General features: G+C 60.6%; 56 protein-coding genes (1 of these 56 cut by a window edge). 30 read left to right on the forward strand and 26 right to left on the reverse strand.

The features are described from left to right. Nucleotides 1-78 precede the first annotated feature (78 nt). The 12 genes from xseB to OXI69_08805 form a co-directional block, all read right to left on the reverse strand. Nucleotides 79-321, reverse strand: coding sequence for an exodeoxyribonuclease VII small subunit (gene xseB / locus OXI69_08750; GenBank protein ID MDE2666226.1), 243 nt, complete (start codon nucleotides 319-321; stop codon nucleotides 79-81). After that, nucleotides 318-1700, reverse strand: a complete 1383-nt coding sequence (gene xseA, locus OXI69_08755; GenBank protein MDE2666227.1) for an exodeoxyribonuclease VII large subunit — start codon at nucleotides 1698-1700, stop codon at nucleotides 318-320. Before xseA ends, xseB begins: the two co-directional genes overlap by 4 nt. Nucleotides 1701-1739: 39 nt before the next feature. Next, nucleotides 1740-1952 carry a DUF2905 domain-containing protein gene (locus tag OXI69_08760; GenBank protein MDE2666228.1) on the reverse strand — a complete coding sequence of 71 codons (213 nt, stop codon included), beginning with the start codon at nucleotides 1950-1952 and terminating at the stop codon, nucleotides 1740-1742. A gap of 125 nt (nucleotides 1953-2077) precedes the next feature. Then, a complete protein-coding gene (ndk, locus tag OXI69_08765; protein MDE2666229.1) occupies nucleotides 2078-2500 on the reverse strand; it encodes a nucleoside-diphosphate kinase in 423 nt (140 codons plus the stop codon). 52 nt (nucleotides 2501-2552) lie between these two features. Next, the gene (sucD, locus tag OXI69_08770; protein MDE2666230.1) at nucleotides 2553-3425 is read right to left on the reverse strand and encodes a succinate--CoA ligase subunit alpha; all 873 of its coding nucleotides are present in this window, start codon (nucleotides 3423-3425) and stop codon (nucleotides 2553-2555) included. Nucleotides 3426-3680: 255 nt separating this feature from the next. Next, entirely contained in the window at nucleotides 3681-4844 is a 1164-nt protein-coding gene (gene sucC / locus OXI69_08775; protein ID MDE2666231.1) for an ADP-forming succinate--CoA ligase subunit beta, read from the reverse strand. A 650-nt stretch (nucleotides 4845-5494) separates the two neighbouring features. Further along, nucleotides 5495-5935 carry a hypothetical protein gene (locus tag OXI69_08780; protein MDE2666232.1) on the reverse strand — a complete coding sequence of 147 codons (441 nt, stop codon included), beginning with the start codon at nucleotides 5933-5935 and terminating at the stop codon, nucleotides 5495-5497. Nucleotides 5936-6032: 97 nt separating this feature from the next. Further along, nucleotides 6033-7451 (reverse strand): UDP-N-acetylmuramate:L-alanyl-gamma-D-glutamyl-meso-diaminopimelate ligase, encoded by a 1419-nt coding sequence (gene mpl, locus OXI69_08785; GenBank protein ID MDE2666233.1) that lies wholly within the window; start codon nucleotides 7449-7451, stop codon nucleotides 6033-6035. Nucleotides 7452-7523: 72 nt separating this feature from the next. Then, nucleotides 7524-8447, reverse strand: coding sequence for an LD-carboxypeptidase (locus tag OXI69_08790; protein ID MDE2666234.1), 924 nt, complete (start codon nucleotides 8445-8447; stop codon nucleotides 7524-7526). Then, nucleotides 8434-8835 carry a sirohydrochlorin cobaltochelatase gene (locus tag OXI69_08795; protein ID MDE2666235.1) on the reverse strand — a complete coding sequence of 134 codons (402 nt, stop codon included), beginning with the start codon at nucleotides 8833-8835 and terminating at the stop codon, nucleotides 8434-8436. The genes OXI69_08790 and OXI69_08795 overlap by 14 nt, the downstream gene beginning before the upstream one ends. 1 nt (nucleotide 8836) lies before the next feature. After that, nucleotides 8837-9994, reverse strand: a complete 1158-nt coding sequence (locus OXI69_08800) for an acyl-CoA dehydrogenase (protein MDE2666236.1) — start codon at nucleotides 9992-9994, stop codon at nucleotides 8837-8839. A gap of 118 nt (nucleotides 9995-10112) precedes the next feature. Then, nucleotides 10113-10925: an alpha/beta hydrolase gene (locus OXI69_08805; protein MDE2666237.1), complete on the reverse strand. Its 813-nt coding sequence runs from the start codon at nucleotides 10923-10925 to the stop codon at nucleotides 10113-10115. A 176-nt stretch (nucleotides 10926-11101) separates the two neighbouring features. Between OXI69_08805 and OXI69_08810 the strand changes: the two genes are divergently transcribed. The 10 genes from OXI69_08810 (at nucleotide 11102) to OXI69_08855 (ending at nucleotide 17671) form a co-directional block, all read left to right on the forward strand. Continuing rightward, nucleotides 11102-11962, forward strand: coding sequence for an ABC transporter substrate-binding protein (locus tag OXI69_08810; protein ID MDE2666238.1), 861 nt, complete (start codon nucleotides 11102-11104; stop codon nucleotides 11960-11962). Between the two features lie 80 nt (nucleotides 11963-12042). After that, entirely contained in the window at nucleotides 12043-12369 is a 327-nt protein-coding gene (gene rplU, locus OXI69_08815; GenBank protein ID MDE2666239.1) for a 50S ribosomal protein L21, read from the forward strand. Nucleotides 12370-12382: 13 nt separating this feature from the next. Next, nucleotides 12383-12643 carry a 50S ribosomal protein L27 gene (gene rpmA, locus OXI69_08820; protein MDE2666240.1) on the forward strand — a complete coding sequence of 87 codons (261 nt, stop codon included), beginning with the start codon at nucleotides 12383-12385 and terminating at the stop codon, nucleotides 12641-12643. Nucleotides 12644-12719: 76 nt separating this feature from the next. Next, on the forward strand, nucleotides 12720-13763 hold the full coding sequence (obgE, locus tag OXI69_08825; GenBank protein ID MDE2666241.1) for a GTPase ObgE: 1044 nt from the start codon (nucleotides 12720-12722) through the stop codon (nucleotides 13761-13763). Then, nucleotides 13756-14421, forward strand: a complete 666-nt coding sequence (gene nadD / locus OXI69_08830; protein MDE2666242.1) for a nicotinate-nucleotide adenylyltransferase — start codon at nucleotides 13756-13758, stop codon at nucleotides 14419-14421. The genes obgE and nadD overlap by 8 nt, the downstream gene beginning before the upstream one ends. A 3-nt stretch (nucleotides 14422-14424) precedes the next feature. Next, on the forward strand, nucleotides 14425-14841 hold the full coding sequence (gene rsfS, locus OXI69_08835) for a ribosome silencing factor (GenBank protein MDE2666243.1): 417 nt from the start codon (nucleotides 14425-14427) through the stop codon (nucleotides 14839-14841). Nucleotides 14842-14844: 3 nt separating this feature from the next. Then, on the forward strand, nucleotides 14845-15306 hold the full coding sequence (locus tag OXI69_08840) for a 23S rRNA (pseudouridine(1915)-N(3))-methyltransferase RlmH (GenBank protein ID MDE2666244.1): 462 nt from the start codon (nucleotides 14845-14847) through the stop codon (nucleotides 15304-15306). A 116-nt stretch (nucleotides 15307-15422) separates the two neighbouring features. Beyond that, on the forward strand, nucleotides 15423-15794 hold the full coding sequence (locus OXI69_08845; protein ID MDE2666245.1) for a TraR/DksA family transcriptional regulator: 372 nt from the start codon (nucleotides 15423-15425) through the stop codon (nucleotides 15792-15794). A gap of 27 nt (nucleotides 15795-15821) precedes the next feature. Next, nucleotides 15822-16583: a ComF family protein gene (locus OXI69_08850; protein MDE2666246.1), complete on the forward strand. Its 762-nt coding sequence runs from the start codon at nucleotides 15822-15824 to the stop codon at nucleotides 16581-16583. Nucleotides 16584-16597: 14 nt separating this feature from the next. After that, nucleotides 16598-17671, forward strand: a complete 1074-nt coding sequence (locus OXI69_08855) for a BsuPI-related putative proteinase inhibitor (GenBank protein ID MDE2666247.1) — start codon at nucleotides 16598-16600, stop codon at nucleotides 17669-17671. Between the two features lie 569 nt (nucleotides 17672-18240). Here the strand turns inward: OXI69_08855 and OXI69_08860 are convergent. The 7 genes from OXI69_08860 to OXI69_08890 all read right to left on the reverse strand — a co-directional run bounded on the left by OXI69_08860 (nucleotide 18241) and on the right by OXI69_08890 (nucleotide 26166). After that, nucleotides 18241-18594: a fumarate reductase subunit D gene (locus OXI69_08860; GenBank protein ID MDE2666248.1), complete on the reverse strand. Its 354-nt coding sequence runs from the start codon at nucleotides 18592-18594 to the stop codon at nucleotides 18241-18243. A gap of 3 nt (nucleotides 18595-18597) precedes the next feature. Then, a complete protein-coding gene (locus tag OXI69_08865; GenBank protein ID MDE2666249.1) occupies nucleotides 18598-19017 on the reverse strand; it encodes a fumarate reductase subunit C in 420 nt (139 codons plus the stop codon). Further along, nucleotides 19014-19757, reverse strand: coding sequence for a succinate dehydrogenase/fumarate reductase iron-sulfur subunit (locus OXI69_08870; protein MDE2666250.1), 744 nt, complete (start codon nucleotides 19755-19757; stop codon nucleotides 19014-19016). Before OXI69_08870 ends, OXI69_08865 begins: the two co-directional genes overlap by 4 nt. 97 nt (nucleotides 19758-19854) lie before the next feature. Then, nucleotides 19855-21615, reverse strand: coding sequence for a fumarate reductase (quinol) flavoprotein subunit (gene frdA, locus OXI69_08875; GenBank protein ID MDE2666251.1), 1761 nt, complete (start codon nucleotides 21613-21615; stop codon nucleotides 19855-19857). A gap of 842 nt (nucleotides 21616-22457) precedes the next feature. Next, nucleotides 22458-22922 carry a nucleoside 2-deoxyribosyltransferase gene (locus OXI69_08880; GenBank protein MDE2666252.1) on the reverse strand — a complete coding sequence of 155 codons (465 nt, stop codon included), beginning with the start codon at nucleotides 22920-22922 and terminating at the stop codon, nucleotides 22458-22460. Nucleotides 22923-23155: 233 nt separating this feature from the next. Beyond that, nucleotides 23156-24028: an alpha/beta hydrolase gene (locus OXI69_08885; GenBank protein ID MDE2666253.1), complete on the reverse strand. Its 873-nt coding sequence runs from the start codon at nucleotides 24026-24028 to the stop codon at nucleotides 23156-23158. Then, on the reverse strand, nucleotides 24028-26166 hold the full coding sequence (locus tag OXI69_08890; protein ID MDE2666254.1) for a prolyl oligopeptidase family serine peptidase: 2139 nt from the start codon (nucleotides 26164-26166) through the stop codon (nucleotides 24028-24030). Before OXI69_08890 ends, OXI69_08885 begins: the two co-directional genes overlap by 1 nt. A 437-nt stretch (nucleotides 26167-26603) precedes the next feature. Between OXI69_08890 and OXI69_08895 the strand changes: the two genes are divergently transcribed. The 3 genes from OXI69_08895 to OXI69_08905 all read left to right on the forward strand — a co-directional run bounded on the left by OXI69_08895 (nucleotide 26604) and on the right by OXI69_08905 (nucleotide 29796). Continuing rightward, nucleotides 26604-27365 (forward strand): ABC transporter ATP-binding protein, encoded by a 762-nt coding sequence (locus OXI69_08895; GenBank protein MDE2666255.1) that lies wholly within the window; start codon nucleotides 26604-26606, stop codon nucleotides 27363-27365. Nucleotides 27366-27467: 102 nt separating this feature from the next. Then, nucleotides 27468-28535, forward strand: coding sequence for an ABC transporter permease (locus OXI69_08900; GenBank protein MDE2666256.1), 1068 nt, complete (start codon nucleotides 27468-27470; stop codon nucleotides 28533-28535). 37 nt (nucleotides 28536-28572) lie between these two features. Then, on the forward strand, nucleotides 28573-29796 hold the full coding sequence (locus OXI69_08905; GenBank protein MDE2666257.1) for a glycosyltransferase family 2 protein: 1224 nt from the start codon (nucleotides 28573-28575) through the stop codon (nucleotides 29794-29796). Here the strand turns inward: OXI69_08905 and rlmN are convergent. Continuing rightward, nucleotides 29748-30854: a 23S rRNA (adenine(2503)-C(2))-methyltransferase RlmN gene (gene rlmN / locus OXI69_08910; GenBank protein ID MDE2666258.1), complete on the reverse strand. Its 1107-nt coding sequence runs from the start codon at nucleotides 30852-30854 to the stop codon at nucleotides 29748-29750. The two genes, OXI69_08905 and rlmN, sit on opposite strands and share 49 nt — an antisense overlap. A 238-nt stretch (nucleotides 30855-31092) precedes the next feature. Here rlmN and OXI69_08915 point away from each other — a divergent pair, with 238 nt between their 5' ends. From OXI69_08915 to OXI69_08985, 15 genes are all read left to right on the forward strand, one after another. Then, nucleotides 31093-32244 carry an ATP-binding protein gene (locus OXI69_08915; protein ID MDE2666259.1) on the forward strand — a complete coding sequence of 384 codons (1152 nt, stop codon included), beginning with the start codon at nucleotides 31093-31095 and terminating at the stop codon, nucleotides 32242-32244. A 145-nt stretch (nucleotides 32245-32389) separates the two neighbouring features. Beyond that, the gene (locus OXI69_08920; GenBank protein ID MDE2666260.1) at nucleotides 32390-33658 is read left to right on the forward strand and encodes a pitrilysin family protein; all 1269 of its coding nucleotides are present in this window, start codon (nucleotides 32390-32392) and stop codon (nucleotides 33656-33658) included. Between the two features lie 90 nt (nucleotides 33659-33748). Beyond that, nucleotides 33749-34525, forward strand: coding sequence for an MBL fold metallo-hydrolase (locus OXI69_08925; GenBank protein ID MDE2666261.1), 777 nt, complete (start codon nucleotides 33749-33751; stop codon nucleotides 34523-34525). A 29-nt stretch (nucleotides 34526-34554) separates the two neighbouring features. Continuing rightward, nucleotides 34555-35850 carry an adenylosuccinate lyase gene (gene purB / locus OXI69_08930; GenBank protein MDE2666262.1) on the forward strand — a complete coding sequence of 432 codons (1296 nt, stop codon included), beginning with the start codon at nucleotides 34555-34557 and terminating at the stop codon, nucleotides 35848-35850. 3 nt (nucleotides 35851-35853) lie between these two features. After that, nucleotides 35854-36096, forward strand: coding sequence for a phosphoribosylformylglycinamidine synthase subunit PurS (gene purS, locus OXI69_08935; GenBank protein ID MDE2666263.1), 243 nt, complete (start codon nucleotides 35854-35856; stop codon nucleotides 36094-36096). A 79-nt stretch (nucleotides 36097-36175) separates the two neighbouring features. Next, nucleotides 36176-36871 carry a phosphoribosylformylglycinamidine synthase subunit PurQ gene (gene purQ / locus OXI69_08940; GenBank protein ID MDE2666264.1) on the forward strand — a complete coding sequence of 232 codons (696 nt, stop codon included), beginning with the start codon at nucleotides 36176-36178 and terminating at the stop codon, nucleotides 36869-36871. A gap of 1 nt (nucleotide 36872) precedes the next feature. Then, nucleotides 36873-39152: a phosphoribosylformylglycinamidine synthase subunit PurL gene (gene purL / locus OXI69_08945; protein MDE2666265.1), complete on the forward strand. Its 2280-nt coding sequence runs from the start codon at nucleotides 36873-36875 to the stop codon at nucleotides 39150-39152. A gap of 93 nt (nucleotides 39153-39245) precedes the next feature. Further along, the gene (gene purF / locus OXI69_08950) at nucleotides 39246-40637 is read left to right on the forward strand and encodes an amidophosphoribosyltransferase (GenBank protein MDE2666266.1); all 1392 of its coding nucleotides are present in this window, start codon (nucleotides 39246-39248) and stop codon (nucleotides 40635-40637) included. A 204-nt stretch (nucleotides 40638-40841) separates the two neighbouring features. Beyond that, nucleotides 40842-41885, forward strand: a complete 1044-nt coding sequence (gene purM / locus OXI69_08955) for a phosphoribosylformylglycinamidine cyclo-ligase (protein ID MDE2666267.1) — start codon at nucleotides 40842-40844, stop codon at nucleotides 41883-41885. A 63-nt stretch (nucleotides 41886-41948) separates the two neighbouring features. Next, nucleotides 41949-42551, forward strand: coding sequence for a phosphoribosylglycinamide formyltransferase (gene purN / locus OXI69_08960; GenBank protein ID MDE2666268.1), 603 nt, complete (start codon nucleotides 41949-41951; stop codon nucleotides 42549-42551). A gap of 92 nt (nucleotides 42552-42643) precedes the next feature. Next, on the forward strand, nucleotides 42644-43861 hold the full coding sequence (tyrS, locus tag OXI69_08965) for a tyrosine--tRNA ligase (GenBank protein MDE2666269.1): 1218 nt from the start codon (nucleotides 42644-42646) through the stop codon (nucleotides 43859-43861). A gap of 255 nt (nucleotides 43862-44116) precedes the next feature. Then, nucleotides 44117-44437 carry a hypothetical protein gene (locus OXI69_08970; protein MDE2666270.1) on the forward strand — a complete coding sequence of 107 codons (321 nt, stop codon included), beginning with the start codon at nucleotides 44117-44119 and terminating at the stop codon, nucleotides 44435-44437. 220 nt (nucleotides 44438-44657) lie between these two features. Then, the gene (locus OXI69_08975; protein ID MDE2666271.1) at nucleotides 44658-45050 is read left to right on the forward strand and encodes an FxsA family protein; all 393 of its coding nucleotides are present in this window, start codon (nucleotides 44658-44660) and stop codon (nucleotides 45048-45050) included. Between the two features lie 53 nt (nucleotides 45051-45103). Next, complete coding sequence (locus tag OXI69_08980; protein MDE2666272.1) at nucleotides 45104-45463, forward strand: DUF1566 domain-containing protein; 360 nt, start codon at nucleotides 45104-45106, stop codon at nucleotides 45461-45463. A 71-nt stretch (nucleotides 45464-45534) separates the two neighbouring features. Further along, complete coding sequence (locus tag OXI69_08985) at nucleotides 45535-47175, forward strand: thiamine pyrophosphate-requiring protein (GenBank protein MDE2666273.1); 1641 nt, start codon at nucleotides 45535-45537, stop codon at nucleotides 47173-47175. 89 nt (nucleotides 47176-47264) lie between these two features. Here OXI69_08985 and OXI69_08990 read toward each other — a convergent pair whose 3' ends face one another. The 3 genes from OXI69_08990 to OXI69_09000 all read right to left on the reverse strand — a co-directional run bounded on the left by OXI69_08990 (nucleotide 47265) and on the right by OXI69_09000 (nucleotide 50911). Further along, a complete protein-coding gene (locus OXI69_08990; GenBank protein ID MDE2666274.1) occupies nucleotides 47265-48290 on the reverse strand; it encodes a sodium:calcium antiporter in 1026 nt (341 codons plus the stop codon). A 534-nt stretch (nucleotides 48291-48824) separates the two neighbouring features. Beyond that, on the reverse strand, nucleotides 48825-49433 hold the full coding sequence (locus OXI69_08995; GenBank protein ID MDE2666275.1) for a hypothetical protein: 609 nt from the start codon (nucleotides 49431-49433) through the stop codon (nucleotides 48825-48827). 86 nt (nucleotides 49434-49519) lie between these two features. Then, nucleotides 49520-50911 carry an MATE family efflux transporter gene (locus OXI69_09000; GenBank protein MDE2666276.1) on the reverse strand — a complete coding sequence of 464 codons (1392 nt, stop codon included), beginning with the start codon at nucleotides 50909-50911 and terminating at the stop codon, nucleotides 49520-49522. Nucleotides 50912-51183: 272 nt separating this feature from the next. Between OXI69_09000 and OXI69_09005 the strand changes: the two genes are divergently transcribed. After that, a complete protein-coding gene (locus OXI69_09005; GenBank protein ID MDE2666277.1) occupies nucleotides 51184-52197 on the forward strand; it encodes an SMP-30/gluconolactonase/LRE family protein in 1014 nt (337 codons plus the stop codon). Between the two features lie 54 nt (nucleotides 52198-52251). On the opposite strand, the gene OXI69_09010 is transcribed toward OXI69_09005, so the two are convergent. Continuing rightward, the gene (locus tag OXI69_09010; GenBank protein ID MDE2666278.1) at nucleotides 52252-52734 is read right to left on the reverse strand and encodes a hypothetical protein; all 483 of its coding nucleotides are present in this window, start codon (nucleotides 52732-52734) and stop codon (nucleotides 52252-52254) included. A gap of 136 nt (nucleotides 52735-52870) precedes the next feature. Here OXI69_09010 and OXI69_09015 point away from each other — a divergent pair, with 136 nt between their 5' ends. Then, complete coding sequence (locus OXI69_09015) at nucleotides 52871-54361, forward strand: ThuA domain-containing protein (GenBank protein MDE2666279.1); 1491 nt, start codon at nucleotides 52871-52873, stop codon at nucleotides 54359-54361. 51 nt (nucleotides 54362-54412) lie between these two features. On the opposite strand, the gene OXI69_09020 is transcribed toward OXI69_09015, so the two are convergent. Continuing rightward, nucleotides 54413-55474, reverse strand: coding sequence for a tetratricopeptide repeat protein (locus OXI69_09020; GenBank protein MDE2666280.1), 1062 nt, complete (start codon nucleotides 55472-55474; stop codon nucleotides 54413-54415). 240 nt (nucleotides 55475-55714) lie between these two features. Then, a protein-coding gene (locus OXI69_09025) for an LLM class flavin-dependent oxidoreductase (GenBank protein MDE2666281.1) crosses the window boundary here: on the reverse strand, nucleotides 55715-56434 show its 3' portion. 402 nt of this gene lie beyond the right edge of the window; 720 of the gene's 1122 nt are visible here — the last part of the coding sequence; the start codon falls outside the window, past its right edge; the stop codon is at nucleotides 55715-55717.

Below are 56434 nucleotides of genomic sequence, written 5' to 3' on the forward strand. Positions count from 1 at the left end.
CTACGCTCTTCGGTCGCGAGCACGCGCTGAAGGGAAAATTCCTGCGCCATGATCTTGCCCCCTGGTGAGAAGTGCGGGCTAGTCCTGCTTGTCGCCGGAAAAGGGTTTCCGCTCCAGGTCTCCTTCGCTCTTGCGGACCAGGATTTCGACCTTGCGTTCAGCTTCGTCAAGCTTCTCCTGGCAGAAATTCTGCAGCTTCACTCCCTCCTCGTAAATTTCCAGGAGGGATGCCAGAGGCAGTTCGCCCCTCTCCAGAATCTTGACGATTTCCTCAAGCCGTTTCATGGCTGACTCAAAGTCTTTGTATTGGGTTTGGATCATGGCTCATCCTGGCCGGCTGTCTTGCCGAAGTCCCGGGAGGTCTCGATGCGCTCCGCCCGCGCCGCGATATTCCCTTTTGAAAGAGTAACGGAAAATGGATCTCCTGTTTGCAGCCGGGCCGCGTCTCTGAGAATGGTCCCGTCGGCGTCCCGGCAGATGGAATAACCCCGGTTCAGCACGGCTGACGGGCTCAGGCTGCGCAGTGTCCCCGCTTGCGCCGAGAGTCGAGCCTGAAGGGCTTGCAGGGTGAAGCGAACTTGGGTGGCGGCCCGCTCCGCCCACAGGTTCAGGGCTTTTCCTCTTTGGGTCACCAGGTGGCGCAGGTCGAAGCGTTCCAGGCGCTCGGCAGTCAGGCGCCAGACCTCCCGACGAGTTGTCAGGGTGTTCCGGGGCCACCCGCTGAGACGGAAGCCCATCTCGTCCAACCACTGTCGCTGCGAACGGATGCGGCCCTGCGCCGACTCGAAGGCACGATTTGCCGACAACTCAAGCACCCGGTTGCGTAATTGACTGAGCCGGAGCTGCAGGGTCCGTTGCAGCCGATCTCGAAAATGGCTTAGCCGGGTGGCCAGCTCTTCCCGTGTCGCAACAACCATCTCGGCTGCGCTGGTCGGAGTCGCGGCCCGAATGTCGGCGACGAAATCGGAAATCGTGAAATCGACCTGGTGACCCACCGCCGAGATTACGGGAACCCGGGAGAGGGAGATGGCTCTGGCAACCGCCTCCTGGTTGAAGGCCCACAGGTCTTCCATCGATCCGCCACCGCGGCCGACAATGATGAGATCTACGTCGGGAATGCCGTTAAGGGTGTGGATGCCGGAGGCAATTTCCTCCGCGGCTGCCTCGCCCTGGACCCTGGCTGGGAACAGCAGCGCGGGAATCGCTTGGCGACTGCGATTCAAGGTCCGCAGAATGTCGTGAATCGCCGCTCCGGTCGGTGAGGTCACGATCCCGACGGTTCGAGGGAGGGCCGGCAAGGACTTCTTGCGGGCTTCGTCAAACAGGCCCTCGGCCTCGAGCTTGGCTTTCAGCCGATCGAAGGCGATCTGCAGGGCGCCGATCCCTCTGGGTTCAATGGATTCGGCATAGAGGGAATATTCGCCGCGGAGTTCATAGACCCCCAGGCTTCCTCGGACCAGCACCTGGTCACCGTCTTCAAATGGTTGGCGAAGGTTCCGGGCCTTGCCGCGGAAGCAGACGCATTTCAACTGGGCTCGAGCGTCTTTCAGTGCGAAGTAGATATGCCCGGCGTTGGAGACGGTCCAGTTGGAGATCTCTCCCTCGACCAGCACACCCTGAAATTCTCCCTCCAGGAGCGATCTCACCTCGGCAGTGATTTCGGAGACCCCATGGATTCGCTCTGAGGAAAAGGAACGCATGCGTGTTGGGTCCGCCTTGGCAGCCGCGGAAACCGGGGGCTACCGCCGGAAGAAGAAAGACAGAACCAGGGTCAGGAGAATGCTGAGCACGATGGAGGTGGTCAACGGGAGATAGAGGGTAAAGGTGTCCCGCTTGAAGGTCAGGTCTCCGGGAAGCCGGCCCAACTTCAAGAACGACAAATGGCCGGCAAAATGCAGGAGCAGGCCTATCGCCAGAAAGACCAGTCCCAGGATAATCAAGACCCTGGCCATGTGACCCTTCCTATCCGACCCAAAGCTCGGGGGGCTCCGGCAAGTCGGGTCTCTACCCAGGCGGGTGGATCATTCGAGAGCGAAACGGCTTGAATTCCGGTAAGCCGCCGCCGGGCTCTCTTCACCTAGTCCAGCAACTCCGAATCGCTGAAGAAGTATTGGATCTCCCTCCGGGCATTCTCATCGCTGTCTGAACCGTGGACGACGTTCTTTTCGATGGAGGTGGCGTAGAGTTTACGCAGGGTTCCTTCTGCAGCCTGTCTGGGGTCGGTAGCTCCCATCAGCTCCCGCAGGCGAACCACCGCATCGGGGGATTCAAGGACCACCACCACCACGGCGCCCGAGCTCATGTAGCGAACCAGGTCCTGAAAGAAGCTTCGTTCGCGGTGCACCGCGTAGAATCCCGCGGCCTGCTGCGGACTCAAGTGCAGCATTTTGAGGGCCTTGAGCTCGAATTCCTTTTCCTCGAACCGTTTCAGAATATCCCCGACGTTGCCCTGGGCCACGCCGTCCGGTTTGATGATTGACAGGGTGCGTTGCAGACTCAAAGGAAAGCCTCCACATTTCTGAAACGGATCACCTGAGTGCCGCCCAACACGCTTATGTCGGCAGAATCCGGACTGTCGTTTCGCCGATGTCGGCAGGACTGCGGGCCACGTGGAGTCCGCACTCCTCCATCAGGCGGATCTTCTCCTCCGCCGTGCCCTGGCCTCCGCTGATGATGGCCCCCGCATGCCCCATGCGCCTTCCGGGAGGAGCTGTCTGACCCGCGATGAATCCCACAACCGGTTTGGAAAGACGGGATTGCACATAGCGTGCGGCGGCCTCCTCGGCCGTGCCTCCAATCTCCCCAATCAGCACGATTGCTTCCGTTGCCGGATCATCCTTGAAGAGGCGGAGGGCGTCCACGAAGGAGGTGCCGATGATCGGATCTCCCCCGATGCCGATGCAGGTCGATTGACCGATGCCCCGGGAACTCAACTGCTGCACGGCTTCGTAGGTCAAGGTCCCGCTTCGGGAGATTACGCCGACCGTGCCCTCTCGATGGATGGCTCCGGGCATGATTCCGACCTTGCATTTGCCCGGAGAAATGATCCCCGGGCAGTTGGGTCCGATCAGTCGGGATTTCTTTCCGGCCATGAACTGTCGAACCTGGATCATGTCGAGCGTGGGAATCCCTTCGGTGATACAGACCACCAGCTCGACCCCGGCATCTACCGCCTCCATGACGGCATCTGCAGCCACGGCGGGAGGGACGAAGATTACCGAGGCGTTGCCGCCGGTCTCCCGGCAGGCCTGTTCCATGCTGTTGAAAACGGGAATCCCTTCATGAACGGACCCGCCCTTGCCCGGGGTGACTCCGCCTACGACCCGGGTCCCGTACCGGACGCACTGGAGGGTATGGAAGGTTCCCTCGCGTCCGGTAATGCCCTGTACGATGAGCCGTGTGTCCTGGTCGACCAGAATGCTCACGTCGTTGACCTTGTCTGGAACATCCCTGATTCGCCTCTCATGAGACGCCCCGTCGTCCCGGACGGCAGCGCGGCTAGGTGAAAAGTGACTAGTGATCAGTGGTTAGTGGCTAGTAATTTGATCGATTGGTTGAGCTTATTGCTCGGACCTCCCCTGTTTCACCCTGCATGATCCGCACCGAAGGGCGGGGGCTCGGCTATACACTGACCACTAACCACTAACCACTAACCACTAACCACTGACCACTGGCCGGGTTCACCGGCCCGATGCCAACCGAACCACCTTCTCGGCTGCATCCCGCATACCCGAGGCCACTGTCAGCCTGAGTCCGGATGCCTTGAGGATTTCCTGGCCCTGTTCCAGGTTGGTGCCTTCCAACCGGACCACTATGGGAACTTCCAGTTCCATGGACTTGGCGGCTTCCACCACGCCCCGGGCCACGATGTCGCACCGCATGATGCCGCCGAAGATATTGATCAGAACCGCCTTGACGTTGGAATCGGTGAGAATGATGCCAAAGGCGTTCCGGACCTGTTCGGCAGTAGCTCCGCCGCCGACATCCAGGAAGTTGGCTGGAGATCCCCCGGACAATTTGATGATGTCCATGGTGGCCATGGCCAGCCCGGCCCCGTTGACCATGCAACCCACGTTGCCGTCCAACTTGATGTAATTCAGTCCGTGCTTGCCGGCTTCAACTTCCAGGGGGTCTTCTTCGTCGGTATCCCGGAGCTCTCGGATGCCGGGGTGCCGGTAAAGCGCATTGTCGTCGAAGTTGATCTTGGCATCCAGGGCATAGAGACGCCCGTCTTCGGTCAGGAGCAAGGGGTTGATCTCGGCCAGGGAGGCGTCGGTGGCTTCGAATGCCCGGTAAAGAGAAAGCATGAACCGAACCGCGGCAGGAGCCAGCTTCGCAGGCAGGTCCAGGCCAAAAGCCAGCTTTCGGGCTTGGAAGGGGGTCAGCCCCAGCCCCGGCTCCAACGCTTCCTTGAGGATCAACTCCGGGTTTTCCGCCGCAACCCTTTCAATTTCGACTCCACCTTCCCGGCTAGCCATGAAGATCACTTTGCCGGCATCCCGGTCGATGGCGATCCCGAGGTAATACTCCCGCTGGATCTTGAGGCCCTCCTCGACCAGAACCCGCTTTACGGTTTGTCCCTCGGGCCCGGTCTGATGGGTGACCAGCTGCATTCCCAGTATCGAATCGGCGACCTCCTGGGCCTCTTCCGGAGAACGAGCCAGCCGGACCCCTCCTCCCTTCCCGCGTCCACCGGCGTGAATTTGGGCCTTGACCACCACCAGTCCGCCCAGCTCGCCGGCGATTTCCCGAGCTTTCTCCTTGGTGTCGGCCACCCTGCCCCTGGGCACGGGAACTTCGTGGTCGCTAAGGATTGCCTTGGCCTGGAATTCGTGAATCTTCATGGTGGAATGTCCCGGGGCCGGGGTCAAACGGGATTGCCGAGCCGCCCTCGGAAGCGCCCAAGTATATCGGAAGCGGCCGCCATTTCAAACATGGGTGGTGCCCAACCCTGACGGGTGAATCATTCAAAGGAAAAACAACCGATCATTAGTAAAGACGAACCACGAATGAACACGAATAGGCACGAATTCAGATGGACCCTTCTCAGCGACAAGCGTCGCCCAAGCACTTCTGCAATTTTGTCCCCTTGGATCTGCTTCCCGGCCAGCGCAGATTACCTCCTCGAACTCGGTTGCTACACCCCGCATTTAACAACTCGGGCCTTTCGCAAAATTCGGCAGCGGGACGTTTGCCGGGAATGGCCACAAAAGGCACAAAAACACAATTTGTGCCTTTTGTGCTTTTTGTGGTTAGAAAGCCTTTTTCACCAGGACGCACCCGATATTGACAAACGCAGAACCTCAGGATTGCCGGCAAGACGTCCTGCCCCCCTGCCATTTTTCAAAAAGCTCAACTCACCAATCTGCTTATTGGTGTTCATTTGTGTCCATTCGTGGTTCGCCGTTCGCCTTGGTGGAGTTCTTGTGCCTTGGCTGACGAGCCCCTCGTTTGGTTTCCGGCAAGGCAGGTCCGGTACCAACGGGATTCGGGGCTAATTGACCCTCTCACTGGAAGCCGGGGGGTTCTGGCTGGTGGTCGGGGGCTTCAGAACGTTCAACGGCAGTTCCTTTACCGTGAAGCCGTCGAGGTAGACCTGCAGAATATGGGTTCCATATTCGGAGAAGCCCAGGTTGTTGAAGAGGGTTACGTTGTCGGCGAAGCTGCGCGCATCCAGGGAGAACGTGGAGGGGCTGGTCTTCATGAGTGTCTTGCCGCGGCCGGGTGAGAGCAGTTGAATCTGGGTTTCGTGCCGGCCTTGGCCCACCCAATGATTCAACAGGGCGAACCGGAGCACCGTGGAGGGGAGGGAAGGCAGGTAAATGTCCTGAAAGATGCCCATGATGCTGAGCTTGTTCCCGGCTTCCAGGCGGACGTCGTCGCAGAGGAGCGAATAGGACAGGTGGACGTGTCCGGTGGACGGTGCCGGATTCATAGTGGGAGGGTTGCTTTAAGTGGACATGCCGGGGTCATGGTCAGCGGATGAGGCGCGTGAATGAGGCCACGGCCGCCTGTTTCCGGTTGCTGGCACTTCAATTCCGGTCGAGTTCGGCCAGGAGCCTGGCGTGAATACCGTCGAAGCCGCCGTTGGACATGATCACCACCTTATCGCCTTTTTGAAGCTGGGGGGCGATCTGTTGGACGATCTCGCCGGCCGTGGGAAAGCAGTGTGCGTCCTGGCCCTGCTTTCTCAGGTCTCGCACCAACCGATCCAGGTCGAGGCGCAGGTCGGGGTCCAGCTTCTCGGGAGCGAAGATCGAGCACAATATTACGTGGTCGGCATCGGCGAAACAACGGGAAAATTGTCTCTGAAATACCCGTCTGCGGGCAGTTGCGGACCGGGGTTCGAAAATCGCCCACACACGGTTTCGGGGAAACTGCTTCCTGACGGCGGCCAAGGTGGCGGTTATGGCCGTGGGATGGTGAGCGAAATCGTCGAAGACGGTGATTCCGGCTGCTTCACCGCGGATCTCGAGCCGTCGCTTCACGCTCTTGAAGGAGCCCAATCCCCGGGAAAGGGTGTCCCGGGACAGGCCGAGTCGATGAGCGCAGGCCAGGGCAGCCAGCGCATTCCGGACATTGAAGCTACCGGCGAGTGGCATCTCGAACCAGCCCCAATCCTTGCCATCCTGAAACGCCTGGAAGCAGGTGGACTGTTCCAGGAATCGTATTGAGGAGGCGGTCCATTGGGCTGCCGGGTTCATTCCGAAGGAAATGACGTTGGTGGGCGAATCGGCGCTCAGCGTTCGAACCACCTCGTCGTCCCAGCCGGCAATCAATGCCCCCTTGGAAGGGATAATGTTCAATAGTCGCCGGAAACTCTGTTTGACCGCGGAAAAATCGGGATAGATGTCGGCGTGGTCGTACTCGCAGTTGTTGAAGATGACCAGGTCGGGCAAGTAGTGCAGGAACTTGGGCCCCTTATCGAAGAAGGCGGTGTCGTATTCGTCTCCTTCGATCACGAAATGCTCTCCGTCGGTTACGCGGAAGCTGGTGTTGAAGTTGCGGGCAATGCCCCCGATCAGGAAGGAGGGCCGGAGCCCGGCGGACTCCAGCAACCAGGTCAGCAGGGCGGCCGTGGTGGTCTTTCCGTGAGTGCCCGCCACCACCACCGAGGTTTTGCCCCGAATGAAGACTTCCTTCAGAATTTCCGGCAGGGAGCGGTAGGGAATTTTCTCATCCAGCGTTGCCTCCACTTCCGGATTGCCCCGGGAGACCGCATTGCCGATGACCACCAGATCGGGCTGGGGGCTGAGATGAGATTCCGAAAACCCCTCGAGGATGGGAATGCCCCGATCCTGCAGGAAGGTGGACATGGGAGGGTAGACATTCCGGTCCGAGCCGGTGACACGAAACCCCTTCTGCTGCAGCATGCCCGCCAGCGAAGCCATGGCCGTGCCGCAGATTCCGACCAGGTGGATGTGTCTGACGCCTCGGAGAGAATCAACCATCGGCGGACTTCTCCAACGGGGTGGGCGATTGGGTGGAGCGATTCCTCCGATTGAGAAGGGGGTCGCCGGAATTCATCCCGCGTCCACGGCGACTTCCTCGAACTGGAGCCAGCGCTGCCCGGCATCCAGTTGAACCTCCACGCCGAAGGGAAGGGTCAGGCACCCGGTGCTGGTGTGTCCGGAATGCAGTCCGTACCAGATGGGGACCTGAAATTCCTGCAACAGGCCCAAGACAATCTCCGGTATGTCCGGTGCCTGACCGGCCTGGCCGCAGCCGAACATTTCGCCGAAGACGAAGCCCCGAACCCCCTCCAGCTTTCCCGCCAGCTTGAGCTGCATCAACATTCGGTCCACCTGGTAGGGCTTGGCGTTGATGTCCTCCAGAAAGAGAATCCTGTCCCGAGACTGCATTTCATAGGGGGTGCCCAGGGAGGCAGCCAGAAGCGACAGGCATCCCCCGGTCAATCGCCCGCGAGCGGTTCCGGCTTGCAGCGTCAGGCTATCGTGGGATTGGAGCCTCTGGCCGGGCCGAGATCCGGTCAGACAGTGCAGCAGGTTGTCGCGAACGTAGTAGGGCTCGCCCTGGGCGAACTCCTTGGCCACCATGGGTCCGTGGAAGCAGACCAGGCCGCACTGGTTTTCCAGGAACTGCAGCAGGACGGTGACATCGCTGTAGCCCAGAAAAATCTTGGGATGGGCCTGCAGGGTTTCCGGATCCAGCAGCTCCAGCAGGTATTGGCAACCGTAGCCGCCACGGGCGCAAAAAATCGCCTTCACCCCAGGGTCGGTGAACAGATCCGTGAGTGACTCCGCCCGTTGCCGGTGGGAGCCGGCAAAGTAGCGGTGCCTGGAAAAGAGGGAGTCGTCGTAGCGTACCTGGTAGCCCAGCCTCCGGATCTCCGAGATCCCGCGCAGCAGGTCCTCGCGCTGGACGCACCCCGACGGCGCTGAAATGCCGACCGTGTCCCCGGGTTGAAGCGGTTTAGCTTTTTGCATCGGCTGAGCCAGGCAGGACCTTTGCCTCCCTGATTCGCTCCAGGATCAGCTCTCCCATCTTGGGATGGGGCCCCAGCGGGGCGCTGAAACAAATGGTGACCTGAGGGTGGTTTCGGGCTGCTTCCCGGACCATCCTGGGAATGTCGCTGCTAGAGTGTCTCCCCGGACCCAGGAAGTAGGGCTGGATCACGATCGCTTCCACCCCGGCCTCCACACAGGTCTCGAATCCCTGTTGGATGGTGGGCTCCGCCAATTCCATGTGGGCGTGCTGGACAATCAGGAAACGGGACTTGTCCCGAACCATTGCGGCAACCTGGCGCACCACTCGATTGGCGTGGGGCCGGCGGCTTCCATGGTCGATTATCAGAAGTCCTGTCTTGTCAGCCATTTCAGGATCGATCCTTCAACACGGCCCGGGCGATGGTCTCGAGCTGCATGAAGGAGGTCCCTTCGTAGATCTTGCCGATCTTGGCATCCCGGTAGAATTTCTCGACCGGGTAGTCTCGGGTATAGCCGTAGCCTCCAAAGATCTCGATCACCTCGGAGGCAATCCGCTCGGCCACCTGAGAGGCATAGTATTTGGCCATGGCCGCCTCCTTGAGGAACGGTGTGCCGGCGTCCTTCATCCGGGCCGCGTTGTAGGTCAACAGGCGAGCCGCTTCCAACTCGGTGGAGAGCTCGGCGATCTGGAATCGTATGGCTTGAAATCTGGAGAGCGGCTGTCCGAACTGCTGCCGCTCTCCTGCGTAGCGGGTTGCCTGTTCCAGCGCTCCGGCAGCCAGTCCGATCATCTGTGCGGCGATTCCGATTCTGCCCTCATTGAGGGTTTCAATGGAGACCTTGTACCCCTTGCCGCGCTCGCCCAGGATATTTTCTGCAGGAACCCGACAATGGTCCAGCACCAGCTCGCAGGTGCTGCTGGCGCGGATGCCCAGCTTGTCTTCCTTCTTGCCCACCGAAAATCCGGGGAAGTCCTTCTCGACGAGAAAGGCGGTGATTCCCCGATATCCCAGGTCGGGGTCCAGGGTTGCGAACAGAATGAAGAGGTCGGCCTCCAGGGCATTGGTGGTCCACAGCTTCTGGCCGCTCAGCAAAAAGGCTCCGTCCTTTTCCACCGCCCGCGTTCGGAGTGCAAAGGCATCGCTGCCGGCGCCCGCCTCCGACAGCGCGTAGGCCCCCACCGAGCCGGTGGCCAAACGGGAAAGGTATCGGGTTTTTTGCGTCTGATTGCCCCAGTTGAGGAGGGCATTGTTGACCAGAGTATTCTGGACATCCACGATGACGGCGGCAGACGGGTCTACCCGGGACAGCTCTTCCACCGCCAGGACGGACATGAAAAAGCTGCCCTCGGCTCCCCCCCACTGCTGGGGAATCTGAATACCCATCAAGTTCAGCTCGAAAAATTGCCGCAGGAGATCGGGGTCGAACTTCTCCCTCGCGTCCATTTCCTTGACACGGGGACAGATCTCCGAGCGCGCGAAATCGCGAACGGCATCCCGGAACAACTCCTCCTCGGCCGTCAATTGCGTCAGGACTTGACTGTTCATGAGAGAAGCGGGAACTCCTGGACTTGGGATCGGCCGGTGGTGCCCGGAGGAACCGGCATTAACGCTGCAATCGGCGACTGTCAACGGCGACCGCTTCCGTTCCCGCACGACCTCGTTTTCAGAGGGGCAGCGCCGTCCGGTGGCGGTGGAGGAAGTCCAGGGTCACGCGATTGAATTCTTCCGGCCGCTCGATATTGTGCAGATGACCGCCATTCTGAAAAATCACCAACTCGCTGTTGGGGATGGCGGCGGCGACCTCTTGAGCATACATCGGGGGAAGGGCGAGATCAAAGCTTCCCACCGTGATCAGGGTCGGCACCTGAATCTCATGGAGGCGCCCAAGGGCGTCATGATCCAGATCCGCCTGGTACTGTTGCCTCAGCAGTTCTCGGTCCGGGAGGTTGCGGACGATTTGCTGAATTTGCCGCTCCACCCGATCGGGATGGCGGCGCATGGTTTCCGGAGTGATGAACCACAACACGTTGATGGCGTAAAAGGCGGCAAGATCGAGCGTTTCCAGCAGCTTGAGCTGAGCCCTGAATTTTCTGGCGGCGTATCCGTGCGCTCGTCCCCAGGTCCCATGAAGCTGCAGGGTCAGGACCAGCTCGGGGCGATTCAAGGCCAGTTCCTGGGCGATGCAGGAACCCAATGACAACCCCGAGACATGGGCCGGACCCGCTTCCAGGGACTCCAGCAGGGCAGCCGTATCCTCGGCCATCAGGGGAACGCTCAACGGGACGGGAGGAGCCTGGGTCTTTCCCGTGCCGCGGTTGTCGAAGCGGATGCAGTCGAATTCCTGTTGGTAGGCTTCCACCTGAGGGGTCCAGCAGGAGCAGTCCAGTCCGGTGCCCATGATGAGGATCAGAGGCGGGCCCATTCCCTGGCGTTCATAGTGGACACGGACCCCCGTCGGGAGATTCAGAAAGGGCATGGTCGTGGGCGCTGATTCCCCTGAAATCGGACATCTTACCACGTTTGAAATTGCGCCGACCCGGGGTTTAAGACTAAGATAGCCTGCTCTTTCGGCGGCCGTAGGCGCTGCAGGAAGAATTCAGCACGAAGCTTCTGCCACACAGGGTTGTCGAGGCACCGGGAGCGTTTTTCGCCATGGCGGGTCAATTGATCACCGTAGCCCACAGTCCGGACTCGGACGACGCCTTCATGTTCTATGCGCTGGCGAAAAACCGCATCGACAGCGGAGGGTTCGAGTTCCGTCACGTCTTGAAGGACATCGAGACCTTGAATCGACGCGCACTGGAGGGCCGATACGAGGTCACGGCCATCTCCTTTCATGCCTATGCCTTTTTGCATGATCGATACAGCCTGCTGGACAGCGGAGCCAGCATGGGGGATCGCTACGGCCCCCTGGTGGTTGCCAAGAGACCGATGGAGGTCGGGGAACTCAAGGGCAAGGTCATTGCCATCCCCGGAACCATGACCTCGGCTTTTCTGATCATGAGGCTGTTCCAGCCCGACTTCACGCCGGTGGTGGTTCCCTTCGACCGGATATTCGAGGCGGTGGCCGATGATCGTGCCGATGCCGGACTGATTATTCACGAGGGTCAATTGACCTATTCCAGCCTGGGCCTGCACGCCGTGGTCGACCTGGGGGAGTGGTGGCACCGGGAAACCGGCCTGCCGTTGCCCCTGGGAGGCAATGCCATCCGCAAGGATCTGGGGACGACCGCCATCGGGCGGATTGCCCGCATCCTCAAGCAGAGTATTCAGTACGGGTTGGACCACCGCGCCCAAGCCCTGGACTATGCCATGAGCTTTGCCAGGGACATGGACCCGCGGCTGGCGGACCGATTCGTGGGCATGTACGTGAATCAAAGGACTCTGGGCTACGGGGCAGCCGAGCGCCGCGCGGTACAACTGCTGTTGGACCGGGGATACCGGGAGGGGGTTATCGACCGCCGGGTAGCGGTGGAATTCGCGGACCGGGATGGATCGGACGAACAGGTTTGAGGCCGTCTTCCGCCCGTCCTCCAAACGTTGACAGGTTCGAAGGGGTCCCCTTATAATCTCGGGCCACGGAGCGAGGTGTCATGTACGCAGTCATCAAGACCGCAGGCAAGCAGTATCGGGTATCCCCCGGGGAGGTTGTGCGCCTGGACAAGATGGAGGAGCAGGTAGGCGATCAGGTCGAATTCGACAAGGTGCTGGCCATACAGGACGAGGAGCAGCACACCATCGGTCGTCCCACTATCGACAATGCCAGGGTTCTGGGGACAGTGGTCGAGACCGGCAGAGCCAAGAAGATCCGCGTCCTGAAATTCAAGCGTAGAAAACAGTATCGCGTCCTGCGGGGGCACCGCCAGGATTTCACCGCCGTCAAGATCGACGCCATCCGGTCTGAACCACAAGAAGGTTGAAGGAGGAGAACCCGTGGCCCATAAAAAAGGCGTGGGCAGTTCCCGAAATGGCCGTGATTCCAATGCTCAGCGGCTCGGCGTCAAGCGATTCGACGGCCAGCGGGTGACCGGCGGTTCCATTCTGGTCCGCCAGCGGGGCACTAGAATCAAGCCCGGCGCCAACGTGGGTCTCGGAAAGGACGACACGCTCTTTGCCCGCATCGATGGACAGGTGAAGTTTGAAGACAAAGGACGAAAAGGACGGTTTGTCAGCATCTATCCCGCGGCTCAATAGAACAACTTGATTCGCATGAATCCCCTGTAGTGGACTTTCGAAGGTCACGGCAGGGGATTTTGTTTTTGGAGTCGGGATGTTTCTGGATGAAGCTTCCATCAGCGTCAGGGCTGGAGACGGTGGGTGCGGCTGCGTTGCCTTCCGCCGGGAAAAGTTCGTTCCCCGAGGAGGGCCAGCCGGTGGCGACGGGGGGCGTGGGGGGCACATCCATATGCAGGCCTCCATGCGCCACAACACTCTGATCCAGTACAGATACAAGAAAATATTTCGGGCTCGGCGCGGAACTCATGGTCTTGGAAGCAAGTGCCACGGCAAGGACGCTCCGGATCTGACTCTGACCGTACCCGTCGGCACCGTTGCCCGCGACGCCGGCAGTGGCGAACTGGTTCACGACTTCCTGGTTGCCGACGAAAAAATTCTCCTGTGTCGGGGGGGACGCGGAGGCAGGGGCAATGCGCAGTTCGCCAGCTCGGTGAACCAGGCCCCCCGCCGTTTCGAGTACGGTTTTCCCGGAGAGAGTCGCGAGCTCAAGTTGGAGCTGAAACTGCTGGCCGACGTGGGACTGGTCGGCTTTCCCAACGTGGGAAAGTCCACTCTGATTTCTCGCCTTTCGGCTGCCAGGCCCAAGATCGCCAACTACCCATTCACCACGCTGGAGCCGAACCTTGGAGTGGTCGAACTGGAGGACTATCGGAGCTTTGTGGTCGCCGACATTCCAGGCCTGATTGCCGGAGCTCACCTTGGGCAGGGGCTTGGCATCCAGTTTCTGCGCCATATCGAACGGACCAAGGTGCTACTGCACCTGGTGGATCTGGCGGGAGACCATGGACGCGATCCGGCGGTCGACTATGAGACCGTCAATCGGGAACTGGCCGCCTTCAATCCGGAAATGCTCCGGAAGCCGACCCTGGTGGTTGCCTCCAAGATCGATGCCATGGGTGACTCGACTCACCTGGAGGCGCTGAGCAGGGTGGCGCGGGCGCGCGGCCTGGATTGTCACTCCATTTCTGCGGTTACCGGTCAGGGTCTTGAGAATCTCAAGGCCAAAATCTGGGGCATGTTGGAGAGACTGGCCGCGCCAGCAGCGCCGGCCACAGGCGGCTATCGATCCAATGAATGATCGGGTGGTTCGAGTCGGCTTGTTGGGAGGAACCTTCGACCCCATTCACCGGGGTCACCTCCAACTCGCGGAGGCAGCCCTCAGGGTGGCGGACCTGGAGCGGGTCTTTCTGGTGACGTCGGTGCGCCCTCCCCACAAGACTCGAAGGACGGAGGCCAATTTTCTTGACCGTCACGCCATGGTGGCTCTGGCCGCGATCGACCACCCCCGGTTGGTTCCCTCCAGTCTGGAGCATGGTCGGGAGGGGAAGTCCTACTCGGTGGACACCATACGGCAATTCAAACAACGGCTTGGAGCCGGCTCGGAAGTTTTTTTCATCCTGGGTATCGATACGTTTCTGGATATTTCAAGCTGGAAGGATTTCGAGCGTCTTCCCCGGCTCTGCCGGCTTCTGGTCTTTGCCCGGCCCGGTTTCGATGAGAGCCAGCTGACCCTGAGAATCCCCGACGCGCTTCTCAGGTCGGTCTGTTTGATCGACGACCGAAACCCGATTTCTCTGGATTCGCATTGTCGTTGTTACCTGTATCGTGAGTTCTCCAACCCTGTTTCGTCCTCGGAGGTTCGGGAACGGATTCGGTGCGGGCAGGCGGTGACGGAGATGCTCCCGCCGGCAGTGCTGGATTACATAGGTAAGAACCGTCTCTATGGAGGAGAGTGAAGAGTGGAGAGTGAAGAGTTGTCGGCCGAGGTGTTCGGGGACGAATCCCTCCTCAGTTGTGCGTTTGAAGCCGCCCGGGACAAAAAGGCGCTCGATCTCGTCGTTCTGGATCTCAGGGAGATGGCGGCCTTTACCGATTACTTCATCATTTGCTCGGGCAGCTCGGCTCCCCAGATTCATGCGATCTCCAACGAGATCGAAGTCAGACTGAAGAACGTTGGAAAAACCCCCGACCACATAGAGGGTTACCGGCAGGCTCAGTGGATCCTGATGGATTATTCGGAGTTCGTCGTCCATATTTTTTCTCCGGAGAGGCGTTCGTACTACAACTTGGAGCGACTATGGCGCGGCGCCGGCAGGATTGACGACTCCAACCCTTCCGCAACTGCATCCCCCGGTTCGTTATCGCAAATGTCCTGAGGCATGAAACTGATTCTGCGGTGGATCGGTAAGACCAGAAATCCTCACCTTTCGGCACTCATAGGCGACTACCAGGCTCGCATCGGCAGCTTGGTGGATATGACGCTATCCGAAGTCAAGGGCGTCGAGTTTCAGGATCCCGTCCGGGCAGTCGAGGCCGAGGGGCGACAGCTGCTCAGAGGACTCGGCCGGGATGACTTTCTGATTGCCATGGACCCGCAAGGCCAATACTTGAATACGGAGGAATTCGCCCAACTCATCGCCTATAGGAGGGAACACTCCCTGAAGAGGCTGGTATTCGTTATTGGGGGTCCGGATGGGTTGTCACAGGAGGTTCGGAGCTGCAGCCATCGAGTCATTTCCCTGTCTTCCATGACCTTCAGCCACGAGATTGCGCGCCTGCTGCTGCTGGAGCAGCTTTATCGGGCCTTCACCCTGGTCCATCGCATTCCCTATCACAAATAGTTTGAGGTTTACCGCTTTTTTGGGGTAGTATTCCCGGCTCGTTGCCGCCTACCCGCATGCTTGGCAAGGTGGGCAGGGCCGTCATCGCCTCAGCCACCGCTTCGGATGTCATGGTCATGGATGCCAAGAAAGTGGACCACTTCAGAAAGAAGCTGTTGACAAAGAAGGAAGAGCTGCACCGGATGGTCTCCAAAACGGAGCAGTATGGCCGGGAGGCGGACGAGGAGAGTTCCCAGGACGTTGCCGACAAGGCGGCCAGCTCCTACACCAAGGAGTTTCTCTTCAGCCACAGCAGTAGCGAGCGGTCCATCATGCAACTGGTGGAGGAGGCCCTGGACAGGGTCGGCACCGACTCGTTCGGCGTGTGTATCGCCTGCGGAAACGCCATTCTTGCCAGAAGACTGGAGGCTGTTCCATGGACGCGGTACTGCATTAGCTGCCAGGAAAAACAGGAAGAAGGTCTTCTGGAAGAATCCCACTATTACTAATCCCTCCCTCGCTGTCCGCTCCGTAGTTTGAAGCCTATCTCCGGGCGTTTTCGCCCTCTTGTCGATTCGCTGGTTTCAGTTCTGTCTCCCGCCACTTGCGTGGTCTGTCAGAACTCCGTGGAAACCGTGGGGTGCGGGGTGGTTTGCCGGACCTGCTGGCAGAGTATTGCCCCGCTGGACGGAATTCTTTGCGACCTGTGCGGTTACGCCTTTGCTTCCAGCAATCTTCCGGCTGAGAAGGCCTTGTGCGCGGCCTGCCGCCGAGGGTACTTCCACTTCGATTTCGCCCGATCCTACGGCAGGCTGGAGGACCCGCTCCAAGCGATCATCCACCAGTTCAAGTACGGCTCCCATCCCAGCTTGGCCCGTCCGCTGGCCCGCCTGATCCACACGCTTTGGGTGCAGGGCTATCAGGACCGGGCGCCGGACATGATCGTGCCGGTACCCCTCCACAAGGCTCGCCAGAGAGAACGCGGCTTCAACCAGGCCTGGTTGCTGGCCCGGCACCTGAGTCGCTGGGCGCAAGTCCCTCTGATGGACAGGGTTCTCGTCAGACACCGGTCCACGGCGGTCCAGGCGGGGCTCTCCCGCGGACAGCGGCGCCGGAATACTCAGGGAGCGTTCACGGTGGCGGATCGGGGAGCCGTCCGCAAGCGGGCGGTGCTCCTGGTGGACGATGTCTTCACGACCGGGGCTACCTTGAACGAATGTGCTAGGATGCTAGGAAAACAGGGGGCACATCGAGTCGATGTCTTGACCGTTGCGCGAGTCGTGGCCTGGTCAGTCTAATCGGAGTGAGCCTCATGGCACGGTTCAGTCCCATAGCCAATGCCGCCGCAGCCTGCGGGGTCTTGTGGGGCCTGTGGTGTTTTCTGGCGCCTTGGGGAGTCGAACCGCTTGCCCGCGCTACCCCGGTTTCCCTCCCCGATGAGACAGAGGTTCGGCAGGATCTTTTTCTCAGTCCCGACTATCTCCCGCTCCGACTCGGCAATCGCTGGATCTACGATCGGGAGGACAGTCGGTTTCAGAGAACCACTCAGGTCAAGGTCGAGATTATAGCCAGGCCTATCTTGAAGTGGACGACCTACTACGTTTTCAATCAGCTTCCGTTTGTGCCGGGTCTGGAGGGCGAGCAAAACGTGGTGGTTCGCTACGATCAGGACACCCGTCGGTTCCTCCGCCTGATTGCTCAGGATCAGGACCAGGAGGAAATTCCCCTGTTCCCGGTGGGGGAATCGGCCGACGCCATCCTCGACCAGTCTCCCGGCGAGGACGGACTGCCGGTCGCCAACCGTCTGAGCTACCTGACCTGTCCGGATTGTGAGGCTTCGGGCCTGGAGATGATCTTCGACAGAGGTCTGGGGATCCTGGAGGTGGGTGTCTTTTCCGAGTGGGGCTCGGAGAGCTACCGACTGAAATCGGCCCTGGTCAACGGCCGCCATTTCGGTGACCCCATGCAGCCGGAGACCGAGGCCAAACCGGAGCGACCCCGGTCCGAGGTGGTGATCAGCCGGGCTGACCCGGTGCTGAGCCTGGAATTCCAGAAGAAGGCTCAAGCAGTCGATCTGTTGCTTGTCGTCAAGAATCCGACCGACTACTTTCTGAGCTTCAACTTCGACTCAAGCCAGACCTATGACTTTGTGGTCAGAGAAAAGCAGACGGGATTCGAAGTCTGGCGCTGGTCGAAGGGCTACTTCTTTACACAGGTGATCCGCAGTCATGCCCTGCTCCCTCAGAAGGAATGGAAGTTCAAGGAAGTCTGGAACCTGAAGGACAACGAACGCAACGACATCAGGCTGGGGTCCTACGAGGCCGTGGCCATACTTACCTCACAAATACCCCGCGAATCCTCGGCAGTGGAGATCGTGCTGCCCTGACCCACCTCCCTCACCACCAGTGAGGAGTGCAGGCTAGAGACGCACCAGCCCGCGTTTCGCTGCCCCCGTCCCAACCAACGTCTATCTGAAACAAACGAAAAAAAGAGTTATCCACCAAGGAACACGAAGGGCCACCAAGAGGTTGGAGCAGGCTCAAGTGGGATGCGCCAAGGGTCGGCAAGGGGTCAAAGAAGGGCACCAGGGATAAAAGGATTTTCCGCGGAGGGGCAACAAGAACCGCGGCGAAGCCAGTAGTGGGCGCTTCCCACCACATCGTGACGTACAGGGATGATTCACATCGATGCACAGGATGCACAGGATTTTTTCAGCAAACGGCCAGCTTCCTATGCCGGGAATCCGCAAATCCGCACCGGATCATCGCCCGAGCCGGCTTCTGGTGCAGGAAGCTCTCGTCCTGTTAATCCTGTGCATCCTGTGCATCGATGTTCAATCTGTAGAAAACCAGTTTAACGGGACATGGCCCAGGCTCGCGATAGCCAATATGGATCCCTTGTTTCACTTTCGGATGATCCGCACGTCGTGGCGGGGTTACGGCTAAACCTGCGCCGTTACGGGAGGGTCCACAACAGGTAGGCGGCCACCACCGTTCCCGCCACGGCTCCTCCGTAACAGATAAGGGTGATGATCGGATTGAGGTGCTTGATCTGCAGGCCGTCGTAGAGGGTGAAGCGAAATCGATGAGCCCAATGAAAGAGCGACAGGAAACAAAGCACGAACAGCCCCAGGCGACCCACGGGATGCCGGACCAGGTTCAGCGTTCTCTCATAATCGGGCGGCTGCAGCCATCCCAGCGGGAAAGCCAACCCGTAGAGAAAGAGGAGAATGGGGATCAGGAATGCGGCCACCACACCTCCCCCGCTGAAGAGGGCCCAGAGAAGAGGTTCGTTGGATCGATTGGCCATGGGTCAACCTTGTCGCATGAGCAGGAAAACAATCAGCGCGGAAATCGCCAGCCAGGCCACGTAGTTGGGAGCGGCCACCAGCACGTTGGGGAGCCGTTTGCCTCGCAAGCGGACCACCATCGCCTTGGGAGTCAAGTTAAACCAGGTAACCGCGTGAAGGATCACGAAAAAAAGACTGATGCCATTGAGAATCACCAGCACCGGGTTCTTGAGCCAGTGCTGGAATTCCTGATAGGGTTCGGGCCCTCCCCTCAAGGCATGGAGCTGCATCAGGAGGATCACCACGTAGAAAGCCACGAAGACGCTGCTGATCTCCCGGAGCATGAACTTCAGGTACGACCACTTCCGGCTCCACCAGAGGGTCGAGACCCGGGTTCGGTACCATTTGGGATGGTACTGGCGATAAGCCACCGGTGGCTTCATTGCTTGCTCCAGGGCATCAGAAAGGACTTGAACCAGTCCTTGGTGGCCGCGAGCTTGTATTGCTGGATGGCTCCTGCCGGATCCACGTTCTTGGGACAGACCTCGGTGCACTCTCCCACGAATGTGCATCCCCAGATCCCCTCGTGCTGGGAGAGTACATCCAGACGCTCTTGCTCGCCCTGGTCGCGGGAATCCAGATTGTATCGCTGGGCCAGGGCAATGGCGGCCGGTCCCACGAATTGAGGGTCGAGCCCGTAAACCGGACAGGCCGCGTAGCAAATCATGCAGTTGATGCACATGCTGAACTGCTTGAATTCGTCCAACTGTTCCGGAGTTTGCAGAAACTCTCCCTTCGCGGGGGCCGGATCATCCTTTCGGACGATCCAGGGTTTCACCGACTGCAGTTTTTCCAGAAAGTCGGTCATTTCGATAACCAGGTCCCGAACCACCGGAAAATTCTGAAGGGGCTCCACCCGGATAGGTCCAGGGGAATAGTGGGACAAGAAGGTGGCGCAGGTCAGCTTGGGTTCGCCGTTGACGGTCATACCGCAACTCCCGCAGACACCCATCCTGCAGGACCAACGAAAGGACAGGGAACCGTCCAGATGGTCCTTGATGTAGTTCAAGGCGTCCAGAACCACCCAGTCCTTGCTCAAGGGGACCTCGTAGGATTGGAAGGTGGGTTCGCCCTCCTGCTCGGGGCGGTAGCGAGTCACTTCGATGGTTATCGTTTCAGCCATTTCTCCTCTAGGGTGATGAATTCCCGGTAGTCCATTGGTTCAGAAGCAGTCCGGTCACCTCCAAAAACAAAGCGGCACACCGGATGTGCCGGCACGGTCAACCCTGTGGCGCTTCAGCTGCCGGCCGGCCGTAAACCCGTTCGCCCGGGGGCCAGCGGGTGATGGAAACGGGCAGGTATTCGACCTTGGGACGATCGTCGGGTCGGTGAGAGACCAGGGAGTGGGCCAGAAACCCTTCATCGTCCCGCTGTGGAAAATCGGTCCGCTGATGGGCCCCCCGGGATTCGGTTCGATTCAAGGCACACTCGACCACGGCCTCGGCCACGTCCAACATGTATGAGAGCTCCAGGGCGGTCGTCAACTCGGTGTTGAAGGTGTGGCTGTGGTCCTGGATGGCTACTCGACGGAAACGTTCCTTCAGTTCGGCAACATCGGACCGGGCCTCTTCCAGCAGAGCCCCCGTTCGGTAAATTCCGGCGCTCTTTTCCATGGTGGCCTGCATTTCGCTGCGAAGGCCCGCAATGGACTCGCTGCCGTCGCTCTTGTGGAGAAACTCTCGTTCCAGGCGCTTTTTCTCATCGGCTGCCTGAGCCTCGATGCCGGCGCTCACCGGCTTGTCCTGCAAGGCGTGTTCGGCCGCAGCCTGTCCCGCCCGGGCGCCGAAAACCAGAAGCTCGGTCAAGGAATTGGAGCCCAGTCGGTTGGCGCCGTTGATACTTACACAAGCCACTTCGCCGGCAGCGAACAGCCCCTCCAGGGGCGTGGCTCCCTGGATGTCGGTGTGGACGCCGCCCATCATGTAGTGGACCACCGGTCGGACCGGTATCAACTGGCTCACCGGGTCGATGTTCTCGTACTTGAGGCAAAGTTCGCGAACAAAGGGCAACTTGGTGTCGATGATCTTCTTGCCCAGGTGGGTGAGGTCGAGATGGACATAGGGTCCATAGGGCCCCTCGAGCGTCCGGCCCTTGTCCAACTCCTTCATGAAGGCTTGCGACAAGCGGTCTCGAGGGCCCAGCTCCATGGACCGCAGTACCGGCTTGGGCTGAGGCGTCCCCAGATCGTAGTCCTGCAGGTAGCGGTATCCATCCTTGTTGAGCAGGAACCCGCCTTCGGCCCGGGAGGCTTCGGTGATCAGAATCCCGGTGAAGGGGAGTCCGGTGGGATGGTACTGCACGAACTCCATGTCCTTCAGGGGCACTCCCGCACGGTAGGCAAGCGACATGCCGTCACCGTTCTTGATGTTGGCATTGGTGGTGAAAGGGAACACCTTTCCGCAACCGCCGGTACAGAGGATGACGGATTTGGCGGTAATGGCCTGGATCCTGCCCGTCATCAGCTCGATAGCCACCACGCCCTGCACGCGGCCGTCCTCCACCAGAAGCCTGGTGACGAACCATTCGTCGTAACGAGTGATGGATCCGTATTTGAGAGAGGTCTGAAAGAGCGCGTGGAGCATGTGGAAGCCGGTCTTGTCGGCGGCGAACCAGGTACGCTCCTTCTTCATTCCGCCGAAGGGACGAACGGCCACGGTTCCGTCAGGTTCACGGCTCCAGGGGCAACCCCAATGCTCCAGTTGAAGCATTTCACGGGGAGCCTCGTTGACGAAGAGTTCCACGGCATCCTGGTCGCACATCCAGTCTCCACCGGAGATGGTGTCATAGGCGTGTTCGTCCAGGCTGTCGCCCTCCTTGATGACGGCTGCAGCTCCGCCTTCCGCCGACACGGTGTGGCTCCTCATGGGATAGACCTTGGAGACCACGGCTACGCTCAGATTGGGGTCAACCTCGGAAACGGCAATGGCGGCTCTCAGGCCTGCTCCTCCACCACCCACCAACAGAACGTCATGGGAAGGCATTTCTGTCAAGGGAATCACCCTGGTGCCTGGTCGGGAGACCGGACACACGGTTCGATTGAGGCAGCGGAATCACTCGCCGGTGGTGCCCAAGCCCTTGCCGGCTGTGCTGCCTTAAGCCATTCAACCTGCATTGCTCTCCGGGGGGTTGAACTCGCAGGGTGCGTTTCTGGCGTCGCTGGGCAAAGGAAGTACGATCCGGAGCGACTCGACTGATCCACTGCTTTCCGGCTGTGCCAAGTGCGGGCCGGGACTCGGTCAGTATTCCTGCAGGCGTCTCGACCGCCTGAAGCGGATTGTGTTAGGACCTGGCAGGATGGTTGGGACGTCGCAGTACGCACCGTCCGGGGACAACGGTGCAGAGATTACCTTAACCCTTCCCGCGGAATCAAGAGCGGATTTGGGGAGAGAGAACGGCAGTGGCAAGTGAAGGAGAGTACCGAAGTCAAGTGGCCTGCCTTGACAGGTTTCGGAGACCGGAGGGAGCACGCCGCCGTGTGAATAACTTCGATTATTTACATCGATGCACAGGATGCACAGGATAAACAGGATGAGAAGCTGCTGCGAGGTAGCTGAACCACTCGCTGATCGGGTGCGACCTGGTGAAAACTGCTTTCTAACCACAAAAAGCACAAAAGGCACAAATTGTGTTTTTGTGCCCTTTGTGGCCATTCCCGGTAAACGTCTCGCTGCCGAATTCTGCAAAAGGCTCAACAAATAATCCTGTTAATCCTGTGCATCGATGTTAATCAGGAATCCAATCTTCCTCGACGCGGAGAGCCGGAGCGGGGAGCATCATTTCGTGACATTCGTGCCCCTTGGTGGATAACTCTTTTTCCCGCCGGCTAGCCCTTGCTCAACCACCGGGCCAGCGCCTTTTGCGTATCTGCCAGTTCCTCGATTGAGGTGTACCAACTGGCTTCCCAACCGTTTTCAGGGAGACCGGTGAACACCATCAGGTTGAGGGGATAGCCCTCGCTGTCGCTGCAGCGCCGGAAATCGTCCCGGAAGAGGAACACCGGCTTTCCCCAGGCGATGGCCATGCCCAGCTCAACCATCACGCCCTCGTCCGGGGGGCAGCCATTGACGACTGCAAACAACCCATCCGCCTCCCGCACGTCGCGAAGGTCGGCTTGACCGATCCGATAAGCCCAGTCCGGAGTGGTCCGGTCGATCTGGTTGTTCCGGGCAAAGGGCTCCCAGACCTCGGCGCCCATCGATTCGAGGGCCGCCACCAGATCCTGCAGCGGTCCCCGGCTCTGTTGCGCCGAGAAGCCGTAGGGATTGGCCAGATAGAGGGTCTTGCTCATTTTGGTGTTTCCCTGGTGGATATCTTTTTACCCGTGGGCCTTTTGCAAATTTCGCGGCGCGGCTGGTCATTTTGCCGGCAAACCTGAGGTTCTACCGTTTTCAATATTGGGTGCGACTCGATGATCAATTCTGTCCGACCACAAAAAGCACAAAAGTCACAAATTGTGTTTTTGTGCCCTTTGTGGCCATTCCCGGCAAGCGTCCCGCTGCTGAATTTTGCAAAAGGCTCCCTTTATTGCTTGTAGGTTTGAGGCACAGCCTCGCCATTGGGTCCGCTGTCCGACACTTCATTCAGGAAGTCGTCGATCTTCTTCCAGTAGGATTGCCCCCCTACGCCCGACACATCGTTGTGGGCGGCGCCGGGAACCATCAGCCACTCTTTGGGCTCCGGGGCCGCTTCAAAGAGCGCCCAGCCCAGCGGGAGGGGGACGGTCCTGTCCCGGTCGCCGTGAATGGCCAGCAACGGGCAGCTCAGTCCCTTGATCTTGGGCAGTGAATCGAAAGGGTCCTTCATCAACAGGCCCACGGGCAGAAGGGGGTACCTGTGTTGGCCGACATCCGCCGCCGAGGAGAAACCCGATTGAATGATGAGTCCGGCAGGCGGGGCTCGGGTCGCCATCTCCACCGCCACTCCGGACCCCAGTGATTCTCCAAGGTAAGCCAGTTTCCGACCCGGGTCTCTGGCGAGCCAGTCCAGGGCCGCCTGGGCGTCCCGGTAGAGATTCCTCTCGGTGGGAGTTCCGGGGTTGCCCCCGTACCCCCGGTATTCCAGGAGGAAGAGGCCGTAGCCCAGGCGGTGAAAGTCTCGCGCCCACTCGAGGCGATCCGCGCGGTTGCCGCCATTGCCACTGAAATAGACCAGGGTGAGCGGCCGGTCTCCCGGCCAGTACCAACTCAGCAACCGGATTCCGTCCTCTGTTTCCAGCTCGATCTCCTGGAGTCCTCGAAATGCCTGTCCCTGTGGCAGGGGAACCGGATCCGCGTTAGGGAAGTATTGGAGTTTCCTCTGGAACAGGTAGACGCTTCCGACCAGGACCACATAGATTACCAACAGGCCTTTCAGCAGCGGCCAGAGGAAGGAGAGGTCGGGTTGGGATGTCGCCATCAGTTCTTTCCGGTCCGGGAGGAGTCCGTTGCCTCCAAATCGGACAGGTCCATTCTCAGGGTGTGGACCAGGAAGCCCCACTGATCGGCCACTTCCTCGATGACCTTGCTGGTGGGCTTGCCGGCTCCGTGGCCCGCCTGGGTCTCGATGCGGATGAGCACCGGTGCGTCGCCCGCCTGGGCGTCCTGCAGGGCGGCGGCGAACTTGTAGCTGTGGGCAGGAACCACCCGGTCGTCGTGGTCGGCGGTGGTGACGAGGGTGGGCGGGTAGCGGGTGCCGTGCCGAAGGTTGTGAAGCGGGGAGTAGGCCAGCAGCGCCTTGAACTGACTTGGATCCTCCGAGGACCCGTAGTCCGAAACCCAGGCCCATCCGATGGTGAATTTTTGGAAACGCAGCATGTCCAGAACCCCAACTCCCGGTAGAGCCGCACCGAACAGTTCCGGCCGCTGGGTCATGACGGCTCCCACCAGCAGCCCTCCATTGCTGCGCCCGCCGATGGCCAATTGGGAAGGACGGGTGTATCCGTGCCGTATCAGCCATTCGGCGGCAGCAATGAAGTCATCGAACACGTTCTGCTTGTTTTCCTTGGTCCCGGCCTGGTGCCACTCCTCTCCGTACTCGCCTCCTCCTCTGAGATTGGGGACGGCCAACACGCCCCCCAGCTCCAGCCAGACAAGATTGGAGACGGAGAAGTAGGGGGTCAGGGAAATGTTGAAGCCCCCGTAGCCGTACAGGAAGGTCGGGTGCGTCCGCTCCCTTGAGAGATCCTTGCGGTGAGTCAAAAACATCGGGATTCGGGTCCCGTCCTTGCTTCGATAGAAGACCTGCCGGGTCTCATAGACCCGGGCGTCGAAATCGACGCTCGGCTCCCGGAACAGCCGGCGATTACCCGATTCGAGGTCCTGGTGGAAAATAGTCAGAGGAGTGGTGAAACCGGCAAAACCGAAGAAAGTCTCCGAGTCGTCTTTCTTGCCGTCGAAGCCGGTGACGGTGCCGAGGCCGGGAAGGTCAATGGTGCCGGCGGACTGTCCCTCGAGCCCAAAGAGCCGCACCAGGGAGTAGGCGTCCTTGAGGTAGGTGGCAATGAACCGATGGTTGATCAGGCTCACCTGTTCCAGCGTTTCGGCCATCTCGGGGATGACCTCCCGCCAGTTCGACCGCCCCGGCCTTAGGATATCCACCGCAATCACTCGTCCACGTGGAGCCTCCAGGTCGGTACTGAACCAGAAAAGGGAACCGTCGTTGTTGATGAACCTGTAGGAAGCGTCGAAATCATCCAGCAGGGGAACGACCTTCGAGGCCGCGTCCTCGAGGGACCGGATGTAGACACGATTTCGCCTGTCGGTCCCCTTCCAAACGTGAATAACCAGATACTTCCCGTCTTCGGTGACCACGGGGCTGAAGCCCCATTCCTTCTGGTCGGGGCGCTCATAAACCAGCACATCCTCCGACTGAGGCGTGCCGATCCGGTGGTAGTAGAGTTTCTGGTGGTAGTGGGTGTCCGCCGGTCCGGGAGTTCCCTTGGGTTCGTCGTAGCGGCTGTAGTAGAATCCCCGGTTGTCGCGGTCCCATGAGGCTCCGGAGAACTTGATCCAGCGCAGTTTCTCCTTCAAGTCCTTGCCTGTCGAGACCTCTCGAATCTTCCATTCCATCCAATCCGAACCGGAGGTTGAGAGACCGTAGGCCATGAAACGGCCATCAGGACTGATGGAGTAGTTGGCCAGGGCGATGGTCCCTTGATCGGAAAGCCGGTTGGGGTCCAGCAGCACACGCGGCTTCCCGGTCAGGCTGGCCAGCGTATAGAGTACGCTTTGGTTCTGCAGACCGTCGTTTTTTCGGTAGAAGTAGCGGCCGCCCTCCTTATGAGGCACGCTGTAGCGTTCGTAGTTCCACAGCCGCTCCAGCGTTCTCCTGATTGGCGCCCGCTGGGATATCTTGCCGAGGTATCGGAACGTCAGCGCATTCTGGGCCTGAATCCAGGAACGGGTCTCTTCCGAATCCGGGGTTTCGAGCCAGCGATAGGGGTCCGGGACATCGATGCCGTGGTAACGGTCAACCTGGTCGGCTTTTCGGGTCTTGGGATAGGCAAGCGGGCGATCTTCGGGCCAGGCGCCCAAGGCGTGGACCCGTGGCTGCATGATCGCCGCCGCCAACCATCCCAGGGAGAGTGCCGCCATCAAGACAACCAGGAGGGCAAGCAAGCGTTTCATGGGAATTCCGGTTTTGGGAAACGGCGCGGTCCGTTTCGTTCCTTCGGGTTCGGGCTTGCGGACAGGGTCCCCGCGCCTTCGACTAAAATACAACAGGGTCGGTTAGAGGGCAATGGCCGCTCAAATCGCTGAAGTGGAGAGTGGAGAGTGAAGAGTGGTCAGCCGAGGGCTTCGGGAGCGGGCAAATGCCTGATGAACTGACCGAGCTTATGGGAAGGACGGCGCCGACACCGACAAGACGCATTGCGTGTCGATTAAATAACTATCCACTAACCACTGACCACTATTCACTTTTTGCCTAGGCGCGCCGCCGTCCCATACGACGAGGCGGCTCATACGGGGCGAAACATGGGTATCCCAGACAAGTGTCATCGGTGATTCTGGCTGTCGACAACCTGTGCAAGAAATATGGAGACCTGGTCGCCGTCGATCGGGTCAGCTTCTCGGTTCGCCGCCAGGAAATCTTCGGCATCCTCGGCCCCAACGGCGCCGGAAAGACCTCAACTCTGGAAATGATCGAAACGCTGAGGCCCATCGATGCCGGGACGGTCATTCTGGATGGGCTGGACGTCCGCGGTCACCCCCGGCAGGTTCAACAGCGGATAGGTGTTCAGCTCCAGTCGGCTTCCTTTTTCGAGAAGCTCAATCTGAGGGAGTTGCTGCTGTTGTTGGGAGAACTTTACGGCCGGTCGGTGGATCCCGTGCGACTGTTGGGCGAGGTGGAATTGCAGGATCGCGCCAAGGCTCAGGTGGAGCAGCTCTCGGGGGGGCAAAAGCAGCGTTTCTCGGTAGCCGCGGCCCTGGTGAACGATCCGCTGCTGGTGTTTCTGGATGAGCCTACCACCGGACTGGACCCTCAGGCTCGACGGCACCTCTGGGGCGTCATCCGCAGAATTCGCTCCGAGGGAAAAACGGTGGTCCTGACGACCCATTACATGGAAGAGGCCGAGGAGTTGTGCGATCGAGTGGCTATCATGGACCGAGGCAGGATCGTCGCCGACGCCCCTCCCCAAAAACTCATCGGCGATCTCTTGGCATCCGGGTTCAAGAAGGAAAGAGTGGAACGGTTGGCCAACCTGGAAGACGTGTTTCTCCACCTCACCGGCCACGCCTTGCAAGAGGAATAACCCGGAGATCTCGGTTGATTACCCATACCGAATAAAAATCGCAGGCGAAGGCTGGGACCCCGGTTAATCCCGGCTCACCTGGCATACCAACGGTGGCAAATCATGCGGCTCCAGTGGAAATTGACGGTGGCTTCCCTGAAGATGTTCACACGACAGAAGGAAGCCATCATCTGGACCATGTTGCTGCCGCTCTTCATGATCTTTCTGTTCGGATTCGTGAGTTTCGAGAGTTTGGGAAAGATTCGGATCGGAGTGGCAGGCGGGGAGGATGAGCCGGCCGGGCAGCTCGTCGGGAGGCTCGGGGAGGTCCGGACGGTTCAGGTCAGCCGCGGGGCGGAAAGCTCCGAGCTGGAACAGCTCATGGCCGGCAAGCGCCACCTGGTTCTAGTCATTCCCGAGGAGTTCGATGCCGCCAAGGGGAAAGAGCTGAGGGTCCTGGTCAATGACGGCACGCCCGAGGAATCCCAATTGGGACTGCTCATCCTGCGCAAGGTGCTGGACGATGAGACTTTCAGGATGCATACGGCGCCCGATCGAGTTCCAATGACCCTCCAATCGGTAGCCAGCCGCCGCTCCAGCTATATCGACTTCCTGCTTCCCGGGGTGCTGTCCCTGGCCATCATGCAGAGCGGTATTTTCGGGGTGGCCTTCGGATTCGTTGCGCTCCGAAAACGGGGGGTGCTTCGCCGCCTGTCGGTGACTCCCATGAGACCCCAGGAATTCATCGCGGCCCAGGTGACCATGCGGCTGATAGTCTTGCTGGCGCAAACCGTTGTCCTGGTTGGGGTGGGGATTTTCTTCTTCGACCTGCAGTTCATGGGAAGTCTGCTGGATCTCTTCGCCGTGGGCCTGTTGGGCGGAGCCGTGTTCCTGGCCATCGGCTTTTTCCTGGCCGGTATCGCCAGGACCGAAGATCAGGTCGTCCCCCTGGCCAACGTGGTTTCGCTACCCATGATGCTCCTCTCGGGTGTGTTTTTCAGCCGCTCCAATCTGCCGGAGCCGGTGCGACTGGTTACCGATTTCTTCCCCCTGACTTACCTGGCAGACGGCATGCGAAGCATTGTGCTGGAAGGTTCGACTCTTCCGACTCTTTGGCTCCAGTTGGCCGGCCTGGGATTGTGGAGCATCGTTTCGGTCTGGGCGGCGGTGAAGGTTTTTCGCTGGGAGTAGCCTTGTCTCCCCAAGCCGAGGCCGCAATTCCCCCTTCATGGACTTGCTTTTCCTCCTTCTTGCCGGAGTGGTTCTCCTCAAGGGCTTGCTCGGCGCATTGCACAGCCTGAGCTACACGCGCTATCTCGACCGCCAGTTGTCACGCACACCGCCTGCCTGGATGCCTCCAGCTTCGGTGATCGTTCCCTGCAAGGGGACCGATTTCGAGTTGCAGGAGAACGTGGAGGCCATCCTGGATCAGGAGTTCGAGGACTACGAAGTCATCGTCGTGACCGCCACCGAGTCCGATCCCTCGCTGGGAGCTCTCCGCAGGGCAGCTCGGAGATTTCCGGGCCGGCGGGTCAAGTTCGTGGTGTCCGGACTCTCGAACCAGCGCGGAGAGAAGGTGCACAATCTCCTGCGGGCCTTGGAAAGTGTGGATCCGGCCTCGCAGGTCCTGGTTTTCGCAGATTCGGACGGGCGGCCTCACCGGCATTGGCTGCGGGATCTGCTGGCACCCCTGAGAGACCCCGAAACAGGAGCCTCCACCGGCTACAGGTGGTTCTTCCCCCGCAGGGGAAATCTGGCCAGCCTTTTGCGGGCCACCTGGAACAGCTCCATAGCCACGCTCTTGGGGGAGCATCCTCACAACTTTGCCTGGGGAGGCTCGATGGCCATCCGACGGTCGACCTTTGCGGCCGTGGACGTACCGGCTTATTGGAAGCGTTCCGTCAGTGACGACTATTCCCTCACGGAGGCGGTAAATGCGGCGGGCCTGCGAGTCCACTTTCAACCTCGCTGTCTGGTGGCCTCCCATGGGGACTGCACCTGGAGAGAGCTGCTGGAATGGTCCACTCGCCAAATTATCATTACCAAGGTCTACTCGCGAGGTCGCTGGAGGCTGGCGCTGCTCTCGGAGTGGCCCTTTGTCCTGTTCTGGTGGTGGACGGTGGGTGAGCTGCTGGCGTCGGCCCTTGGGGTGGGGGGATCCATCGAGATCGACTGGCTGCAGGGCGCCCCGTTGCTGTTCCTGTTGGTGTTGGTCTGGTTTTTCGGTGCTGTTCGCGGTCTGTTTCGCTGGAGAATGATCCGGCGGATCCGCTCCGAGCAGCAAGAAGGGCTCAAGCGAGACTTTTGGGGATACCTGCTGCTGGGGCCGCTGGCGGCGACGCTGACCGCCTGCAATCTAGCGATCTCCCTGTTTACTTCCACCATCGTCTGGCGCCGCGTACGCTACGAATTGGTGTCCAGACGCGAGGTGCGCGTGGTTCGGGACGAATGATCCGCCGCCAGGTGCAGTTGCCCGCAGGCGGCATAGATGTCCATTCCCCTGGGTCGCCGGACGTAAGCCGGCAGGCCCTTTCCGGTGAGGATCTCCCGAAAGCGGTTCACCCGCCGGGGGGATGAGGGTCTCAAGCCGTTGGCATTGCCGGGGTTCAGCGGAAGGAGGTTGACCTTTGACCGGAGGTGGGCCAGCAGTTTGACCAGCCGTCGGGCATCGTCGTCGCTGTCGTTGACTCCGTCCATGAGGACGTACTCGAATGTCACCCGCTGGTTTCGTTTCAGAGGGTAATCGGCGCAGGCCTGAAGGATGGTGTCAATGGGATACCTTCGGTTGATGGGCATCAGCCGGTCACGAACCTCATCGGTGGTGGCGGACAGCGAGACGGCCAGGTTGGGTACAACGGGTGCCCGAGCCAGTCTCCTCATCTGGGGAACCAGCCCCACCGTCGATAGGGTGATGCGGCGCGGTGAAAGAGCCAATCCTCCGGGATCGGCCAATATGATCAGGGACTTGAGGACATTATCCAGGTTGAGAAGAGGCTCGCCCATTCCCATCAGTACCAGGTTGGTGAGTGCCGGACGGCTGCCATCCCCCGCCGAGTTTATTGCCAGGTTTCTGTCAGCAAGCACGTAGAGGACCTGACCCAGGATCTCTGCCGGGTTGAGGTTGCGCCTGAACCCCAGCATGGCCGTCAGACAGAAGCGGCAATCCAGTGGGCAGCCCGCCTGAGTCGATATGCACAGGGTAGTGCGCTTCCGCTCCGGGATCAGAACGCACTCGATCTTCGCCTTGTCCGTCAGCTCAAGCAGGTATTTATCGGTGCCGTCGCCGGCTCGCTGACGCTTTTTGAGCCGGGGCAGGGTAATGGTGCAGCTTGCAAGCTTCCGCCGCAGGGACTTGGAGAGTTCGGTCATCGATCGCGTATCCAGTTGCCTTCGGCGGTATAGGGCTCCGTAAAGCTGGCGTCCGTGATAGGGCTTCTCACCCCAATCGACCATCAGGGCGCCCAGTTCGTCGGCAGTCAGCCCCAAAAGCTCGCCCCTGGAAGCAGCCATTGCGGGAAGTCTCCTGTTTTCAACCGGTTCAAGCTGGAATGGAGATCATAGCAGACGGGTTGAAGATCGCGCAATCGGCTCTGGAGTCGGGGCTCGGCTATTGGTTGCCGGCGGCGTTCGGTGCTATATTTTCGGCTTGACTCGACTACCCGGTCCAGGGCGCGAAGCGCCCGGGGTTCTTGGCGCGGAAGGGGGAGCCAACCCGCCCTCATTCAGCGCCTGTTGCGTCGGAGGTGAGATGGGCGGAGACCTGCGTTTGCGGCGTCTGCGACTACGGAATTGGCGAAACTTCACCAGCATCGAAGTTGCCATCCCGGACCGTCTGTATCTCATCGGCCCCAATGCGTCGGGGAAATCCAACTTTCTGGATGTCTTCCGCTTCCTGCGGGACCTGGCTGCGCCGGGGGGCGGATTTCAGCAGGCCGTGTCTCGACGAGGCGGGGTGAGCACCATCCGCTGCCTGGCGGCCCGCAGGCAGTCCGTGGTCGAGATCGGCGTTGAATTGACCGAGGGGAAGGCAGGGATTCAGTGGAACTACGAGTTGGGTCTTCACCAGGATCAGCAAAGACGGCCGGTGGTTTGCATGGAACGGGTCTTGCGCGATTGCGTGGAACTGATCAAGCGTCCCGATGAACAGGATTATGCCGATCCCGAGCGTCTCACCCAAACCAGCCTGGAGCAGGTGAACGCCAACCGGACCTTTCGAGAGTTGTCCGCCTTCTTTGCTTCCATTCGCTACCTGCACATCGTGCCCCAACTGATTCGCGACCCTGACCGTACGGGGGGAGGCTTGAACGACCCATTCGGCGGAGACTTCCTGGAGCAGGTCGCCGGCGTCCAGGAGCGCACCCGCAATGCTCGGCTCCGACGGATCGGGAAGGCTCTTCAGATGGCGGTACCCCAACTGGAGGCCATCGACCTGTGGCGCGATTCCCGGGGGACACCCCATCTTCGCGGCAAATACCGTCACTGGCGCCCCCAGGGCGCCTGGCAGACGGAGGAACAGTTCTCCGACGGCACTTTGAGGCTTATCGGCCTTTTCTGGTCAGCCATGGAGAAGGAGGGGCCGTTATTGCTCGAGGAGCCGGAACTTTCACTCCATCCCGGCATGGTCCGGGCACTGCCGAAGATGCTGGCCCGGGTCCAGCGCCGCACCGGGAGGCAGACCCTGCTGAGCACCCACTCTCCGGAACTGTTGCGAGACAAGAGAATTGGACTGCAGCAGACTCTGGTCATCATCCCGGGAATGGAGGGGGCTCAGGCGATTCCCCTGGAATCGAACGGGAAAGCACGCCAACTGCTGGAGAGCGGCTTTTCCCTTGCCGAAGACCTGACCTCCGGGGTTGGTCCGGAACAGGCTGGCCAACGTCCCCTGTTCGGGGAGGAGTGAATTCACCCCGTTGAAAACCCGCTGGGGTTGTGTTAGCTTCATACCTTAAGTGATCACCTACGCGGCTCGACCCATTTTCCCACTGCCGCAGCTGCATTCGAGTCTTCCGGAACAATCCAGTTCGCACCCCTGGGACACGGACTCCATGGAGAATGTCAATAAGGACGTGTTGGACAATGGGCTCACGGTTCTCACCGAGCGCATGCCTCATGTCCGTTCCGTTTCCCTGGGTGTCTGGGTAAAGAACGGCTCTCGCAGCGAAACCCCTGAACTGAACGGCGTAGCCCATTTCGTGGAGCACCTGTTGTTCAAGGGCACCCGGCGGCGCACGGCCGAACAGATCGCCAAGGAGGTGGACTCGATCGGTGGCCACCTGGATGCCTTCACGGGAAAGGAAACCGCCTGTTACAGCGCCAAGGTTCTGGATGACCATCTTCCCCTGGCATTCGACATCCTTTCGGATCTCGTCCTCGACCCGCAGTTCGATCCCGATGAGATGGAGCGGGAACGCCGCGTGGTTCTGGAGGAGATCAAGATGGAGGAAGACAGTCCGGATGATCTGGTTTGCGAGATATTCACCCAGAACTTCTGGAGGGACCAACCGCTGGGGCGACCGATCCTGGGAACCAGCCGGACAGTCAGCGGCCTGGACCGGGACCGGGTAGCTGGTTTTTTCCGGGAGCATTACACCCCGGATCAACTGGTGGTCTCGGCCGCTGGCCACCTGGACCACCGCAACATCCTGGACCTGGCCCTGCAGCATTTCGGCCACCTGGAAGGCCGATCGAACGGGCGAGCCCTGGCTCCGGCCAAGCCCTGCAATCCCATCTCATTGCGCACCAAGAAAGAGCTGGAACAGGCCCACATCTGCATGGGCGTGCCCGGTTGCGCCCTCACCGACCAGGACCGATTCGCGTTCTACCTGTTGAGCACCATCCTGGGAGCCGGAATGAGTTCCCGTCTCTTTCAGAACATCAGGGAGAAACAGGGTCTGGCCTATGCCGTCTACTCGGGATTGAGTTCATTTCGGGACACCGGCTGTCTGTCGGTCTTCGCGGGAACCTCTCTCGAAAACACCGGCAGGGTGGTCAGTTCGATCGTGCGGGAGTTCCGTGACCTCAAGGAGCATCGAGTCAAGGACGAAGAACTCCGGCGCGCCAAGGATCACTTGAAGGGGAGCCTGCTGCTGAGCCTGGAATCCAGTTCCAGCCGCATGTCCAACCTGGCGCGCCAGGAACTCTATTTCGGGGACTACACACCTCCGCAGGAGACGATTCTGGAAATCGATCGAGTGTCCGCGGATGAAGTTCAGGGGTTGGCTGGTTCGGTTTTTGACACTCGGCAGGTGGCACTTACCGTGCTGGGCAACCTGGAGGGGGTCCGATTGAGCCGTGCCGACCTGGATTGTGGATGAGCGGGCGGCCGAGGCAAGGTCAGGAAGACCAGGGATCCTTCAGCCACGCGGTTCATTGAATTTCCACTGGTGAAGCCGGGCGGGGCAACGGTGGCGGTTACGGTTTCAGTTCTGGGCAGCGGGAGTTCCGGCAACTGTACCTTCATTGCCACCGGAAGAGTCAAGCTGCTTCTGGATGCGGGCTTCAGTCGGGCTCAGACGGCCAGAAGACTTCTGGCCATCGGAGAAACGCTGGAAGACATCGATGCCCTGGTCATTTCCCACGAGCACAGTGACCACGTCAAGGGCTTGGCGGGGCTCCTGAAGACCTGTGATATTCTCACCTTCGTTGGAGATGCGACCTACGAGGCGCTCTCACTAAAGCCGGTGCTGAAAAGGAGGGAACGCCTCCGCGCGGGAGAGTCGTTTCAAGTTGGCGACTTGAAGATATCCCCGTTTTCCGTTCCCCACGATGCCGCCGATCCCCTGGCATTCAACCTGGAAGCCGAGGGAGTCAAGATCTCTCATGTGATGGATCTGGGTGTCCTCACCGAATTGGTGCGGCGCCGAATGTCCGGGAGCGACCTGCTGGTCCTGGAGTCGAACCATGACCTGGAAATGTTGCGTCTCAGCCCCTATCCCTGGGCGGTGAAGCAGCGAATCATGAGCCGCCATGGCCATCTTTCCAACGAAAGCGTCGGGAAATTCTTCGAGGAAGACTTTGACGGAAAGGCCGCCTATATCCTGCTGGCTCACCTGAGTGAGAACAACAACCATCCCGATATCGCACGCATGGTCGCCGGTAAAGCCTTGGGGAAAAAGGGCTTTGACCTCGAAAACCTGCTCTTGGCTTCCCGGTCGGGTCCGAGCAGGGTCATTCGCTTGTAGCCCGCATTTTTTCAAGAGGATTTTTCACTGTGATTGAACGTTATACCCGTCCCCGCATGGGGCAGATCTGGTCTCCGGAAAACAAGTTTCGAAAGTGGTTGGAAGTGGAGCTGGCCTGCGTGGATGTCCTGGCCGAGCGGGGCGTCATCCCCCGGGATGCGGCTCGGGTCATTCGGGCGAAAGCCGACTTCGACGTGGCACGGATCGACGAGATCGAGCGCGAGGTCAAGCACGATGTGGTCGCCTTCACCACCTCGGTGGCCGAGCATGTGGGGCCGGAGTCCCGCTACGTACACTACGGTCTGACCTCCTCCGACGTGGTGGATACGGCCCTGGCTCTGCAGCTCAAGGAAGCGTCGGAGATTCTCACCGAAGGGCTGGACCGGTTCGTGAAGGTGCTGGAGAAGCGCGCCCATGAGTTCAAGAGAACGGTCATGGTGGGGCGGACTCATGGGATTCATGCCGAACCCACCACGCTGGGCCTCAAGCTGGCCGTGTGGTACGAAGAAGCTCGCCGCAACCAGAGGCGGCTGCGGGACGCGTCCGAATGCGTTCGAGTGGGCAAGCTGTCGGGGGCCGTCGGGACCTTTGCCCACCTCGATCCCACCGTGGAGGAATCCGTATGCCGCATCCTGGGACTGCAGCCCGACCCGGTTTCGACCCAGATCGTGCAACGTGACCGCCATGCCGAATTCCTGTCCGCGCTGGCCCTGATCGCCGCCAGCCTGGAGAAGATCGCCACCGAGGTCCGGGGGCTGCAGCGCACCGAGGTCCGGGAGGTGGAAGAGTACTTTTCGGCCGGGCAGAAGGGCTCTTCGGCAATGCCGCACAAGAGGAATCCCGTTACCTGCGAACAGATCTCCGGCCTGGCCCGGGTGGTGCGCTCCAACCTGCTGGCCGGCCTGGAAAACATCACGCTGTGGCACGAGCGGGATATTTCCCACTCTTCAGTGGAGCGCGTGATTCTGCCGGATTCAACCATTCTGGTCGACTACCTGTTGGCCAAGTCCACGCGACTGCTGGAAAGGCTGCTGGTCTACCCGGAGCGGATGGTGGAGAACCTGAATTTGATGAAGGGTCTGGTCTTTTCCGGACAGATTCTCCTCGACCTGACTCGAAAAGGGGTCAGCCGGGAGAAGGCCTATCGGTGGGTGCAGCGAAACGCCATGCGCGTGTGGTCGGAGGGGACGGAATTCAAGAGCCTGGTGCTTCAGGACGAAGAGATAGGCCAACATCTGTCCCGTTCCGAGATCGAAACCAGCTTCGATCTGGACCACCACTTGCGCCATGTGGACACCGTTTTCGAGCGTGTTTTCGGTGGGTGAGATATGCGGGCTAGAGTTTACGTCAGCCTCAAAAAAAGCGTTCTGGATCCCCAGGGCAAGACCATTCATCACAGTCTGCAGAACATCGGCTTTCGAAAGATTACCGAGGTGCGCCAGGGAAAGTTTTTCGAAATCGACTTCGCCTCCGAGTTGACTCGGGAAGAAGTTCAAGCCGAGGTCGAAAAGATAGCCAGGGACGTGTTGACCAACCCGGTGATCGAGGAATTCAGTTACCGGATCGAGTAGTTGCGTCCTGGATGGGGGAATGTGCCGTGGGCAAGGGAAGGCTTCTGCCTTCCGACCGATTTCCAGGAGACGGTTGAAGATGAAATTCGGCGTGCTGATGTTTCCGGGCAGCAATTGCGAGCACGATGCCTATCATGCCGTTCGCAAGGTGATGCGACAGCCGGCGGAGTTTATTTGGCACCAGTCGACCGATCTCAAGGATTGCCAGGCCATCATCGTCCCAGGAGGATTCTCCTACGGGGATTATCTGCGCACCGGGGCCATCGCCCGGTTCTCTCCGGTGATGGGAGTGGTGCGGCGTTTCGCTGATCGGGGCGGACTGGTCCTGGGCATCTGCAACGGCTTCCAGATACTGCTGGAATCGGGGCTGCTGCCGGGAGCCATGCTGAGGAACCGCGGGTTGAAGTATGTGTGCCGGCAGGTCTCGATTCGGGTGGAGAACGCCCGGATTCCCTTTACCGGTCTGGCCAGGGAAGGCGACGTCTGGAACATTCCCATCGGACACATGGAGGGCAACTACACCCTTGACCCTGACGCGTTCCGGAAGCTGGAGCGCAACCGGCAGGTGGTGTTCCGCTACTGTACGCCGGACGGTGAAATTACCGCCGACTCCAACCCCAATGGCTCGGTCGCCAATGTGGCCGGGATCTGCAATCCCCATGGCAACGTCTTGGGAATGATGCCCCACCCGGAAAGAGCCAGCGAGCCCCTGCTGGGCAGCGAGCACGGGGTGCGCCTTTTTCAGTCGATGATCCAGTCCCGATCCCAGGCCTGAAATGCAAGCCAATCTGTCGGTTACGGCTGAAGTGCTGGAACAGCACAACCTGACCCGGCCCGAATTCGATCGCATCCTGTCGATCCTGGGTCGCTCCCCCAACCTGACGGAACTGGGGATCTTCAGCGTCATGTGGAGCGAACACTGCAGTTACAAGAGTTCCAAGCTCCACCTGAAGCGGCTGCCCACTCAAGGCCCCCAGGTGCTGCAGGGACCCGGCGAGAACGCCGGGATCGTCGATATCGGCGACGGCTACGCGGTGGCCTTCAAGATCGAGTCCCACAATCACCCCAGCTTCGTCGAGCCCTACCAGGGAGCGGCCACCGGCGTCGGCGGGATTTTGCGCGATATCTTTACCATGGGAGCCCGTCCCATCGCTGCCATGAACTCCCTGCGCTTCGGACCGCCCGATCAGCCCCGCAACCGGCGCATCATGGAGGGTGTGGTGGCCGGGATCGCCGGATACGGCAACTGTTTCGGGGTCCCGACCGTGGGTGGGGAAGTGGTGTTCGAGGAATGTTACTCCCAAAACCCTCTGGTCAACGCCTTTGCCCTGGGTCTGTTCAGAAAGGACCGGATCTTTTATGGGAAAGCCGTGGGAATCGGGAATCCGGTGATCTACGTCGGCGCCAAGACCGGCAGGGACGGCATTCACGGGGCCACCATGGCTTCGGCCGAGTTCGATGAAGCCTCGGAGAGCAAGCGCCCCAACGTGCAGGTTGGCGATCCCTTTCTGGAGAAACTGCTGCTGGAGGCCTGTCTGGAAGCCATGAAGACGGGTGCCGTAGTAGGCATCCAGGACATGGGGGCCGCCGGACTGACCTGCTCCACCTGTGAGATGGGCGGGCGGGCGGACACGGGAATCGAGATCGATCTGGCGAGGGTGCCTCAACGCGAGGAGGGCATGACTCCCTACGAGATCATGCTGAGCGAATCCCAGGAACGGATGCTCCTGGTGGCCGAACGGGGCAGGGAAGAGGAGATTTTCCGGATCTTCCGAAAATGGGAGATCGATGCCGTCGCCATTGGAGAAGTTACCGGGGACGGAATGCTTCGGATCCTGGACCGGGGACGGAAAGTGGCCGAAATACCCAATCGGGCCCTGACCGACGAGGCTCCGCTTTACCGCCGACCGGTGGCAGCCTCCGCAGGGGCCTCGCCGTCCCTGCCCGCGCCAGGTCCTCTGTCCATGGATTGGGGCAGGCTCCTGGAGTGTTTTCTGGCTTCCCCCAATCTGAGTTCGCGCGAGTGGGTCTATCGCCAATACGACCACATGGTACGGACCAATACGGTTCAGGTCCCCGGAGCCGATGCAGCCGTGGTTCGAGTCAAGAATACCCGGAAGGCACTGGCCATGAGCCTGGACGGCAACGGTCGCTACTGCCGCCAGGATCCCCGAGTCGGTGCCCAGTTGGCAGTGGCCGAGAGCTGCCGCAACCTGGTCTGCGCCGGAGCTCGTCCCCTGGCAGCCACCAACTGCCTGAATATGGGCAATCCGGAGAAACCCGAAATCATGTGGCAAATGACCCAGGTGGTTGAAGGAATGGGTGAAGCCTGCCGTGCCCTGGGGACACCCATCACCGGCGGAAACGTCAGCCTCTACAATGAGACGCTTGGGGAGGGCATCGACCCCACTCCCGTCATTGGAATGGTGGGCTTGATTGAACCGCTTTCCCGCCTCCGGGGCTCCTGGTTTATCCGGGAAGGCCATCGGGTCGTCTTGCTGGGTCCACTGGTCGGACAACCGACCGGCTATTCAAGCGCTGTCCGCCACAACCTGTCGAGGCTGCAACCGTCGCGGGATAACGGAGCAGACGTCTATACGCGGTGGGTCAGTCGGCTTCCCTGTCCTCCCCTGGACCTGGATCTGGAGGTGCGCGTGCAGAGGACCTGCCGCGAGGGCATCGAGAGAGGCCTCATTCTCTCTGCTCACGACTGTTCGGATGGAGGTTTGGCCGTAGCCCTGGCGGAGATGGGCTTTTCCCGCTTTGGCGCCGGGACTCTGGGGGCAGAGATCCTCTTGCCTTCGGCCCAAGAGGTGGGAGAGGTGTTGTTTGCGGAATATCCCTCCCGGATTCTGGTTACGGTCGAGGAGGAGAACCTGGCGGCCCTGGAGAACATTGCCGGGCTTCAAGGCGTGCCGGTGACTCCTTTGGGGCAGGTGGTTCCGGATGTGTTGAGCGTGCGAAATCCCGCCTCGGTCATAATCGAAAGATCGGTCGTCTCGCTGGAGAAGACCTGGAGAAATTGTCTGGGTGGATTGTTCGCCGATCCATTATAATTTCTGGTTCGCATTGCCGGTCATTCCTGTTGCTACTCCCTGACAAACGCCGCTGGCTGCGGTACCGACAGAGCGAGGTGTCCCGGGTAACCGATGTTTGACAAATTTCGGGAAGAGTGCGGAGTCTTTGGGGTGTTCGGGCATCGGGAGGCGTCGCGGATTGCCTATCTTGGCCTGTACGCACTTCAGCATCGGGGACAAGAGAGCGCGGGCATCGTCTCCAGTGACGGCAACGGCCTCCACAATGAAACGGGAATGGGCCAGGTGGCCGACATTTTCGACCACTCTCGCCTGGAGCACTTGAAGGGGGAGGCGGCCATTGGCCATACCCGCTACTCGACGGCGGGTGAGAGCGCCGCCAAGAACGCCCAGCCCCTGGTCGTTTCCTGCAGTCAGGGTGACCTGGCGCTCTGTCATAACGGGAATCTGATCAATGCCTTGCAGGTGAGGTGCCAGCTCGAGAAGTCGGGGTCGATCTTCCAGTCGACGACCGATAGCGAGGTCATTCTCCACCTCATCGCCCGGTCCCAACAGAGAGACATCGAGGACGCCATCCAGGAAGCTCTGTCACAGTTGACAGGAGCTTACTCGCTGATCTTTCTGACCCGGGAAAAGGTAATCGCCGTTCGGGATCCACGGGGTTTTCGCCCACTTAACCTGGGTTGGCTGGACGGTTCTCCCGTGCTGGCTTCGGAGACCTGCGCCTTTGACCTCATCGAAGCCACCTTCGACCGCGAAGTCGCCCCCGGGGAAATGTTGACCCTCTTCAGGGGCGGGATCCGGTCACGCCAGATCTCGCCCCCGCAGTCTCCTTCCTTCTGCGTCTTCGAGCACGTCTACTTTTCCAGACCCGATAGCCATATCTTTGGCCGGTCCGTTTACGAGAGCCGTCACCTATTAGGGAGGACCCTTGCGCAGGAGCAGCCGGTGGAGGCCGATATCGTCGTGCCGGTGCCGGATTCGGGCGTGGCCGCCGCCATCGGCTTTTCCCACGAGTCGAAGATCCAGTTCGAATTCGGGCTGATCCGCAACCACTATGTCGGCAGAACCTTTATCGAGCCCAAGCAGTCCATTCGCCATTTCGGAGTCAAGATCAAGCTGAATCCGGTGGCGGAGCTGATCCGGGGGAAACGAGTGGTTCTGGTGGACGACTCCATCGTGAGGGGAACGACCAGCCGAAAGATCGTCAAGATGGTCCGGGACTCAGGCGCCGTGGAAGTGCACGTGCGCATCAGTTGTCCGCCCACCATCTCCCCATGCTTTTACGGGGTGGACACGCCTACCAAGAGGGAGTTGATTGCCTCCAGCCATTCGGTTGAAGAAATTCGCAAGTATATCGAGGCCGACAGCTTGGGGTATTTGAGCCATGAAGGCATGCTCCGCAGCTGCGGCGTGGAGCAGGGCCAGGGACATTTCTGCTCGGCCTGCTATACCGGCGACTATCCGGTGCCTTTTCCTCAGATGCCCGCGGTCGAGACTGCCTGAACCGGTCCGAGCATTTGCACTCCCCATATCCACGAAGGAGCACGAAGGACCGATAAGAGTAATCCACAAGGAAAAACGACGAACCACCAACGGACACGAATGAACACGAATAGGGACAGATTTCTTTCAGTTTTTCTTCGTGGCCCTTCGTCTTCCTTCGTGGCCCTTCGTGGATAACTCTTTTCTGTTGTTCCAGACAAGCCCATGACCGCCAAGACCGTCTTTGCCTATCGGGACGCCGGCGTGGATATCGACCGGGCCGATGCCGCCAAGAAACGCATCAAGGCGCTGGCCCGTCAGACCTTTACGCCGGAGGTCGCCAGCGAGATCGGCAGCTTCGGTGGGCTCTTTCGCCTGAAGAGCAAGGGGACGTCTCGGCCCATTCTGGTGTCCAGCGTCGATGGCGTGGGGACCAAGCTCAAGATTGCCTTCGCCACCGGCGTTCACCACACCGTGGGCAGGGATCTGGTAGCTCACTGTGTCAACGACATCCTGGTTCAAGGAGCCACGCCTCTCTTCTTCATGGACTACATCGCAACCCATCGGATGGAGCCGGAGGTCATCGCCAAGGTCGTCGAAGGGATCGCCGCCGGTTGCCGGGAATCGGAATGCGCTCTGCTGGGAGGAGAAACTGCCGAGATGCCTGGGTTCTACTCCAGCGGGGAATACGATCTGGCCGGTTTCATCGTGGGACTGGTCGATCAGTCGCGACTGCTGGACGGACAACGCATCCGGCCGGGAGATGCCATCCTGGGACTGGCATCCACCGGATTGCACACCAACGGCTACTCCCTGGTGCGCAAGTTGTTGTTCGAGGTGGGCGGTTATGAGGTTGGCAGCAGGCTTCCCCAGTTGCCGCTTCCCCTGGGAGAGGTGCTGTTGCAGCCTCATCGGAACTATCTGTCCCTGTTGAAGCCGCTGCTGGACCGGGGCCGGCTCAGCGGACTGGCCCACATCACCGGAGGGGGACTCACCGATAATCTCCCCCGGATTCTGCCCGGCGGCTGCTCAGCCCACATTCAACTGAACTCCTGGACCGAGCCGCCCATCTTTGGCGTTCTTCAGGAGCTGGGCCGGATCGATGAGGCCGAAATGCTGCGTACCTTCAATATGGGTATCGGCATGGCATTGATCGTTTCACCCGGAGAAGTGTCCAAGGTGGAAGAATATCTTGCCCGTAGCGGGGAGCCCCTCTACCGGATCGGCGAAATCCGTTCGGGGAAGCGTCGGGTTTATTACAGGCGGTAGCTACGAAGAAAGGCAGCAGTCTGCTTAGACGGCAGTCTGGCCTACAGGATGGGTGTGCTTTAAATGAAGCGTCTTGCGATCTTGCTTTCTGGACGCGGCTCCAACTTCGAGGCCATTGCCGACAGCATCAAGCGGGGGCGTTTGCCGGCCCGTATCGAAGTGGTGGTAAGCAATCTGGCCTCGGCACCCGGACTGGAAAAGGCGCGGCGGCGGGGATTGAAGACGCTGGTGATTCCCTCCCGAGGTGTGCCACGAGAGGACTATGATCGGAGCCTGGTCTACGAGCTCAGGCGGCACCGCGTTGATCTGGTCTGCCTGGCCGGGTTCATGCGGATCCTCAGCCCCGTGTTCGTCCGGGCCTTTCCCAACCGAATCCTGAACATCCATCCCTCCCTGCTTCCGGCCTTTCCCGGACTGAATTCCCAGCGGCAGGCACTGGAATACGGCGTCCAGTTTTCGGGCTGCACCGTCCACCTTGTAGATGAAGGGGTCGATTCCGGCCCCATTCTGTTGCAGGCTGCAGTGCCGGTGCTGGAGAGCGACGATGAAGAGTCGCTGGCCGCGAGAATCCTGGCCGAAGAACATCGGCTCTATCCCCAGGCGATCGGGATGCTGGTCCGGGGTGAAGTGCGCCTGGAGGGTCGAAGAGTGGTCCGCCGGTTCTGACTGTGAAAATACCCATGCCCGGCATTGAACCGGATTCGCGCCACCCGGCGCAGGGCGTTGTTTCAAACGGCTGGAGAAGGTAGGGCCCGACGGTGACCATCGAGGAACAACTGAGCTTCCTGCAGCAGGGAGTCTCCGAGCTGATTCGACCGGAAGAGCTTCGAGAACGGCTGGTCCGCTCGGCTCAAACCGCAATACCGTTGCGGATCAAGGCGGGTTTCGATCCGACGGCGCCGGACCTGCATCTGGGCCACACGGTCATGCTGCGCAGCATGAGGCGTTTTCAGGACCTGGGCCACACGGTCATCTTCCTGATTGGCGACTTTACCGGTCTGATCGGGGACCCGTCCGGCCGCAGCGCCACCCGCAAGCCCTTGACCCGGGAGGAGGTGGCGGAGAATGCCGAGACCTACAAGCAGCAAGTCTTCAAGGTGCTGGATCCGGAAAAGACCGTTATCGACTTCAACAGCCGCTGGATGATGCCCTTCAGCAGCGAGCAGTTCCTTACCTTGGCCGCCCGCTACACCGTGGCCCGCATGCTGGAAAGGGACGACTTCAGCAAGCGCTTGAAGAGGTCGCAGCCGGTCGCCATCCACGAGCTCCTCTATCCCCTGATTCAAGGGTACGACTCGGTGGTGTTGCAGGCCGACGTGGAAATGGGTGGCACCGATCAGAAATTCAATCTGCTGGTGGGGCGGGAACTGCAGAGGGAGTATGGACAGGACCCCCAGGTGCTGCTGATGCTGCCACTGCTGGAGGGATTGGACGGCGTGCAGAAGATGTCGAAGTCGTTGGGAAACTACATCGGGATCCAGGAGCCGGCCTCGGAGATCTTCGGCAAGGTCATGTCGATTTCGGATGACCTCATGTATCGCTACTACGAACTCTGCACCGAGCTGAGTTCGCCGGAGGTGGACCGAATCCGAAACCAGGTGGCTCAAGGCAGTTTGCATCCCAAGGCCGCCAAGGTGGACCTGGCCAAGAGGATTGTGCGTGAGTTTCATTCGCGCCAGGCCGCCGACCGGGCCGAGGAGGAGTTCCATCGCATCCATTCCCAACGGCTGCTCCCGGACAAAATGGAAGAGAAAAGGCTGCCGGTTTCTCGGGAGCGGTTGCGGCTTTCGAAGTTGATGGTTCGGGTGGGACTGGCCGCCTCGGTGGGCCAGGCCGTACGTCTGATTTCTCAGGACGCCGTTTCCCTGAACCAGGAGAAGGTCACCGATGTGAAGGCGGAGATGGATTGCTCCCAACCCTCATCCTCGGTGCTGAAGGTTGGCAAACGGGGATTTGTGAAAGTGATTGTGGAGTAGGGGCAACCCTTGTGGTTGCCCGTTGTTCGCATTTGCCTGATTATCCCCGGATTAGGCGTCCACAAGGAACTCCCCTTGGGTTGGATGCAGGACCGTCCCACGCGGAATATGGGTGTGGCTCAGTCATATTGATCCGCCTTTTGCCTCAAATCCGGTTGCACGGGATCACCCTGGTTGACAGGGAACAGTTGTTGAAGTAGCCTTAGCTACTGTAGTCCCTGAAACAATGACATTGCTCGGGAAGCGGGAGGAACTATGAAAAAGGCAGTCCTGATTTTATTGCTGGCCGTTGCCGTGGCCGGCGGGCAATTCCTGGCGGGTGAGACCCTGACCGGACATGTCTCCGACGCGAGGTGCGGCGCTGCTCACGCCGACAATTCCGAAAAGTCGATCAGTTGCGTCAAGGGGTGTGTCAGTGGGGGTCAGGCGCCCGTCTTCGTCACGGGAGACAAGAAGGTCCTTAAGATCGCCAATGCCGACAAGGTGATGGGCCATCTCGGCCACAAGGTCGAAGTCACCGGCAAGGTGATGGATGGGACCCTGACTGTCAAGTCAGTCAAGCACTTGGCTCCTTAAGGGTTGCACCCGACGGCAAACTTCCGGGGCAGGCGTTCCAGCCTGGCTCCGTTTCCTGTCTACAGGTCGTTGACCTGTGAAGTCCCCGTTGCGCCAGTGGGTGCGACGGGGGCCGCTGTATCCTCCAAGGCAGTCCCTCGGTCTCCCTGCTTCAATTTCTTGAATGTGCATCTCCCGAGCCGGAGGAGTCCAACTGCTCCGCATGTGCCATAATGGTTTCATGTTAAAAGTTCTTGCGCTTTTCCTACTCCTTCCCCTGATTGAACTGGTACTCCTGATCGAGATTGGCAGTCACATAGGCACGTTGGCCACGGTGACGCTGATCCTCGCCACCGGGGCTCTGGGCGCCTTTCTGGCACGCAGCCAGGGGCTGGAGGTTCTACGCCGGTTACGGGCGGAAACGGCGGCCGGAAGGCTTCCGGCGGCCCCGCTGGTTGACGGGGTGATCATCCTGCTGGCGGGCGCCGTTCTGCTGACTCCCGGAGTCCTGACAGACATCCTGGGCTTTTTGTGCCTGGTACCTGCATTCCGGCAGCTCCTGAAATCGCTGCTCTGGCGAAAGTTGAGGCATTGGGTGGAACAGAACCGGGTTCAAGTATCAGTCAACCTCTAGTGTTACGGGACACCAGCCCTTGGGCGGACATCCCGCATCGGGCGCGACAGGCCATGCAATCTCCAGGGGATTCTACCGATCTGGTCGTTGACAGCAGCACGGGCCTGGTCTGGAGCCGACGAGACAACGGAAGCCGCCTCAACTGGCACGATGCCGTCCACCGCGCGCAGAGTCTGGATTTGGGTGGCTATCGCGATTGGCGCCTGCCGACCCTGGAGGAACTCCACGGGCTTTGGGACCCGCCGCGCCGCACCGTTCGAAAGCCTTTCGAGTTGACTGGAGCCTGGGTGTGGAGCGCCACTCGTGCCGGGGCCGACCACGCCTGGTGCTTCTACTTCGCCATCGGGATGCGGATGCCCTATCCGCTCAACGTGTCCTATGATTTGAGGGCTCTGTTTGTGAGAGACCCCTGAACGGGTTCCCGATTGGCCGGGATGGCGGCGCGAACCGGCTTGCCGGGGTTCGTTCGCAGGAAGGAGACCATATGCTGGGCAGCCAGGTGATCGCCGAGCTCTTGAAACGCGAAGGCGTGGAACAGATCTTCTGCTTTCCAATGACTCCGATCCTCGAGGCCTTGACCGAGGCCGGGGTTCGGCTGATCGTGGCCCGCCAGGAACGGGTGGCGGGAAACATGGCCGACGGCTTCTCGCGGACCGCCTGCGGGGACCGAATCGGCATCGTGACGGTGCAGCAGGGTCCCGGAGCCGAAAACGCCTTCGCCGGGATCGCCCACGCCTATACCGACTCCAGCCCCATCCTCTTCCTTCCGGGTCATCCCGGGCGAGACCAGGCCGGGGTTCCACCCACCTTCGGCTCGCTTGAGAACTACCGGGCCACCACCAAGTGGGCTGACCGGGTCCCGTCGGCCGCAGCCATCCCCGGCCGGATGGCCCGGGCTTTTACCGCCTTGCGATCCGGGCGGCCCGGCCCGGTGCTGCTGGAGATTCCGGTAGACGTGGCCGAGGAGGAGTTTCCGGGCCGCCTGGAGTACCGGCCGGTGCCGGCAGTCAGGACCGGTCCCGATCCCGCGGCTGTCAGGGAGGCGGTTCGGTTGCTGCTGGCCGCCAGGCGGCCGCTCATCTGGGCAGGGCAGGGGATTTTCTACGCCAAGGCCTCCAGGGAGCTGGAGCGGGTGGCGGAGCAGTTGGCTGCGCCGGTGATGACCTCGCTCCAGGGCAAGAGCGCCTTCAACGAAACCCATCCCCTGGCATTGGGAACGACCGGATACAGCCAGACCGACATGGTGGGAGAGCAGCTGGCGTCGAGCGACGCCCTGTTGGTCATCGGCTCCAGCCTGACCCGTTCCCTGTTTGCGCCTGCCATTCCCGGCGACGGCAGGGTGCTCATTCACGCCACCCTGGACTGGAAGGATCTGAACAAGGCCTATCGGGCCGACGTGCCCATCCTGGGGGACGCCAAGCTGGTTCTGGAGCAAATGCTGGAGGAAATTGCCCGCCAATCGGAGAAGGGAAAGCGGGACGAACGGCGCCGGTCGGTCGAGGCCGACATAGGAAAGCTTCGGAACGCCTGGCAGGCCCGCTGGGCGGGTAAGCTCCAATCCTCCCAGGTACCCATCAACCCCTATCGCGTCATCGGGGAACTGAAGCAGGCGTTAGACCCGGCTTCGGCCATTGTCACCCACGATTCCGGCTCCCCCCGAGATCAGATCGCTCCGCTCTATGAGGCGGTGACCCCTCGCGGCTACCTGGGATGGGGAAATTCAACCCAACTGGGCTTTTCTCTGGGCGCTGCCATGGGGGCCAAGCTGGCCGCTCCCGACAAGCTGGTGGTTACCTTCATGGGCGATGCAGCCTTCGGTATGGTGGGCATGGATCTGGAGACGGCCGTGAGGGAACACATACCCATCCTGGTTCTGCTGTTGAACAATTCGGCCATGGGCGGCTACGAACAGTACATCCCCAAGGCCGCCATCGAGGGTCGCGCCAAGTTTCTTTCGGGAAACTACAGCCAGGTGGCCCGGGGGCTGGGGGCTTACGCCGAGCGGGTCGAGGACCCGGAGGCGGTGCAGGCTGCCCTGCAACGTGGAATAGCCGCAACCCGGGAAGGACATCCGGCCTTGCTCGAGTTCATCACCTGTGAGGAGACCGACATCGCCAAGCGGTAGTTGGGATTGAAACTGCCGCCGGCGACAACCTGCCGGGAAGGAGTCTCCCTATTGGATCCGATGGATCCGATCGGGACGACCGATCCATCCTAAGTGCCGTCCAGAATATAGCTGACCACCGTATACACGACATAAATGGCCAGCATGACCACTCCATGGGAGCGGCCCAGCCGGTCCTGGCCCGGGAGGAGTCCGATCCTCAGGATCAGCATCAATAGCAGCATGGTCGGGAACAGAAGTATAAAGAACATGGGATCGGCGCTCAGACCCCCGCGCGTGACCGCCCCCGCGGCTCCTACCACGAACAGGACGTTGAGGATATTGGCTCCGATCACGTTGCCCAGCGCCAACTCTCCGTGACCCCGCACGGCTGCCGTGGTGGCGACCACCAGCTCCGGCAGGGACGTGCCGAAAGCCACCAGAGTGGCTGCGATCACGCTCTCCGGAACTTCCAGTCGGACGGCGGACTCGGTGACCGCGGGCAGGAGAATGCGGGCCGACACCACCACCAGCGCAACCGATCCCACCAGCCTGGCGACAATCACCCCAATCGAGTCCGTTTCGCTTTCCTGACCCTCTCCCGACACCGGGTTTCTCTCCCGGGCCCAGCGGACCGATTGCCAGACATAACCGGCAAGGGCCAGCAGAAAGGCGACGGCCACGAATCGGGTGACTTGGCCACCACCGGTGAAGGCATCGCCTGCCGAAGGCCAGGGGAAGGAGGCCAGAACCAGCAGGATGACCGCGGCCAACTGGATGGCGTTCTGCCGCATGACGATCTTCCGGGCGATCCTGGGCGGGTCCAGCATGCAGGACAGCCCCAGAATCAGACCGGTGTTGCAGATGATGGAGCCGACGGCGTTTCCCAAAGCCAGGCTTGATTGCCCCCGAACGGCGGCCAGAACCGAGACGGCCACCTCCGGCATGGTTGTTCCCAGGCTCACGATGGTGGCCCCGATCACCACCTTCGGAATGTTCGAGCGCTCCGACAGGCTGACGGCCGCGGAGATCAGCCAGTCGGCTGCCTTTCCCAGAATGAGCAGGCTGCCCAGAATCACTCCGGTCAGCAGGCTCCAATGGATTTCGGACAGAAAGGATTGAAAGGCTTGTTCCAAGGGGTCGAGCGCGGGTCGTGGGGTGCTGGCCGCTGGAGCGGCGGATGGCTGATGGCGAAGTCCGCCCGGTAATCGGCGCGTCTCGCAGGCAGGATGCTAATCGTTTCCGTCTCGGATGGCAATCAAATCCCGGATATTCTGGAGAGGCGTGCTTCAGACCGACAAGTCAGGGGAAAGAGAAATCCACGAAGGGACACGAAGGACCAGGGAAAGACAAGAATCCCATCTCCCCGGGGTTGTCGTGGCGCTACCACTACGGGCAGATAGCCTGGTAGGCCGCCGTCATTTGATCTACAGGGACAATTAACATCGATGCACAGGATATACAGGAATTGGTTTTGGGAGCTTGCAGTGCCCTAGTCCCGGGCATCAGCAAACCCGCGTCAAACCATTTCGCCGGTCGACACCCTGTGCAGCAATCTTCCCTCCCGTCAATCCTGTGCATGCTGTGCATCGATGTTCGAGAAAATACCGTTCCCCGCAATCGGTCCGGCGTTTCCCCACCGCATCAGGTGTTGCCTCGACGACCCCCTCTCAACGGCGGAGTGATCCGCTGCTTTTACCGGTGACGTTCCCTCCGGGGGCCGGCTCCAGGTGCACCGTGTACCTCTGGGTGACCGGAATGCAGAAGGTGTCGGCGTCATCGCAGGCGAAGTAGCGCACGGTAAGGCGCAAGGGCCGGCTCTGTCCGCTGGTGGCGATGTCCAGCAGGAACTCCCGGGGGTCCTTGTCGGCAGGTTGTTTCACCTTGGGGCCAGTCCCGCGGCTGGGCGTGACCCGGACTCCCTCGGCAGTCTCCAGCCGGAATTCCAGCGGCTTGACCCGGTTGTTCCAGTGGACGGCGTAGAGTGGGTCCAGGTGGAAACCGAGATAGAGTTTGCCCTCACTCCGGGTCAGAAAGGGTCGGTCCACCTCCGCCCGCAGCCTGGCATAGAAGGGGATGGGTCTTTTCTGCTTCTCCGGCACGACTTTCAGCGGGACCATTCCGGCAGGGCGCCGGACACCGGGGACGATGCCGGAAGGAATGTTCGGATTGGAACGGCCGTGCTTCGCCTCCGTCTGCGGCTCGGTTGCCCGAGCCCGTTCCGGGCTGACGGGAGTCAAGGCCACCAATCCCAATCCAAGCCATGCAGCTGTCCGCATCGGGGATCCTCCTCCCCGTCTAGTGTATCGCTTGTCGAACGGCATCCGCCACCGGTTTTGGAGACACCGCCCGTGCGGGAGCGGTGTCAAGGCAGCGCGGCCGTGCGGCCCTCCCTGAGCTCTCCGGACTTGCGGATCCAGACCGCCAGCAGCACCGCCCCGATGCCGATCAGTCCGGCCGACAGTCCGACCCACAGGCCCTGAACCCCCCAATTGAAATGAAAACAGAGTAAATAGCCCAGTACCATGCCGAACGGCCAGTGTCCGATCAGATTGACCACCATGGGCGTCCTGGTGTCTGCGGCGCCTCTCAAATTCCCGGTGGCCACCACCTGAATGCCGTCGAAAAACATGAAGGCCGCAGCGATCAGCAGCAGGGGCGTTCCGATGGCAATCACCTGCGCGTCCACGGTAAAGAGGCGCATGATTCCTTCAGGCAGCAGGACAAAAAGCAGGCCGGACACCAGCATGAAGCCGCTTCCAAGGAGTAGGGCCATCCACCCCGAATCGGCCGCCCGCTGCAGGTCTCCTCGACCGATTTCCCGGCCCACCCGCACCGCTCCGGCCGAGGAGACCCCCAGCGGAACCATGAACACGAAGCCGGCCGCGTTCAGCGCGATCTGGTGGGCGGCCACCGCTGCCGGCTCCAGCTTGCCTGCCAGCGAGGTCACGGCGGCGAAGACCCCGACCTCCAGGGTGGTCTGCAGCGATGCCGGAAGACCCAGGTTCACCAGGCGGCGCATTCTGTCCAGGTCGGGCTTGAAGGAAATTCCCAGCAGGGGTGTCCGCTGTCGGCGGTGGTAGCGGAAGATGAGCATCCCCAGGCCGAGCGCCATGTAGACGCGCGAGATGCAGGTGGCCCAGCCCGCGCCCTCGACTCCCATGGCTGGGAACCCCAGTTTGCCGAATATGAGTACCCAGTTGGAGGCGACGTTCACCATGTTGGCGGTGACCAGCACCACCATGATCCCCTGGACTCGCTCGATTCCCTGCAGATAGCGACGAAAGGTGTTGTAGAGCATCAGGGGGAAAATGCCCCAGCTTACCGCCTTCAGGTAGGGCAGCGTGAGCGCCAGCACCTCGGGGTGGAAGCCCCACAGGTCCAGGTAGGGCAGGCTTCCCCAGAGAACGAACATCATGAGGGGGCTGAGCAGAAGGCTGAGGTGAATACCGTGCACCAGCCATCCCTGGCATTCCCGCCATTGATTGGCTCCGTGGGCTTGCGACACCAGGGTGTCCAACCCCAGCGACAGGCCCATTCCCAGGATGGTGGCCGCCAGGAAAACCGCCGTGCCGATGCTCACGGCCCCTATGGCTTCCGCACTCAGCCGTCCTACCATCATGGTGTCCACCAGGCTCATGGTCATCCAGCCCAACTCGGTCATGACCACCGGGACCGACAGGGAAACCATCGGCTTCAGCTCGCGGAGCAGTCCGGCCGGCGAATCCTTCGGGGAGTAATGCGGAATGAGAGGCATTCTTTTTGTCTGGTGGTTTGGGAAGTTACTCCTTAAACTCTCGACACGGTCCGGGCCGGTTGTGCATCCGGCATCGCGAGCTTTTTGGAGCGGCAACCGGACGGCTGGGAAATTGTATCCGGAAGCAGGCTGCCGGTGGCGGGAGACGGTTCATTCAACACAATAAGGAGGTCCCATTGGTCATGAGACACGAATCCAATGTAGCAAAAAACAGGCCCATGGAGCGCCGGGAATTTCTGCGGGCGGCAGGGAAAATCGCAGCCGTCACCGCCATGACCTCGGAGGCCTTTGGCCGAAATTTCGGTCCTGAGGCGGAGCCGGTACGTTATCCGGAGCCGGACGTGGTGGCTCTCGACAAGCGCTTCAGGTACAAGCTGGGCAATTCACCCATTCTGCGCCTGCACCGCGGGACCCTGTGGGCCGAAGGGCCGGCCTGGAACGGCGTCGGCCGCTACCTGCTATGGAGCGACATTCCCAACAACGAGCAGCTTCGCTGGTTGGAGGAAGACGGCCACGTGGCCCGTCGGTTTCGCTTCCCCTCGGGGAACTCCAACGGGAACACCTTTGATTTTCAGGGCCGGCAGATCGCCTGCGAGCACGGCAACCGCAGGGTGGTGCGCTACGAGTTCAACGGAGGAATCACGGTACTGGCCGACTCCCATGGAGGCAAGTCGCTCAACGCTCCCAACGATGCCGTGGTCCATCCCGAAGACGGGGCCGTCTGGTTTACCGATCCCGGATACGGCAGCCTCATGAACTACGAGGGGAACCGGGCCGACACGGGATCCCTACAGCCTTACCAGAAGGAGGCGATCTACCGGGTCGACCCGCAGCAGGGCACACTGGAAAAGGTGGCGGACGACATCTACAAGCCCAACGGGCTCTGCTTTTCTCCCGATTACAAGAAACTCTACGTGGCCGACACCGGGGCCTCGCACTATCCGGACGCACCCAAGAACATCAAGGTCTGGGACGTGGTGGATCAGAGATATCTGCGAAACGGGCGAGAGTTCGCTTCCATGGAGCTTGAAGGCAAGACCGGTTTCGCCGACGGCATCCGGGCCGATACCGACGGCAACGTCTGGGCCAGCGCCGGTTGGGTGGGGGACGGTTACGACGGGGTGCACATCTTCGCCCCTGACGGCGACCGCATCGGCTTGATCCGGCTGCCGGAGATCTGTTCCAACGTCTGCTTCGGGGGAACCAAGCGCAACCGGCTGTTCATGACAGGGAGTCAGTCCCTCTACGCCGTCTACGTGGAGACCCAGGGAGCGCACCTGACCTGATGCCACCGGTCTTTTCCACGTTGGCAGCGTTGGCGGCCCTCACGGCGGGGCCCATCAGCTTGCGTCAGCGCCCGCGTTCCGGTTGCCGCGCCCCTTGATGAGGAGCAGGATGGAGCCCAGTACCATTCCAGCGACCATGGCCATCACGACCCAGACTACCAGGTTGCGCCCCGGAATCACCAAATAGGCCTGAAAGGGGCCTATTCCCTCGCCCACGTTGCCTCCCCGAGCCAGGAGGAAGCGGGGGGATTGCCACTGCCAGAGGTAGGCCATCCAGTAGGTCACCAGCACCATCAGCCGGGTGTAGAGGGTGTAGAGGACGAGGCCCTTGAACAGCGCTCGGTAGGGCCGATCGCTTTGGGACGACTGGATCTGGTAGGCGAGGTAGAAGGGCACCAGAAAGTGCAGCCAGGCGACCCCCAGCAGGTTGTTGATCGAATCGGGGGCGCCCAGTTGTTCCAGAACGATCCGCAGCACGACCACGATTGCGGCGACGATCAGCGGCCATTTCAGCCTGTTTCCGGTGTCCGATGCCATGGGGTGTCTCCTTGGGATGCGATCAATGTCGGCGGCTTGTAGCATATCACGGTCTGCGGCCTGGAATGACTCCTCCCGGCCGTAGTTTGGGAGTCGTAACCTGGCGGGCAGGCCCAGGCGAGTACAGGAATGATCGATGGTTAGATTCGGTCCATTGATCGGGTGTCTTTTTGTGGCCGCGGGAGGCGGATCGGCCCGAGCCCTCGATTTTGTGCAGCAGATCGCGCCCGGTGTCCACTTGGCCGGCTTCGCCGACCGCTACGGTTCCGCCAACTGCGGTTGGATCGAGTTGGAGGATCGCACGGTGCTGATCGATCTGCCGCATGGGATCGGAGTGGAAGCGTTCCTGGAGGCGGTTTCCCGAACTGCCTCCAAGCCAATCCGCTCGTTGTTGCTGACCAGCAAACCGAATCCTCAAGACGAGAGGCTGCAAGCGCTCAAGGCGCGCGGCGTTGGAGTGGTCGAGGTTTCCGAGGCTCGGAGAACAATCTCGTTGGGCAAGGGGCCGCGGCTCATCGAAGCGATCCCCTGCGACGACGGCCGGAAAACCCCGGCGGTAGCCTTCTTCCTGCCGCGAGAGCGGATCCTGTTTGCGGGCCGGATGGTCATCCACGGTCCTCGGGCCGATCTGTCGGGCCGGGACACCCTGGCCTGGATGGCTACGCTTCGAAAACTGAAGCAGCTTGGGGCCAAGCGGGTGGTTCCGGGCTACGGCAGCTGGGAGGGCGGAGATCTACTGGGGCGCCAGATGGGCTATCTGGCCGAGTTGCGCCGCCAGGTGGCTTATGGGATCTGCCTGGGCCTTCCGTTGGAAGAGATCCGCAAGGGGATCCTGCTGCCTGCTTCCTACTTTCCCTGGGTGCCATACGGAGAGCCGGCCGCCGAAGACATCGATCACCTGTTCCGGGAACAGACGGTCCCCGTGGCTCCCTTCGGACGGAAGGGTCCCCCCGGAAAAGGCGAGGGTCCTCAGGCCCTGGTCCTGATCGGCGACCGGTTTCATGAGCCGGAGCACATCCAGGAGGGGTTGAAACCGGTCTTCGAGGCGACCGGGGTGACCCCCCACTTTGCCGTCGACTTCCGGGCGCTGTCAGCCCAAAACCTGGCTCGGGTCCAGCTGCTGGTGATCTTGAAGGACGGCATGCTGTGGCCGGAGGGGTATGACCGTCCCTACCGCCAGTGGATGACCATGGAGCAGCAGAAAGCGGTGGTGGAATTCGTGGAGGCCGGAGGGGGATTTCTGAACCTGCACAACTCCATGGGACTCTATCCCGAGGGCCCCTACCTCGACCTGGTGGGAGGGCGTTATCAGGGTCATGGGCCGCTGGAGAGATTTGGCGTGGAGGTGGTGGATGCGGAACACCCGGTTACGCGGGGTGTGAGGGACTTTTTCGTAGCCGACGAGCAGCACACGCCCTCATACGAATCGCAAAAGGTGGGTTTGCTGCTGAAGAATCGCTCCGATCAGGGCAAGGTGGCCGCAGCCGGCTGGGCCTACCAAACCGGCCAGGGGCGCCTCTGCCACCTGGCCAACGGCCATACCCGGGAATCCCTGGATCATCCCATGTTCCAGCGCCTGATGCGGAATGCCGTCAAGTGGTGTCTGGCCAGGCCGGATCCTCGTTAGCAATCGGCGCCGATCCGTCTCCCTGCCTGATGGGCCAGGGCGGAATCCGTTCTACTGGTTCTTCTTTCTCTCCTCGGCCGCCGAGAAGGTGGTTTTCACCTTTTTGGAAAAGGCCGCGATCATGGTCTTGGCCTCCAGCGCGTGAGACCCGGTGGGAGCGATCTCCAGATACCTCTGATAGGCCTCCAGGGTGCCGGGAGCAGGGATCTGCTGGCCATCGTCGGTGACCGTGGCCATGCTGACCAGGGTGACAGCCAATTGGTACTGGGCCTCGGCGTTCTTGGGGTTGGCCTCGAGGGATTTCCTGAAGGCCTCCACCGCCTCGGCGGACTTGCCGGTCCGCACGAAAGCCGCCGCGATTCTGAAGTAGGCATCGGACAGTCTTTCCGGCGCCAGCTCGGCAATCCTCTCGACCGCCGCGTAGGCCTCGGTGCCCTTGCCGGCCATGGCCAAGGCTGAAGCCATGCTTCTCCGGTAAGCCACCTCGGAGTCGGGGTTGGACTTCTTTGAAAGAGCGGTGAGAGCGTTCCGGTAGCTGCCGACAGCCTGGTCGTACTTTCTCATCTGCCGGTAGGTGTCGCCCAGAAAGGCGTGAATCACGTGCTGATCCGGGTCCATCTTGGCGGCCCTTTGGAAGGACAGGGCGGCCATGGTGAAGTTCTTCTTCATGAACAGGTCCCGCCCCTGCTGAAACTCCTGATTCAACTTGGCGTAAGCAGCCTGGTTACCCCCCCCTCCTCCTTTGGAGGTGCGAAGAGCAATGGGAGGCATGACGCGAGTTTCCTTCCCTCCCAGACACTGGGATCCGGGGCTGCAGACATCGACGACGTTCTCCCAGACCTTGTCGTTGTCGATGTGCACCGAGACCTTGTAACGCCCGATGGGAATGAAGTAGCGGTTGAAGCGCCCCTTCTTGTTGGTCTTGGCCTTGATGGGCTTTCCGGCCCGCCCCAGGTTCTCGAACTGGATAACGGCGTCTCTAACGGGTTGACCGTCGAGCGTGACGACTCCTTCGACGGTGCCTCTTTGAGCCAGGGCTTCCGGCGGCTCAGCCAGAGCCGCAAAGGTCAGTACCAGGCCACAGGCCAGAAAGAATTTCCAATGCTTTCTCATGGGAACCTCCAGGGTCGTCTCCTCGGGGCTGGGGCGCGGTCGCGGCTACGGAACCGGGGCCGCGGCCAGAAAAATTGCACCGACGGAAGTTGTTCAAACAAGGGTCGATTATACGCCAGGGGTTCGCCCACCGCCACCCTTTCTTGAGCGGCCGTTGGGATGCCCCTCGCTTTGCATTAGGACGTAGAAACCGGTCAATGGGTTTCGAAAAGGAATGACCAGGGCGCCGGCGTCGCCCCATCACCCGGTGGCAACCGGATTTGGAGAGAGTTGGCGCTGAAGGGCAGGCATGACCTCGGAAGCGAACAGCTCCAGGCTGTGGAGATGCCGCTCCTTGTCATCCCAGTCGTGGGCCACCAGCGCCAGCGTGCCGAACGGTCCCACCTCCTGGCGGAGCTCAACGATTCGGCGGGTCACTTCGTCGGGATCGCCCGCAACAACGACCTCGTTCATGAAGTAGTCGAGGTTGCAATCGGCGTCGTCCATCTCCGGGTCTCGCCGGAACAGCTTCAGCTCGCCCGCGAACTTCCGCGTGAAGGTCAGGATATATTCAATGGTCCGTCCCAAGGTATTTTCGCGCGCCAGGCGCTTGGCTTCCGCCGTGGAGTCGGCCACGAAGACATTGAGCGAGACCTTCCAGTCTTGCGGCCGCGGAGTTCGCCCGGCCCGTTCGGCAGCCTGGCTGTAGGTGATCCAGTGATCCTTCAGAACCTCTCTGTGGAGCATATGGTGGCTGAAGGGCTGGAAGCCGTGAGCGCCGGCCATCTTTACCGTTCCCGAACCACGGCTCATGCAGGGCACTGCGATGGGGGGATGGGGAAGTTGGTAGGGCCGGTGAACCACTCCGGTGCCAAGCTCCGCCGAAATACTTTCCTTCAGACGGTAGTCCCAGAACCTGCCCGTCATCTCCCGGGGCGGCTCTTCGGCCCAGAGTTTCAGGATCATGTCGATGGACTCGGC

This window comes from Acidobacteriota bacterium (assembly GCA_028875575.1).
Lineage (GTDB): Bacteria > Acidobacteriota > Terriglobia > Versatilivoradales > Versatilivoraceae > Versatilivorator.

Excerpts from the sequence above, each read along its gene's own strand:
- OXI69_08980 (MDE2666272.1), top strand. The coding sequence starts at position 45,104 with ATGCAATCTCCAGGGGATTCTACCGATCTGGTCGTTGACAGCAGCACG.
- OXI69_08985 (MDE2666273.1), top strand. The coding sequence starts at position 45,535 with ATGCTGGGCAGCCAGGTGATCGCCGAGCTCTTGAAACGCGAAGGCGTG.
- OXI69_08970 (MDE2666270.1), top strand. The coding sequence starts at position 44,117 with ATGAAAAAGGCAGTCCTGATTTTATTGCTGGCCGTTGCCGTGGCCGGC.
- OXI69_08805 (MDE2666237.1), bottom strand. The coding sequence starts at position 10,925 with ATGCCCTTTCTGAATCTCCCGACGGGGGTCCGTGTCCACTATGAACGC.
- OXI69_08920 (MDE2666260.1), top strand. The coding sequence starts at position 32,390 with ATGGAGAATGTCAATAAGGACGTGTTGGACAATGGGCTCACGGTTCTC.
- OXI69_08845 (MDE2666245.1), top strand. The coding sequence starts at position 15,423 with ATGGATGCCAAGAAAGTGGACCACTTCAGAAAGAAGCTGTTGACAAAG.
- OXI69_08780 (MDE2666232.1), bottom strand. The coding sequence starts at position 5,935 with ATGAATCCGGCACCGTCCACCGGACACGTCCACCTGTCCTATTCGCTC.
- rlmN (MDE2666258.1), bottom strand. The coding sequence starts at position 30,854 with ATGGCTGCTTCCAGGGGCGAGCTTTTGGGGCTGACTGCCGACGAACTG.
- purL (MDE2666265.1), top strand. The coding sequence starts at position 36,873 with ATGCAAGCCAATCTGTCGGTTACGGCTGAAGTGCTGGAACAGCACAAC.
- OXI69_08900 (MDE2666256.1), top strand. The coding sequence starts at position 27,468 with ATGCGGCTCCAGTGGAAATTGACGGTGGCTTCCCTGAAGATGTTCACA.
- nadD (MDE2666242.1), top strand. The coding sequence starts at position 13,756 with ATGAATGATCGGGTGGTTCGAGTCGGCTTGTTGGGAGGAACCTTCGAC.
- OXI69_08810 (MDE2666238.1), top strand. The coding sequence starts at position 11,102 with ATGGCGGGTCAATTGATCACCGTAGCCCACAGTCCGGACTCGGACGAC.
- OXI69_08795 (MDE2666235.1), bottom strand. The coding sequence starts at position 8,835 with ATGGCTGACAAGACAGGACTTCTGATAATCGACCATGGAAGCCGCCGG.
- OXI69_08790 (MDE2666234.1), bottom strand. The coding sequence starts at position 8,447 with ATGCAAAAAGCTAAACCGCTTCAACCCGGGGACACGGTCGGCATTTCA.
- OXI69_09015 (MDE2666279.1), top strand. The coding sequence starts at position 52,871 with ATGGTTAGATTCGGTCCATTGATCGGGTGTCTTTTTGTGGCCGCGGGA.
- purN (MDE2666268.1), top strand. The coding sequence starts at position 41,949 with ATGAAGCGTCTTGCGATCTTGCTTTCTGGACGCGGCTCCAACTTCGAG.
- OXI69_08975 (MDE2666271.1), top strand. The coding sequence starts at position 44,658 with ATGTTAAAAGTTCTTGCGCTTTTCCTACTCCTTCCCCTGATTGAACTG.
- OXI69_08905 (MDE2666257.1), top strand. The coding sequence starts at position 28,573 with ATGGACTTGCTTTTCCTCCTTCTTGCCGGAGTGGTTCTCCTCAAGGGC.
- obgE (MDE2666241.1), top strand. The coding sequence starts at position 12,720 with ATGTTTCTGGATGAAGCTTCCATCAGCGTCAGGGCTGGAGACGGTGGG.
- xseA (MDE2666227.1), bottom strand. The coding sequence starts at position 1,700 with ATGCGTTCCTTTTCCTCAGAGCGAATCCATGGGGTCTCCGAAATCACT.
- OXI69_08800 (MDE2666236.1), bottom strand. The coding sequence starts at position 9,994 with ATGAACAGTCAAGTCCTGACGCAATTGACGGCCGAGGAGGAGTTGTTC.
- OXI69_08840 (MDE2666244.1), top strand. The coding sequence starts at position 14,845 with ATGAAACTGATTCTGCGGTGGATCGGTAAGACCAGAAATCCTCACCTT.
- OXI69_08860 (MDE2666248.1), bottom strand. The coding sequence starts at position 18,594 with ATGGCCAATCGATCCAACGAACCTCTTCTCTGGGCCCTCTTCAGCGGG.
- purF (MDE2666266.1), top strand. The coding sequence starts at position 39,246 with ATGTTTGACAAATTTCGGGAAGAGTGCGGAGTCTTTGGGGTGTTCGGG.
- OXI69_08995 (MDE2666275.1), bottom strand. The coding sequence starts at position 49,433 with ATGCGGACAGCTGCATGGCTTGGATTGGGATTGGTGGCCTTGACTCCC.
- OXI69_08885 (MDE2666253.1), bottom strand. The coding sequence starts at position 24,028 with ATGGCGACATCCCAACCCGACCTCTCCTTCCTCTGGCCGCTGCTGAAA.
- OXI69_09020 (MDE2666280.1), bottom strand. The coding sequence starts at position 55,474 with ATGAGAAAGCATTGGAAATTCTTTCTGGCCTGTGGCCTGGTACTGACC.
- rplU (MDE2666239.1), top strand. The coding sequence starts at position 12,043 with ATGTACGCAGTCATCAAGACCGCAGGCAAGCAGTATCGGGTATCCCCC.
- purS (MDE2666263.1), top strand. The coding sequence starts at position 35,854 with ATGCGGGCTAGAGTTTACGTCAGCCTCAAAAAAAGCGTTCTGGATCCC.
- OXI69_09005 (MDE2666277.1), top strand. The coding sequence starts at position 51,184 with ATGACCTCGGAGGCCTTTGGCCGAAATTTCGGTCCTGAGGCGGAGCCG.
- sucC (MDE2666231.1), bottom strand. The coding sequence starts at position 4,844 with ATGAAGATTCACGAATTCCAGGCCAAGGCAATCCTTAGCGACCACGAA.
- OXI69_08760 (MDE2666228.1), bottom strand. The coding sequence starts at position 1,952 with ATGGCCAGGGTCTTGATTATCCTGGGACTGGTCTTTCTGGCGATAGGC.
- mpl (MDE2666233.1), bottom strand. The coding sequence starts at position 7,451 with ATGGTTGATTCTCTCCGAGGCGTCAGACACATCCACCTGGTCGGAATC.
- OXI69_08880 (MDE2666252.1), bottom strand. The coding sequence starts at position 22,922 with ATGAGCAAGACCCTCTATCTGGCCAATCCCTACGGCTTCTCGGCGCAA.
- OXI69_08865 (MDE2666249.1), bottom strand. The coding sequence starts at position 19,017 with ATGAAGCCACCGGTGGCTTATCGCCAGTACCATCCCAAATGGTACCGA.
- OXI69_09000 (MDE2666276.1), bottom strand. The coding sequence starts at position 50,911 with ATGCCTCTCATTCCGCATTACTCCCCGAAGGATTCGCCGGCCGGACTG.
- frdA (MDE2666251.1), bottom strand. The coding sequence starts at position 21,615 with ATGCCTTCCCATGACGTTCTGTTGGTGGGTGGTGGAGGAGCAGGCCTG.
- OXI69_08915 (MDE2666259.1), top strand. The coding sequence starts at position 31,093 with ATGGGCGGAGACCTGCGTTTGCGGCGTCTGCGACTACGGAATTGGCGA.
- purM (MDE2666267.1), top strand. The coding sequence starts at position 40,842 with ATGACCGCCAAGACCGTCTTTGCCTATCGGGACGCCGGCGTGGATATC.
- OXI69_08870 (MDE2666250.1), bottom strand. The coding sequence starts at position 19,757 with ATGGCTGAAACGATAACCATCGAAGTGACTCGCTACCGCCCCGAGCAG.
- purQ (MDE2666264.1), top strand. The coding sequence starts at position 36,176 with ATGAAATTCGGCGTGCTGATGTTTCCGGGCAGCAATTGCGAGCACGAT.
- OXI69_08890 (MDE2666254.1), bottom strand. The coding sequence starts at position 26,166 with ATGCAGCCACGGGTCCACGCCTTGGGCGCCTGGCCCGAAGATCGCCCG.
- OXI69_09010 (MDE2666278.1), bottom strand. The coding sequence starts at position 52,734 with ATGGCATCGGACACCGGAAACAGGCTGAAATGGCCGCTGATCGTCGCC.
- OXI69_08855 (MDE2666247.1), top strand. The coding sequence starts at position 16,598 with ATGGCACGGTTCAGTCCCATAGCCAATGCCGCCGCAGCCTGCGGGGTC.
- xseB (MDE2666226.1), bottom strand. The coding sequence starts at position 321 with ATGATCCAAACCCAATACAAAGACTTTGAGTCAGCCATGAAACGGCTT.